The sequence below is a fragment of the Pseudomonas sp. NPDC089918 genome, from assembly GCF_050280605.1.
In the GTDB taxonomy this organism is placed as follows: Bacteria; Pseudomonadota; Gammaproteobacteria; order Pseudomonadales; family Pseudomonadaceae; genus Aquipseudomonas.
In genome coordinates, this window is record NZ_JBNNVP010000049.1 from 1 (window position 1) to 43,507 (window position 43,507).

At 58.8% G+C, this 43,507-nt stretch carries 45 protein-coding genes, 1 tRNA gene, 2 pseudogenes and 1 riboswitch; of the genes and pseudogenes, 27 read left to right on the forward strand and 21 right to left on the reverse strand.

Annotation, left to right across the window (positions count from 1 at the left end):
• A partial coding sequence (locus ACQKPC_RS25820) for a response regulator (protein ID WP_427627284.1) occupies positions 1–263 on the reverse strand: 263 nt, incomplete at its 3' end.
• 221 nt (positions 264–484) lie between these two features.
• On the opposite strand from ACQKPC_RS25820, the gene ACQKPC_RS25825 reads away from it, so the two are divergent.
• From ACQKPC_RS25825 to ACQKPC_RS25845, 5 genes are read left to right on the forward strand one after another with little or no spacing between them, the layout of a single operon-like run.
• On the forward strand, positions 485–1,777 hold the full coding sequence (locus tag ACQKPC_RS25825) for an OprD family porin (protein ID WP_427627286.1): 1,293 nt from the start codon (positions 485–487) through the stop codon (positions 1,775–1,777).
• A 38-nt stretch (positions 1,778–1,815) separates the two neighbouring features.
• Positions 1,816–2,793 (forward strand): Bug family tripartite tricarboxylate transporter substrate binding protein, encoded by a 978-nt coding sequence (locus ACQKPC_RS25830; protein WP_427627288.1) that lies wholly within the window; start codon positions 1,816–1,818, stop codon positions 2,791–2,793.
• A 58-nt stretch (positions 2,794–2,851) separates the two neighbouring features.
• The gene (locus tag ACQKPC_RS25835; RefSeq protein WP_123499096.1) at positions 2,852–3,310 is read left to right on the forward strand and encodes a tripartite tricarboxylate transporter TctB family protein; all 459 of its coding nucleotides are present in this window, start codon (positions 2,852–2,854) and stop codon (positions 3,308–3,310) included.
• 1 nt (position 3,311) lies between these two features.
• A complete protein-coding gene (locus ACQKPC_RS25840) occupies positions 3,312–4,826 on the forward strand; it encodes a tripartite tricarboxylate transporter permease (protein ID WP_192344354.1) in 1,515 nt (504 codons plus the stop codon).
• Positions 4,819–5,859, forward strand: coding sequence for an AbrB family transcriptional regulator (locus ACQKPC_RS25845; protein WP_427627290.1), 1,041 nt, complete (start codon positions 4,819–4,821; stop codon positions 5,857–5,859). The genes ACQKPC_RS25840 and ACQKPC_RS25845 overlap by 8 nt, the downstream gene beginning before the upstream one ends.
• Positions 5,860–5,989: 130 nt before the next feature.
• Here ACQKPC_RS25845 and ung read toward each other — a convergent pair whose 3' ends face one another.
• Positions 5,990–6,682: a uracil-DNA glycosylase gene (ung, locus tag ACQKPC_RS25850; RefSeq protein WP_063342762.1), complete on the reverse strand. Its 693-nt coding sequence runs from the start codon at positions 6,680–6,682 to the stop codon at positions 5,990–5,992.
• A 132-nt stretch (positions 6,683–6,814) separates the two neighbouring features.
• Between ung and ACQKPC_RS25855 the strand changes: the two genes are divergently transcribed.
• A complete protein-coding gene (locus ACQKPC_RS25855) occupies positions 6,815–7,927 on the forward strand; it encodes an enoyl-CoA hydratase/isomerase family protein (RefSeq protein WP_427627344.1) in 1,113 nt (370 codons plus the stop codon).
• Between the two features lie 51 nt (positions 7,928–7,978).
• On the opposite strand, the gene ACQKPC_RS25860 is transcribed toward ACQKPC_RS25855, so the two are convergent.
• Positions 7,979–8,452, reverse strand: coding sequence for a hypothetical protein (locus ACQKPC_RS25860; RefSeq protein WP_427627292.1), 474 nt, complete (start codon positions 8,450–8,452; stop codon positions 7,979–7,981).
• 212 nt (positions 8,453–8,664) lie between these two features.
• A complete protein-coding gene (locus ACQKPC_RS25865) occupies positions 8,665–8,904 on the reverse strand; it encodes a hypothetical protein (protein WP_427627294.1) in 240 nt (79 codons plus the stop codon).
• 283 nt (positions 8,905–9,187) lie between these two features.
• Positions 9,188–9,288: riboswitch (guanidine-I (ykkC/yxkD leader) on the forward strand.
• A 62-nt stretch (positions 9,289–9,350) separates the two neighbouring features.
• Here ACQKPC_RS25865 and ACQKPC_RS25870 point away from each other — a divergent pair.
• The 12 genes from ACQKPC_RS25870 to ACQKPC_RS25925 all read left to right on the forward strand — a co-directional run bounded on the left by ACQKPC_RS25870 (position 9,351) and on the right by ACQKPC_RS25925 (position 22,512).
• The gene (locus tag ACQKPC_RS25870; protein ID WP_427627296.1) at positions 9,351–10,418 is read left to right on the forward strand and encodes a putative urea ABC transporter substrate-binding protein; all 1,068 of its coding nucleotides are present in this window, start codon (positions 9,351–9,353) and stop codon (positions 10,416–10,418) included.
• Positions 10,419–10,435: 17 nt separating this feature from the next.
• Positions 10,436–11,251 (forward strand): ABC transporter permease, encoded by an 816-nt coding sequence (locus ACQKPC_RS25875; RefSeq protein ID WP_007898585.1) that lies wholly within the window; start codon positions 10,436–10,438, stop codon positions 11,249–11,251.
• Positions 11,248–12,036 carry an ABC transporter ATP-binding protein gene (locus ACQKPC_RS25880; protein WP_427627298.1) on the forward strand — a complete coding sequence of 263 codons (789 nt, stop codon included), beginning with the start codon at positions 11,248–11,250 and terminating at the stop codon, positions 12,034–12,036. Before ACQKPC_RS25875 ends, ACQKPC_RS25880 begins: the two co-directional genes overlap by 4 nt.
• A gap of 12 nt (positions 12,037–12,048) precedes the next feature.
• Positions 12,049–12,774 (forward strand): urea amidolyase associated protein UAAP1, encoded by a 726-nt coding sequence (locus ACQKPC_RS25885; protein WP_427627300.1) that lies wholly within the window; start codon positions 12,049–12,051, stop codon positions 12,772–12,774.
• Between the two features lie 11 nt (positions 12,775–12,785).
• Positions 12,786–13,427 (forward strand): urea amidolyase associated protein UAAP2, encoded by a 642-nt coding sequence (locus ACQKPC_RS25890; RefSeq protein WP_427627302.1) that lies wholly within the window; start codon positions 12,786–12,788, stop codon positions 13,425–13,427.
• Positions 13,428–13,733: 306 nt separating this feature from the next.
• On the forward strand, positions 13,734–17,390 hold the full coding sequence (gene uca, locus ACQKPC_RS25895) for an urea carboxylase (RefSeq protein ID WP_427627304.1): 3,657 nt from the start codon (positions 13,734–13,736) through the stop codon (positions 17,388–17,390).
• A 15-nt stretch (positions 17,391–17,405) separates the two neighbouring features.
• The gene (gene atzF, locus ACQKPC_RS25900) at positions 17,406–19,184 is read left to right on the forward strand and encodes an allophanate hydrolase (protein WP_427627306.1); all 1,779 of its coding nucleotides are present in this window, start codon (positions 17,406–17,408) and stop codon (positions 19,182–19,184) included.
• A 92-nt stretch (positions 19,185–19,276) separates the two neighbouring features.
• Positions 19,277–19,495, forward strand: a complete 219-nt coding sequence (locus ACQKPC_RS25905) for a cysteine-rich CWC family protein (RefSeq protein ID WP_427627308.1) — start codon at positions 19,277–19,279, stop codon at positions 19,493–19,495.
• Positions 19,496–19,540: 45 nt separating this feature from the next.
• Positions 19,541–20,233 (forward strand): pseudouridine synthase, encoded by a 693-nt coding sequence (locus tag ACQKPC_RS25910; RefSeq protein WP_427627310.1) that lies wholly within the window; start codon positions 19,541–19,543, stop codon positions 20,231–20,233.
• A 314-nt stretch (positions 20,234–20,547) separates the two neighbouring features.
• Positions 20,548–21,432, forward strand: a complete 885-nt coding sequence (locus tag ACQKPC_RS25915; protein WP_427627312.1) for an alpha/beta fold hydrolase — start codon at positions 20,548–20,550, stop codon at positions 21,430–21,432.
• Between the two features lie 181 nt (positions 21,433–21,613).
• A tRNA-Gly gene (locus ACQKPC_RS25920) sits at positions 21,614–21,687 on the forward strand.
• A gap of 264 nt (positions 21,688–21,951) precedes the next feature.
• On the forward strand, positions 21,952–22,512 hold the full coding sequence (locus ACQKPC_RS25925; RefSeq protein ID WP_427627314.1) for a magnesium transporter: 561 nt from the start codon (positions 21,952–21,954) through the stop codon (positions 22,510–22,512).
• A gap of 31 nt (positions 22,513–22,543) precedes the next feature.
• On the opposite strand, the gene ACQKPC_RS25930 is transcribed toward ACQKPC_RS25925, so the two are convergent.
• The 5 genes from ACQKPC_RS25930 to ACQKPC_RS25950 are packed head-to-tail and all read right to left on the reverse strand — an operon-like array spanning position 22,544 to position 27,576.
• On the reverse strand, positions 22,544–22,861 hold the full coding sequence (locus ACQKPC_RS25930) for a cytochrome C oxidase subunit IV family protein (RefSeq protein WP_008074510.1): 318 nt from the start codon (positions 22,859–22,861) through the stop codon (positions 22,544–22,546).
• A 13-nt stretch (positions 22,862–22,874) separates the two neighbouring features.
• Positions 22,875–23,588: a heme-copper oxidase subunit III family protein gene (locus tag ACQKPC_RS25935; protein WP_427627316.1), complete on the reverse strand. Its 714-nt coding sequence runs from the start codon at positions 23,586–23,588 to the stop codon at positions 22,875–22,877.
• Between the two features lie 6 nt (positions 23,589–23,594).
• Positions 23,595–24,287: a cytochrome c oxidase subunit 3 gene (locus tag ACQKPC_RS25940; protein WP_427627318.1), complete on the reverse strand. Its 693-nt coding sequence runs from the start codon at positions 24,285–24,287 to the stop codon at positions 23,595–23,597.
• Positions 24,284–26,059, reverse strand: coding sequence for a cytochrome c oxidase subunit I (ctaD, locus tag ACQKPC_RS25945; RefSeq protein WP_427627320.1), 1,776 nt, complete (start codon positions 26,057–26,059; stop codon positions 24,284–24,286). The genes ACQKPC_RS25940 and ctaD overlap by 4 nt, the downstream gene beginning before the upstream one ends.
• Before the next feature lie 50 nt (positions 26,060–26,109).
• Positions 26,110–27,576: a cytochrome c oxidase subunit II gene (locus tag ACQKPC_RS25950; protein ID WP_427627322.1), complete on the reverse strand. Its 1,467-nt coding sequence runs from the start codon at positions 27,574–27,576 to the stop codon at positions 26,110–26,112.
• Positions 27,577–27,969: 393 nt separating this feature from the next.
• Between ACQKPC_RS25950 and ACQKPC_RS25955 the strand changes: the two genes are divergently transcribed.
• From ACQKPC_RS25955 to ACQKPC_RS25965, 3 genes are all read left to right on the forward strand, one after another.
• On the forward strand, positions 27,970–28,305 hold the full coding sequence (locus ACQKPC_RS25955; RefSeq protein ID WP_008074515.1) for a hypothetical protein: 336 nt from the start codon (positions 27,970–27,972) through the stop codon (positions 28,303–28,305).
• A gap of 269 nt (positions 28,306–28,574) precedes the next feature.
• Complete coding sequence (locus ACQKPC_RS25960; protein WP_048394018.1) at positions 28,575–28,754, forward strand: type II toxin-antitoxin system HicA family toxin; 180 nt, start codon at positions 28,575–28,577, stop codon at positions 28,752–28,754.
• Positions 28,755–28,778: 24 nt separating this feature from the next.
• Positions 28,779–29,186: a type II toxin-antitoxin system HicB family antitoxin gene (locus tag ACQKPC_RS25965; RefSeq protein WP_427627325.1), complete on the forward strand. Its 408-nt coding sequence runs from the start codon at positions 28,779–28,781 to the stop codon at positions 29,184–29,186.
• A gap of 56 nt (positions 29,187–29,242) precedes the next feature.
• Here the strand turns inward: ACQKPC_RS25965 and tam are convergent, their stop codons facing one another.
• The gene (gene tam / locus ACQKPC_RS25970) at positions 29,243–30,013 is read right to left on the reverse strand and encodes a trans-aconitate 2-methyltransferase (RefSeq protein WP_427627327.1); all 771 of its coding nucleotides are present in this window, start codon (positions 30,011–30,013) and stop codon (positions 29,243–29,245) included.
• A 392-nt stretch (positions 30,014–30,405) separates the two neighbouring features.
• Here tam and ACQKPC_RS25975 point away from each other — a divergent pair, with 392 nt between their 5' ends.
• The 3 genes from ACQKPC_RS25975 to ACQKPC_RS25985 all read left to right on the forward strand — a co-directional run bounded on the left by ACQKPC_RS25975 (position 30,406) and on the right by ACQKPC_RS25985 (position 32,478).
• On the forward strand, positions 30,406–30,909 hold the full coding sequence (locus ACQKPC_RS25975) for an inclusion body family protein (RefSeq protein ID WP_095630996.1): 504 nt from the start codon (positions 30,406–30,408) through the stop codon (positions 30,907–30,909).
• A 124-nt stretch (positions 30,910–31,033) separates the two neighbouring features.
• Positions 31,034–31,573, forward strand: a complete 540-nt coding sequence (locus tag ACQKPC_RS25980) for an AidA/PixA family protein (RefSeq protein ID WP_427627346.1) — start codon at positions 31,034–31,036, stop codon at positions 31,571–31,573.
• Between the two features lie 506 nt (positions 31,574–32,079).
• On the forward strand, positions 32,080–32,478 hold the full coding sequence (locus ACQKPC_RS25985; protein WP_427627329.1) for a low affinity iron permease family protein: 399 nt from the start codon (positions 32,080–32,082) through the stop codon (positions 32,476–32,478).
• Positions 32,479–32,534: 56 nt separating this feature from the next.
• On the opposite strand, the gene ACQKPC_RS25990 is transcribed toward ACQKPC_RS25985, so the two are convergent.
• The 6 genes and pseudogenes from ACQKPC_RS25990 to ACQKPC_RS26015 all read right to left on the reverse strand — a co-directional run.
• On the reverse strand, positions 32,535–33,038 hold the full coding sequence (locus ACQKPC_RS25990) for a DUF4142 domain-containing protein (protein WP_123499151.1): 504 nt from the start codon (positions 33,036–33,038) through the stop codon (positions 32,535–32,537).
• Positions 33,039–33,111: 73 nt separating this feature from the next.
• Positions 33,112–33,267 carry a KGG domain-containing protein gene (locus ACQKPC_RS25995; RefSeq protein WP_008014777.1) on the reverse strand — a complete coding sequence of 52 codons (156 nt, stop codon included), beginning with the start codon at positions 33,265–33,267 and terminating at the stop codon, positions 33,112–33,114.
• Positions 33,268–33,383: 116 nt separating this feature from the next.
• The gene (locus ACQKPC_RS26000) at positions 33,384–34,733 is read right to left on the reverse strand and encodes a diguanylate cyclase domain-containing protein (RefSeq protein ID WP_427627332.1); all 1,350 of its coding nucleotides are present in this window, start codon (positions 34,731–34,733) and stop codon (positions 33,384–33,386) included.
• Positions 34,734–34,835: 102 nt separating this feature from the next.
• On the reverse strand, positions 34,836–35,474 hold the full coding sequence (locus tag ACQKPC_RS26005) for a LysE family translocator (protein WP_427627334.1): 639 nt from the start codon (positions 35,472–35,474) through the stop codon (positions 34,836–34,838).
• 64 nt (positions 35,475–35,538) lie between these two features.
• Positions 35,539–35,955 (reverse strand): fosfomycin resistance glutathione transferase, encoded by a 417-nt coding sequence (gene fos / locus ACQKPC_RS26010; protein ID WP_427627335.1) that lies wholly within the window; start codon positions 35,953–35,955, stop codon positions 35,539–35,541.
• A 353-nt stretch (positions 35,956–36,308) separates the two neighbouring features.
• Positions 36,309–36,530: pseudogene (locus tag ACQKPC_RS26015) on the reverse strand (hydroxymethylglutaryl-CoA lyase); the annotation flags it as partial.
• A 243-nt stretch (positions 36,531–36,773) separates the two neighbouring features.
• Between ACQKPC_RS26015 and ACQKPC_RS26020 the strand changes: the two are divergent.
• Complete coding sequence (locus ACQKPC_RS26020; protein WP_427627337.1) at positions 36,774–37,940, forward strand: multidrug effflux MFS transporter; 1,167 nt, start codon at positions 36,774–36,776, stop codon at positions 37,938–37,940.
• Here the strand turns inward: ACQKPC_RS26020 and yiaY are convergent.
• Complete coding sequence (yiaY, locus tag ACQKPC_RS26025) at positions 37,937–39,085, reverse strand: L-threonine dehydrogenase (protein ID WP_427627339.1); 1,149 nt, start codon at positions 39,083–39,085, stop codon at positions 37,937–37,939. The genes ACQKPC_RS26020 and yiaY overlap by 4 nt on opposite strands.
• A 156-nt stretch (positions 39,086–39,241) precedes the next feature.
• Here yiaY and ACQKPC_RS26030 point away from each other — a divergent pair, with 156 nt between their 5' ends.
• On the forward strand, positions 39,242–40,261 hold the full coding sequence (locus ACQKPC_RS26030) for a DUF4917 family protein (protein ID WP_123499164.1): 1,020 nt from the start codon (positions 39,242–39,244) through the stop codon (positions 40,259–40,261).
• Positions 40,262–40,453: 192 nt separating this feature from the next.
• Here ACQKPC_RS26030 and ACQKPC_RS26035 read toward each other — a convergent pair whose 3' ends face one another.
• From ACQKPC_RS26035 to ACQKPC_RS26045, 3 genes are all read right to left on the reverse strand, one after another.
• Positions 40,454–40,798 carry a YegP family protein gene (locus tag ACQKPC_RS26035; RefSeq protein WP_008010829.1) on the reverse strand — a complete coding sequence of 115 codons (345 nt, stop codon included), beginning with the start codon at positions 40,796–40,798 and terminating at the stop codon, positions 40,454–40,456.
• Between the two features lie 181 nt (positions 40,799–40,979).
• Positions 40,980–41,285, reverse strand: coding sequence for a ribbon-helix-helix domain-containing protein (locus ACQKPC_RS26040; protein ID WP_038979286.1), 306 nt, complete (start codon positions 41,283–41,285; stop codon positions 40,980–40,982).
• Between the two features lie 14 nt (positions 41,286–41,299).
• Positions 41,300–41,881: a DJ-1/PfpI family protein gene (locus tag ACQKPC_RS26045; RefSeq protein ID WP_095051422.1), complete on the reverse strand. Its 582-nt coding sequence runs from the start codon at positions 41,879–41,881 to the stop codon at positions 41,300–41,302.
• Positions 41,882–42,186: 305 nt separating this feature from the next.
• On the opposite strand from ACQKPC_RS26045, the gene ACQKPC_RS26050 reads away from it, so the two are divergent.
• Positions 42,187–43,092 carry a DMT family transporter gene (locus ACQKPC_RS26050; RefSeq protein ID WP_427627342.1) on the forward strand — a complete coding sequence of 302 codons (906 nt, stop codon included), beginning with the start codon at positions 42,187–42,189 and terminating at the stop codon, positions 43,090–43,092.
• A gap of 59 nt (positions 43,093–43,151) precedes the next feature.
• On the opposite strand, the pseudogene ACQKPC_RS26055 reads toward ACQKPC_RS26050, so the two are convergent.
• Positions 43,152–43,507, reverse strand: a pseudogene (locus tag ACQKPC_RS26055) (methyltransferase); the annotation flags it as partial.

The window sequence follows — 43,507 nt, forward strand, 5'->3', positions numbered from 1 at the left end:
ACCCGATCCTTGACGTCGCTGCGGGCGGTCAGCATCAGCACCGGCAGGTTCTTGCCCCGGGCCCGCAAGCGCGCCAGCACTTCGAAGCCATCCATGCGCGGCAGGCCGACATCGAGGATCGCCACGGCGTATTCCTCGCTGCTCAAGGCCAGATCGGCTGCCACACCGTCGTGCAGCACATCCACGGTCAAGCCGGTGCTCTTGAGCGCCTGGGCGACACTTTCGGCAAGCTGCAGGTGGTCTTCGACGAGCAGAACACGCATGGATCTTTACCTCATTCAGGGATGGTCGACGCCATTCTTTGGCGCGGAGTTTACAGCCGCATCCGTCGCTGTGAAGCCCGAAAACAGGGAAAGTCAGCTGAAAGGTTAGCGAAAGGTTGACCGGTTAGAGTCCAGCCACGGACAGTTTCGACTGCCGTCGCTGTACGAAAAACGCCTCGAAGCGTTTTCGCCAATAAGAACAATAAACGGAGTACGTCACCATGCTGTCCATGCAGCTTCAGGCTCGTCCGCCTGCTCGTTTTTCCCGTCTCAGCCATACCGCCCTTGCCAGTGCCGCCGCCCTCGCCGGCTTTTCGCCGTTGAGCCAGGCTGCCTTCTTCGAAGACAGTACGGCAACCTTCGAAACCCGCAACATGTATTTCAACCGCGACTTTCGCGATGGCACCAGCGCCCAGCAATCCAAGCGGGACGAATGGGCTCAGGGGTTCATGCTCAATCTGCAATCGGGTTACACCGACGGCACCGTGGGGTTCGGTGTCGATGCGCTGGGCATGCTGGGGGTAAAACTCGATTCAAGTCCGGATCGCACTGGAACCGGTCTGTTGCCGACCCATGACGACGGGCGCGCGGCGGATGAATATTCCAAGCTCGGCCTGACCGGCAAAGTGAAAATCTCCGCCACTGAACTGAAAATCGGCAGCCTGATTCCGGAACTGCCGATCCTCAAACCCAACGACGGGCGCATTCTGCCGCAGACCTTTGAAGGCGGCCTGCTGACCTCCAAAGAGATCAAGAACCTGACCTTCACCGGCGGGCGTCTGGAGAAAGCCAAGGACCGCGACAGCACCGACTTCGAGGACATCGCCCTCAACAACAAGAACAGCCGTTTCGCCGGTACCGTGGCCGGCAAGCACTTTGACTTTGGCGGCGTGGACTACAAGTTCACCGACAAGATCACCGGCAGCTACCACTTCGCTCAGCTCGATGAAGTCTACAACCAGCACTTCCTCGGCGTTGTCGCGTCGCAACCGTTCGGCCCCGGTACGTTCGGCACCGATCTGCGATTGGCCATCAGTGACGACGAGGGCGCGGCCCGGGGCGGCAAGATCGACAACAAATCCCTGAACGGTCTGGTGAGCTACGCCTTGAACGGGCATAAACTCAGCGCCGGCTATCAGCACATGTCCGGCGACAGTGCCTTCCCCTACGTCGATGGCAGCGATCCGTACCTGGTCAACTTCGTGCAGATCAACGACTTTGCCGGCGCCGAAGAACGCTCCTGGCAAGCGCGTTACGACTATGACTTCTCCAAACTCGGTATTCCGGGCCTGAGCTTCATGAGCCGTTACCTGAGCGGTGACAACATCAAGCTCAAAAACGGTGATGAAGGCAAAGAGTGGGAACGCAACACCGAGATCAAATACGTCGTACAAAGTGGCGCCCTGAAAGATGTCGCCGTACGCCTGCGCAATGCCACCTACCGTTCCAACTACTCCGCTCGCGATGCCGATGAAGTGCGTCTGCTGGTGAGCTATAGCGTTGCACTTTGGTAATTCAGTACGTCCATAACAAAAATCCCAAGGAGACTTGAATGAACCTGTCATTGCGTAAAGTTGCTCTCGCCGCCAGCGTCGTGCTGTTCGCCGGCCAATTGATGGCCGAACCGAAACGCCCGGAATGCATCGCCCCGGCGTCGCCAGGCGGCGGTTTCGACCTGACCTGCAAACTGGCGCAAAGCGCGCTGGTGAACGAAAAACTGCTGACCAAACCGATGCGCGTGACCTACATGCCCGGCGGCGTCGGCGCGGTGGCGTACAACGCGGTGGTCGCCCAGCGTCCTGCCGATGCCGGCACGCTGGTGGCGTGGTCCAGCGGTTCGCTGCTGAACCTGGCGCAAGGCAAGTTCGGTCGTTTCGATGAAACCAACGTTCGTTGGCTGGCCGCTGTTGGCACCAGCTATGGCGCCATCGCGGTGAAAAGCGATTCGCCTTACAAGACCCTGGACGACCTGGTCCAGGCGCTGAAGAAAGATCCGAGCAAAGTGGTGATCGGCTCCGGCGGCACCGTCGGCAGCCAGGACTGGATGCAAACCGCTCTGATCGCCAAGGCGGCCGGAATCAACCCGCGCGACCTGCGTTACGTCGCCCTCGAAGGCGGTGGTGAAATCGCCACCGCCCTGCTGGGTGGCCACATCCAGGTCGGCAGCACCGACATCTCCGACTCCATGCCACACATCCAGAGCGGCGACATGCGTCTACTCGCTGTGTTCTCCGAGAAGCGTCTGGACGAGCCGGAAATGAAAGACATTCCGACGGCTAAAGAGCAAGGCTATGACATCGTCTGGCCGGTGGTTCGCGGTTTCTATCTCGGGCCAAAAGTCAGCGACGAAGACTACGCCTGGTGGAAAGACGCCTTCGACAAACTGCTGGCCTCCGAGGACTTCGCCAAGCTGCGCGATCAGCGTGAACTGTTCCCGTTCGCCATGACCGGCCCGGAGCTGGACACCTACGTGAAGAAGCAGGTCGCGGACTACAAAGTGCTGGCCAAAGAGTTCGGCCTGATCCAGTGATCGCCTCTGTCTAGCGGCCACGACCCCGGTTCTCGGGGTCGTGGCCCAGGAGTTCCTCATGCTCATACAACGCATTTTCGCTTCGGTGCTGTTGCTGGCCTGTATCGGCCTGGCCCTGATGGCGTGGCCGTATCAAGCGGCTTTTTCCTACGAACCGGTCGGGCCTCGGGCCTTCCCTCTGTTGATGCTCGGCCTGATGGGCCTGGCTTTGCTGTACATGGTGTTTCGACCGGCGCCGATCGTGCACAGCGACGATGACCCGAAACTGGACCGCGAAACCCTGATCAAAATCGGTATTTGCGTGCTGCTGTTGCTGGTGTTCGCCGGGACCTTCGAACCTCTTGGTTTCATCGTCGCCAGCATTCTGATCGGTGTCCCGATGGCACGCCTGTATGGCGGCCGCTGGCTGCCCAGTGCGGTGATCATCAGCCTGATGGCCATCGGTCTTTATCTGCTGTTCGACAAGTTGATGGACGTGCCACTGCCGCTGGGCGTGCTCGACGTTCTGGAGAACTGATATGGATACTCTAGGCTATTTGGGTCAGGGCTTCGGCGTCGCGCTGACCCCATACAATCTCGTGACCGCGCTGTGCGGCACCCTGATCGGTACCGTCGTCGGTCTGTTGCCAGGGCTGGGCCCGATCAACGGCGTGGCGTTGCTGATTCCGATCGCATTCGCCCTCGGCCTGCCACCGGAGTCGGCGTTGATCCTGTTGGCGGCGGTGTACCTGGGTTGCGAGTATGGCGGCCGGATCAGCTCGATCCTGCTGAACATTCCGGGCGAAGCCTCCACCGTGATGACCACCCTCGACGGTTATCCGATGGCCCGCAAAGGCCTGGCCGGTGTAGCGCTGTCGCTGTCGGCGTGGAGCTCGTTCATCGGTGCATTCATTGCGACGTGCGGCATGGTGCTGTTCGCCCCGCTGCTGGCGAAATGGGCGATTGCCTTCGGACCGGCGGAGTATTTCGTGCTGATGGTGTTTGCGATTGTCTGTCTCGGCGGCATGGCTGGCGACCGACCGCTCAAGACCTTCATTGCAGCGCTGATCGGTCTGTTTCTGTCCAGCGTCGGGATCGACGCCAACAGCGGCGTATACCGTTTCACCGGGGATAACATTCACCTGACGGACGGCATTCAGTTTGTCGTGCTGGTATTGGGCCTGTTCTCCATCAGCGAAATCCTCCTGCTGCTGGAAAAAACCCACCGCGGCCAGGAAGCGGTGAAAGCCACCGGGCGCATGATGTTCAACTTCAAGGAAGCCTCGGCGGTGTTCGTGGTGAACATCCGTTGCGGTTTGCTGGGCTTCATCATGGGCGTGTTGCCGGGTGCCGGCGCGACATTGGCCAGCGCTGTGGCCTACATGACCGAGAAACGTATTGCCGGCGCCAAGGGCACGTTCGGACAAGGCGATATGCGCGGTCTCGCGGCTCCGGAAACCGCCATCGGCGGCGCCGCCTGCGGTGCACTGGTGCCGATGCTGACCCTCGGCGTTCCGGGTTCGGGCACCACGGCGGTGATGATCGGCGCGCTGTCGCTGTACAACATCACCCCTGGCCCGCTGTTGTTCCAGCAGCAACCGGACATCGTCTGGGGGCTGATCGCGTCGTTGTTCGTCGCCAACGTGATGCTGGTGATCCTCAACATTCCGATGATCCGCATCTTTACCCGCATTCTCGCCGTGCCAAACTGGGCGCTGGTGCCGGTGATCGCGATCATCACCGGGATCGGTGTCTACGCGGTGCATGCCACCACGTTCGACCTGTTCCTGATGATCGGCATCGGCATCTTCGGCTACATCCTGCGCAAGCTGGACTTCCCATTGTCGCCGGTACTGCTGGGTTTCATCCTTGGAGGTCTGATGGAGCAAAACCTGCGTCGCGCCCTGTCGATTTCCAACGGTGCGCTGGAAATCCTCTGGTCGAGCCCGATCACATTCGGTTGCTGGGTGTTGACTGCAATCATGTTGCTGATGCCGCTGCTGCGTATCTGGCGCAAACGTTCGGTCGCCCGGCGCGCTATCGCCGATGTCTGATCGCACCCCGTTCAAAAGCTGGTGGGGAACACCGCTGGTCGGTCTGCTGGGTGGTTACCTCGCCAGCCAGATCGGCTGGCCGCTGCCGTGGATGGTCGGCTCGTTGCTGGCGATCATCCTGGTGCGCTGCCTGACTCCCTGGCAATTGGCGGAAATCCCTGGCGGGCGCAAGTGCGGCCAGTGGATCGTCGGCATCGGCATCGGCCTGCACTTCACCCCGGTGGTGATGGAGCAGGTGTTGAGCCACTTCGGTCTGATCTTCTTCGGTGCGTTGGTCACTAGCCTGTCCGCGGTGGTCGGGGTCTGGTTGATGCGGCGTACCGGGGAAGATCGCGCCACCGCATTCTTTTCCAGCATGCCCGGTGGCTCCGGCGAAATGGTCAACCTTGGCGCCCGCAACGGCGCGGTGCTCAGCCGTGTCGCGGCGGGGCAAAGTTTGCGGGTGTTGGTGGTGGTGCTGTGTGTGCCGGCGGCGTTCAAGTATCTGTTGGGCGACGGTGCGCCGGTCTTGCATCCAACGACCGTCAATTGGTGGTGGCTGGCCATTCTGTTTCCGGCGGGCGCCCTTGCCGCCTGGGTCTGGGAGCGGCTGCGACAACCCAATCCCTGGCTGTTCGGACCGTTGCTGGTGACTGCGACGGTGAGCATTGCCTGGGACCTGCACATCGGTCTGCCCAATGGCGGCAGTCAGATTGGCCAGTGGCTGATTGGCAGCGGGTTGGGGTGTCACTTCAATCGGCAGTTCTTCCGGCGGGCGCCGTCCTTCATGGGCCGAACCCTGCTGGGCACGGTGTTGACCATGTTGATCGCCACTTTGGCGGCATTGGGTTTGAGTGCGCTGACCCATCTGGATCTGCGCTCACTGACCTTGGGCATGATGCCCGGCGGGATTGCCGAGATGAGTTTGACGGCAGAAACCCTGCAATTGTCGGTGCCGTTGGTAACGGCGATGCAGGTGATGCGGCTGTTGTTTGTATTGTTTCTGGCGGAGCCTTTGTTTCGGTATTGGAACCGGGAGCCGGATTCTCCCTGACATGAGTCCTGTGGCGAGGGGGCTTGCCCCCGTTCGGCTGCGAAGCAGTCGTAAAATTTGAGAAATGCAGTGTGGCTGGTTTTGGGGCCGCTGCGCGACCCAACGGGGGCAAGCCCCCTCGCCACAATCTTCAGACCGACGGCAACCGCCACTCGATCGGCGTCTCGCCGTTCTGCTCCAGAAACTTGTTCGCCCGGCTGAAGTGTCCGCAACCGAGGAAGCCGCGATAGGCGGACAGCGGCGACGGGTGAACCGAGGTCAGCACCAGGTGTTTGGTGGCGTCGATGAGTTTCTGCTTGCTCTGGGCATGTGCGCCCCACAGCAGGAATACCAGATGTGGCTGGTGCTCGCTGACCACTTCGATAATCCGGTCGGTAAAATATTGCCAGCCCTTGCCCGCATGGGCGTTGGCATTCGCGCGTTCCACGGTCATGGTGGTGTTGAGCATCAACACGCCCTGCTCTGCCCAACTCTGCAGGTAGCCGTGACTGGGTATGTCGATGTTCAGGTCGCGCTTCAACTCTTTGTAAATGTTCACCAGCGATGGCGGTGCCGGAACACCCGGTTGTACCGAGAAGCACAACCCATGGGCCTGACCCGGGCCGTGGTAAGGGTCTTGACCTAGAATGACCACTTTGACCTTGTCCAGCGGCGTGGAATTGAGCGCGTTGAAGATCATTGGTCCGGGAGGATAGATCTCTTTGCCCGCCGCGCGCTCCTGTTGCAGGAATGTGCGCAACTCTGCCATGTAAGGCTGGTCGAATTCGGCACGCAGTGCCTCCTTCCAGCTCGGTTCGAGTTTGATACGGTCGTCAGCAGTCATGGTTACATCCGGCAAAAACAATGGGGCGAACCCTAGGAAACCCTATCTCCCTTGTCAATTGATCTGATACAGATCCGGCACTTTCCTATAGAGCGATCATACTAAACGCTCAATTTACCGATCGAGGTCATGATGAATCTGCACTTCGAAGAACTCACCGGCACCGACGGCGCACGCATCGGCATCGCCAGCCTGGATGCCGAAAAGTCCCTCAACGCCCTCTCCTTGCCGATGATCAACGCCCTGCGCGATCAACTGGATGCCTGGGCCAAGGAGCCACAGATCGTTTGCGTGCTGCTGCGCGGCAATGGCGGCAAGGCTTTTTGCGCCGGCGGGGAAGTACGCAGCCTGGTGGAGGCGTGTCGCGCCCTTCCCGGCGAAGTGCCGCCCTTGGCTGCACACTTCTTTGCGGCAGAATATCGCCTCGACTTCAACCTGCACACCTACCCGAAACCGCTGATCTGCTGGGGGCATGGTTACGTGCTGGGCGGTGGCATGGGGCTGCTGCAAGGGGCGAGCATTCGGATCGTCACGCCAAGCAGCCGGCTGGCGATGCCGGAGATCGGCATCGGCTTGTACCCGGACGTCGGCGCCAGCTGGTTTCTATCGCGGTTGCCCGGCAAGCTCGGATTGTTTCTCGGCCTGACCGGCGCCCAGATGAACGGTCGCGATGCGATCGATCTGGACCTCGCCGACCGCTTCCTGCGCGATGATCAACAGCATGAGCTGATCGAAGGTTTGCTGCAATTGAACTGGCAGGAACAGACAGCCATGCAGCTCAACAGCCTGCTCAAGGCCATGCAGCAGGAAGCGATCGCGCAGATGCCGCAAGCGCAGTGGTTGCCTCGACGCGAGCTGATCGACGAACTGTTGGATGTCAGCGACGTTCGTTGCGCCTGGAAGGCCATCAGTGCGCTGCGCGATCATTCCGACCCGCTGCTCGGTCGTGCCGCCAAAACCATGGCTGAAGGCTCGCCCCTGACCGCTCATCTTGTGTGGGAACAGATCGTTCGCGCCCGGCACCTGTCACTGGCTCAAGTCTTTCAGATGGAATACACCATAAGCCTCAACTGCTGCCGTCATCCGGAGTTCAGCGAGGGCGTACGAGCGCGGTTGATCGACAAGGACCAGAAACCTCACTGGCACTGGCCGGACATCAACAATGTGCCGGAAGCGGCGGTGGAGGCGCATTTTCGCAAGGTATGGGAAGGTCGGCACCCTCTGGCCGATCTGTCTGAGTACTGAAATCCAGGCACAAAAAAAACGGCGCTTCATGCGCCGTTTTTAATTGAATGGTTAACGGTGGCCGTCTCGGCCATCGTGATCGCCGCGACCGCGGTGATCGCCTCTTCCATCACGGTGATCCCTGTGGCCTCGATAGCCATCGCCCCGGCCGCCTCGGTTCCGGCCATCCCAATCGCCCCGGTTACGACCGTCCCAACCACCGCGGTCATGACGGTCCCATCCGCGATTCTGGTAGCCGCGGTAGTCGTAATAGCGCGGTGCCGGTTGATAAACCCGCGGCTGGGAGTAATAACGCGGCGATGGCTGATAATACCGTGCAGGCGGTGAGTAATACCTGCGCGGGGCCGAGTAGTAACCACCATCAGAGTAGTAAGACCCGCCACCGGAGTAATACGGCGCTGGGGACGTGTAAACCTCGGAACGGTAGTAGCTGTCTCCTCCGTCGGAATAGGGTACGCACGCACCAAGAAACAATCCCAATAGAGCAATCAGCAGAATTTGGTGGAGCTTTTTTTGACAGAGCATGGCGGCCTCCTGGACCGCGAGTGAGCCACACCAGCGACGCTGGCAGGCGACAGTCAATTGTTCACAACTGTCGAAAGATCAGACAGTGAATTCGGAATCTGGTGCGTTCCTGTAACACGTTGAAACAAGTAGCCGATGAAAGGTTCTTCATCTTTCACACAAGAAAAACGGCACGTCCGTAAGCCGGACGCGCCGTTGCATTCATGAGCTGATCAGCGGTGCCCGCGATAGTGTCCGCCGCGATGGTAATGACGGGGACCACTGAAATAATAGTAACGATAGCCGCCGTAAAAACGCGGGCCGCCGTAGTAGTAAGGTGAGTAGTAATAGCCGGGATAGTAATAGGGTGTCGGATAAATATCACCGCCACCTGCATAGTAGTAACAGCCGGACAGGCCCAAACCAAAAAACACGCTGAGAAACATTTGGCGGAGCTTTTTTTGACAGAACATGGAGGCCTCCTGAAAGACCTGCAACAGCAGTCGACTCACACCTGTTTTGACTTTCAAACCTGCACCGAGTGCCAAACGGTATCGGCCTTCAGATCAGCGGCCAGCCCGTCCATCTACGGTGCACGGTTGCGCGCCAGCGCACCATGACAAGGCAAGGCGCACGCCCCCTTTATCCGCCCTCTTCCCTGCATGCCCCCACCCAGAGGGTTCAAGCCGAGTTGGCACGGCTCTCGCTTAACCAAAGGCGTGCAGGAGTCATCACAGGTTCGCGGCACCACAATTTGCAATGGCTGACTAGGGTTCCGGCTCGCTTAGGCGAGTGGCTGGTCCGAGAGTTGGCGACCTCCAGTTGAGGTTACACGGCGGGACAAAAGCCCGGGAGACAAGCCACCGTTCGCGGTGCCGCTGCCTTCCTGTCCGCCCTTGATCAACTGGAGAACCACACCATGTCCCGACTTCGTTTACCCACCCTGCTCGCCGCTGCTTTTGCAGCCCTCGTGAGCGTCTCGTCCCAAGCCGCACAGAAAGACCATTTCAGCGTCTGCTGGACTATTTATGCCGGCTGGATGCCCTGGGAATATGCCGGCAGCCAAGGCATCGTCGACAAATGGGCGAAAAAGTACGGCATCAAAATCGATGTGGTGCAGCTCAACGATTACGTCGAATCCATCAACCAATACACCGCCGGCCAGTTCGACGGCTGCACCATGACCAACATGGACGCGCTGACCATTCCGGCGGCCGGTGGCGTCGACAGCACAGCGCTGATCGTCAGCGACTTCTCCAACGGCAACGACGGCATCGTGCTCAAAGGTGAAGGCAAGAAAGTCGCCGACCTCAAGGGCATGGACGTCAATCTGGTTGAGCTCTCGGTGTCCCACTATCTATTGGCCCGAGCACTCGATTCGGTGGACCTCACCGAGAAAGACCTGAAAGTAGTCAACACCTCCGACGCCGACATCTCGGCCGCCTTCAACACCGATCAGGTCAACGCCGTCACCACCTGGAACCCGATGCTTTCGGACATCAAGGCCAAGCCCGGCGTGACCGAAGTCTTCAACTCCAGCCAGGTTCCCGGCGAAATCATGGACATGATGGTGGTCAACAGCGCCACCCTCAAAGACAACCCGGCCCTGGGCAAAGCGCTGACCGGCGCCTGGTTTGAAGTGGTGGCATTGATGAACGCCAAAAACGCCGCCAGCAAAGCCGCCCTCGAACACATGGCCAAAGCCTCGGGCACCGACCTTGCCGGTTTCCAGGCGCAACTCGACACCACCAAGCTGTTCGCCACCCCCCAGGAAGCCTTGGCGTTTTCCACCAGCAAGCAATTGCCCGACACCATGCGCAAGGTCGCCGAGTTTTCCTTTCAGCACGGCTTGCTGGGTGAAGGCGCCAAGGACACCAGCGCCATCGGAATGGCCTTCGCCAATGGCGTGACCAGCGGCGACAAGACCAACCTCAAGCTGCGCTTCGACCCGAGCTACGTGCAGATGGCTGCCGACTCCACGTTGTAACAACGGAGGACTAGGCCATGCGCCTGATCAATCGCCACCCGGATCGCCCGAGTCGCCTGCTGTTGGTGATCCTGCCGTTCGCCCTGGTGTTGTTCGCCTACTTCATGGGCTCGGCCGATCGGCTGATGGACAACCCCAACGACAAACTGCTGCCCAGTGCCGTGCAGATGACCGACGCGGTGAAACGCCTGGCCTTCACCGCCGACACCCGCACCGGTGAATACCTGCTCTGGCAAGACAGCGCCGCCAGCCTGCGACGGCTGGCCATCGGCCTCGGAATCAGTGCATTGGCCGGGCTGTGCCTGGGCATCGCCGCCGGGACCCTGCCGCTGTTTGGCGCACCGTTGTCGCCGGTACTTACCGTGCTGTCGATGGTGCCGCCGCTGGCGATCCTGCCGATTCTGTTCATCGTGTTCGGGCTGGGGGAGTTGTCGAAAGTGATGCTGATCGTGATCGGTATCACCCCGTGCCTGGCCCGGGATCTGGAACAGCGCGCCCGGGAAATTCCCGTCGAGTTGCTGATCAAGGCACAGACGCTTGGCGCTTCGACCTGGACCTTGATGCTGCGCGTGGTGCTGCCGCAATTACTGCCGCGTCTGCTGATCTCGCTGCGACTGATGCTGGGCTCGGCGTGGTTGTTCCTGATCGCTGCCGAAGCCATCGCCTCCACCGATGGTCTCGGCTATCGGATTTTCCTGGTGCGCCGCTACCTGGCGATGGACGTGATTTTGCCCTACGTGGTGTGGATCACCCTCCTCGCCTGGCTGATGGACTGGGGTCTGAAACGCCTGACCCAACGGGCGTTCCCTTGGTATGAAGGAGCGCGCGCATGAGCTTCATCACGGTGAAAAACGTCTGGCAGCAATATGCCGATCAGGTGGTACTCGAGGGATTGAACCTGAACGTCGACGAGGGTGAGTTCTGCACCTTGGTGGGTGCTTCAGGTTGCGGTAAATCGACTTTCCTGCGGCTACTGCTGGGCCAGGAACGGGCCAGTCGCGGCGAAATTTTGCTCGACGGCCAGGCCCTGGCCAGCGAACCGGATGCCAGCCGTGGCGTGGTATTCCAGCGCTACTCGGTGTTCCCGCACTTGAGCGTGCTGGACAACGTCGCCCTGGGCCTCGAACTGCCGCGCTCGCCCTTGCTGGGGCGGTTGTTCGGCAGCGCCAAACGCGAGGCGCGGGAACAGGCTTCGGTGTTGCTGCACAAAGTCGGCCTCGGTCACTCGCTGGACAAATACCCGGCGCAGCTCTCCGGCGGTATGCAGCAACGGCTGGCGATTGCCCAGGCGCTGATCATGAAGCCGCGTGTGTTGCTGCTCGACGAACCCTTCGGCGCGCTCGATCCGGGCATCCGCAAGGACATGCACGGCTTGCTGCTGGAACTGTGGCGCGAGACCCAGCTGACAGTGTTCATGGTCACCCATGACCTGTCCGAAGGTTTCAGCCTCGGCACCCGTTTGCTGGTGTTCGACAAGGTCCGCATCGACCCGCACGCCCCCGGCGCCTATGGCGCACGCATCACCTACGACATCCCTTTGAACAGCGACCGCCGCGCCAATCGCGCCGCCGTCGACGCCCTGCCGGCTCCGTTGGCAGGTTCGCTTCGCATCGCTTAGAGGAATTTACACATGACTGATTCGACCCAACTATTTGCGCCCTTCGCCGAAGAAATGCTCCCTGGCGGCGGCCATCGTTCCTTCGTTCTGAAACGCGGCCAATTGCTGCGCCTGACCGACCTGCGCGGCGGTGCCAATGTCAGCCTGACGCTGCTCAACGCCAACGAAAAAACCGAACGCCTGAACCTGCCCGACAGCCTCAAATGCCAACACACCGCCAAGCTCACCACCGGCCATTGCCTGTATTCGGACATGGGTCGGGTACTGGCGGCCATCACGGCCGATACCTGCGGCTGGAGCGACAGCCTCGGCGGCGTGCTGTGCGCTGAAGAGGTCGCGCAAAAGTACGGCGCGGGCCGCTATCAGGAACTGCGCAATGGCTTCTTTCGCAACGGCACCGACAACCTGTTGGTGGAACTGGGCAAGTGGGGTTTGGGCCTGTCCGATCTGTTGATGACCCTCAACCTGTTCAGCCGTGTGAACGTCGATGAGGCCGGGCATTTCCACTTCGTCGAAGGCCATTCCAAGGCCGGTGATTACATCGAGTTGTATGCGCCGATGGACACCCTGGTGGTGCTCACCGCGCTGCAACATCCGATGGATCCGGCGCCTGAGTACGCACCCAAACCGCTGAAGCTCAGCTGGATGAACGCCGATCCCAGTGTCGCCGAACACTGCCGCACCTCGCGCCCGGAAAACGAGCGCGGCTTCATCAACACCGACCGTCTGTTCGCTTGAGGATCGCTGCCATGTCACTTGTTATCACCACCGCTCAACAGCTGCCTGAAGCCGCGGTGTACCGCGCCACCATCCCCGCCGGCGAACCCTGGCTGATGGAGGTCAAGGCCGGCCAGACCTTGCGCATCCTCGACCTGGAAGGCAATCAGGCCGTCGACACTCTGTTCTACAGTCTCGCCAATCCCAAGGAGCGCTATGACGTACAGCGAACGTTGCGTCGGCAGAACAGCGTCTACCTGAGCACCGGCAGCGTGCTCTATTCCAACCTCGGCAAACCGATGCTGACCATCGTCGCTGACACTTGCGGGCGTCACGACACCCTCGGCGGTGCCTGCGCCCAAGAGAGCAACACCGTGCGTTATGCGTTGGAGAAACGCTACATGCACAGCTGCCGCGACAATTACCTGCGCGCCTGTGTCCACGATGGTCGGCTGGGCAAGGGAGACATCGGGCCGAACATCAACTTCTTCATGAACGTGCCGGTGACGGCCGACGGCGGGCTGACGTTCGAAGACGGGATTTCGGCGCCGGGCAAATACGTCGACCTGCGGGCCGAGATGGACGTGATCGTGCTGATCTCCAACTGCCCGCAACTGAACAACCCATGCAACGCCTACAACCCGACGCCTGCGGAGCTATTGGTATGGAACTGAAATTTTCGCGTTTGCGGCGGTGGTTGTTTGTCTTGTGTCAGGCCCGTTCAGGCCAGTGCATCAAAAAGTAAGAACCCCACAACCCAAATGTGGGAGCGAGCCTGCTCGCGATGGCGTCAGCACATTCACCATTGATGTCGACTGATACACCGCTATCGCGAGCAGGCTCGCTCCCACAGGAGGCACGGTGTTTTTGAAGTGAACTGATTCTGCCGCCGGGGACGACCTCGGCGCCTATCGAAAAACTGCGGGACGGCCCGCATCCCAGGTCGAGGCTGATGCGTTATCGCCTCCGGGGGTTATGCCATGTTCGAAAAAGTCCTCATTGCCAACCGCGGCGCCATTGCCTGTCGCATCTTGCGTACCTTGGGTGAACTGCAGGTCAAGGGCGTCGCGGTTTACTCCGAAGCCGACGCCGCCAGCCTGCATATCCTGCAAGCCGACGAAGCCCACTGCCTGGGCGAAGGCGCTGCCGCCGGCACTTATCTGGCCGTGGAAAAAATCCTCGCCATCGCCAAAGCCACCGGCGCCACGGCGATTCATCCCGGTTACGGTTTTCTCTCGGAAAACGCCGCATTCGCCCAAGCCTGCGAAGAGGCCGACATCGCCTTCATCGGCCCCACACCGGAGCACCTGCGGGTGTTTGGCCTCAAGCACACCGCCCGTGCGCTGGCCAAGCAACACGGCGTGCCAATGCTCGAAGGTACCGAGCTGCTCGATAGCCTCGACGCAGCGTTGATAGCAGGCGAACAGGTCGGCTACCCGGTGATGCTCAAAAGCACCGCCGGCGGTGGCGGTATCGGTATGCGCGTGTGCCGCAGCGCTGCTGAACTGAGCGAGTCCTTCGAAGCCGTCAAACGCCTCGGTCAGAACAATTTCAGCGACGCCGGCGTGTTCATCGAGAAGTACATCCAGCGTGCCCGGCATCTGGAAGTGCAGGTCTTCGGCGACGGCCAGGGCGAGGTGCTTGCCCTCGGCGTACGCGACTGCTCAGTGCAGCGACGCAACCAGAAAGTCCTCGAAGAAACCCCGGCGCCGAACCTGCCCGAGGGCATGGCCGAGGAACTCTGTGCAGCGGCCATCAAACTGGCTAAAGCGGTGAATTACCGCAGCGCGGGCACTGTTGAGTTCGTCTTCGACAGCGATGCCCAGCGTTTCTATTTTCTTGAAGTGAATACCCGTTTGCAGGTGGAGCACGGCGTCACCGAACAAGTGTGGGGCGTGGATCTGGTGCGCTGGATGGTGGAACTGGCGGCCGGTGATTTGCCGCCGCTGCGCGAGTTGAGCCAGGGATTGAAAGCCGACGGTCATGCGATTCAGGCACGACTCTATGCCGAAGATCCGGGTCGGGATTTCCAGCCGAGTCCCGGTCTGCTCACTGCCGTCAATTTCCCCGTTGCCGATGGCAAACACCTGCGCATCGACACTTGGGTCGAGGCCGGTTGCGAGATCCCGCCGTACTTCGATCCGATGATCGCCAAGGTCATCAGCTGGGCACCGACTCGCGAAGCAGCGCGCGCCGATCTGCATCAGGCTCTGGGCGACAGTCTGTTGTACGGGGTGGAAACCAACCGCGATTACTTGCGGCAGATTCTGCTCGATACACCCTTTGCCAGCGGCCAGCCGTGGACCCGTTGCCTGGAAGGCCTGGTCTATCAAGCCAACACCTTTGAAGTGCTCAGCGCCGGCACGCAGACCAGCGTTCAGGACTATCCGGGACGCCTCGGTTACTGGGCGGTGGGCGTGCCGCCGTCGGGGCCGATGGACAGCCGGGCGCTGCGTCTGGGCAATCGCTTGCTGGGTAATGATGAAGGTGCAGCAGCGCTGGAAATCACCATGAGCGGGCCGCTGCTGCGTTTCAATTGTGAGGCGGTGGTGGCCGTTACGGGTGCGGTGATTGCGTTGATACTGAACGGTGAGGCGGTGCCGATGAATACCGCACTGTTGATTCCCGCCGGTGCCACTTTGAGCTTCGGCACCATTGGCGGTGCAGGCGCGCGCAGCTATCTGTGCCTGCGCGGCGGCGTGCAAGTGCCGGATTATCTGGGTAGCAAAAGTACCTTCACCCTCGGCCAGTTTGGTGGCCATGCCGGTCGTGCATTGCGCACTGGCGACGTATTGCATATTCCGGCCTTGAGCGACCACAGCGCCGGGCAAAACCTGATGACACAACACGTTACCGAGTTGCCCGCCGTGCGGCAGATTCGGGTGATCTACGGCCCTCACGGCGCCCCGGAATATTTCACCGAAAACTACATCGGCACCTTCTTCGCCACGCAGTGGGAAGTGCATTTCAACTCCAGCCGCACCGGCGTGCGGCTGATCGGGCCGAAGCCTGAATGGGCGCGGGCCGATGGGGGTGAAGCCGGGCTGCATCCGTCGAATATTCACGACAATCCGTACGCGATTGGCGCGGTGGATTTCACCGGTGACATGCCAGTGATTCTGGGGCCGGATGGCCCGAGCTTGGGCGGGTTTGTCTGCCCGGTGACGGTGATCGAGGCGGACCTTTGGCAGCTGGGGCAGCTCAAGGCTGGGGACAAGGTGCAGTTCGTCCCGGTCGATCTCAAGACCGCCCGACAACTCGCCCTGAAATGGGATTCCCCCTGTGGGAGCGAGCCTGCTCGCGATAGCGGTGTGTCAGTCACCTCGATGCCGGATGCTCTGCCGCCATCGCGTGCAGGCTCGCTCCCACAGGGGGCTGTGTCGCCTGTGGTGTTGGATTTGGGTCAGGGGGATACGCAGCTGGTTGCCAGATTGTCAGGCGACACGCATCTGCTACTTGAGATCGGGGCCCCCGAGCTGGACCTGGTCCTGCGCTTTCGAGCCCACGCGCTGATGCAGGCATTGGAAAGCAAACACCTGCACGGCGTGATCGACCTGACACCGGGCATCCGCTCGCTGCAAGTGCACTACCAACCGGAGCAACTGCCGCTGGCCGATCTGCTGGGGATTGTCGCCGGTGAATGGGATGCCGTGTGCGCCGCCAAGGACCTGCAAGTGCCCTCGCGCATTGTCCATCTGCCACTGTCCTGGGATGACCCGGCCTGTCAGTTGGCGATCGAGAAATACATGACCACCGTACGCAAAGACGCCCCCTGGTGCCCGAGCAATCTAGAGTTCATCCGCCGCATCAACGACCTGCCGAACCTCGACGAAGTGCAACGCACAGTGTTCGACGCCAGCTATCTGGTCATGGGCCTGGGCGACGTCTACCTCGGCGCACCGGTCGCCACCCCGCTCGATCCTCGGCATCGCCTGGTGACTACCAAGTACAACCCGGCCCGCACCTGGACCGCGGAAAACTCGGTAGGCATCGGCGGCGCCTACCTGTGTGTGTACGGCATGGAAGGCCCCGGTGGTTATCAGTTCGTCGGCCGCACCTTGCAGATGTGGAACCGCTACCGTGAGGTTGCAGCGTTCGACGGCAAGCCGTGGCTGCTGCGCTTCTTCGATCAGATCCGGTTCTACCCGGTGAGCGCCGATGAACTGCTGCGCATTCGTCGGGATTTCCCGCTTGGGCGTTTTGATCTGAACATCGAACACAGTCAGCTGAATCTGGCGGATTACCAGGCGTTTTTGGCGAAAGAAGCTCAGAGCATCGCGGCATTTCGGGATCAGCAAAAAAGCGCGTTCAACGCCGAGCGCGAACGCTGGATAGCCAGCGGCCAGGCGCATTTCGACAGCGAAGAGCTGGCCCCGGAAGTGACCGAAGATGCACCGCTGGCCGACGGTCAGCAGAGCATCGACAGCCACATCGCCGGCAACCTCTGGCAGGTTCAGGTGCAGGCTGGCAGCAGGGTCGCGGCGGGGGATGTGCTGGTGATTCTGGAGTCGATGAAGATGGAAATCCCGCTGCTCGCGCCCATGGCGGGCGTGGTGCGCGAGATTCGCGTGCAACCGGGTTCGGCGGTGCGCGCCGGGCAGCGTGTGGTGGTGCTGGAACTCGACTCAAGCCATTGAAAAAGGATTAACGCCATGAACATCAATCTGCAACTCGACGCCCTGCGCAACGCTTACCGTGACAGCAGCACTACGCCTCGGCAACTGCTGTTGAACCTGCGGGAAAAAGCCGCGGCACTGAACCCGGACTATCACCTGTTCATCCATTTGCTCAGTGTCGAGGAACTGGAACCGTACCTCGCCGCACTCGACGGTCGTGACCCAGGCAGCCTGCCGCTGTACGGCGTGCCGTTCGCGATCAAGGACAACATCGACCTGGCGGGCATTCCCACCACGGCAGCGTGCCCGGCGTTTGCCTATGTGCCGGAGCGCTCGGCAACCGTCGTCGAGCAACTGCTGGCGCTGGGTGCGATTCCGTTGGGCAAGACCAATCTCGACCAGTTCGCCACTGGCCTCAATGGCAGCCGCTCGCCGTATGGCGCTTGCCCGAACAGCGTGTTGCCTGAGTATCCGTCGGGCGGTTCCAGCGCCGGATCTTCATTGGCGGTGGCACTCGGCGTGGCGAGTTTTTCCCTGGGCACGGACACGGCAGGCTCCGGTCGGGTGCCGGCGGCATTGAATAATCTGGTCGGTTTGAAAGCCAGCAAAGGGCTGATCTCCACGGCTGGTGTGGTTCCAGCCTGTCGAACGCTCGATTGCGTCACGACCTTCACAGCCACCGCCCGGGAAGCCAGTCAGTTGCTGGCGCTCACCGCTCATCTCGATCCACGGGACGAATACAGCCGCAGTAATCCACTGTGGAATGACGGCTCGGCCTTCGGCACACCGCGTCCATTGCGTTTCGGCGTACCCCGTGCGCAGGATCTGGCGTTCTTCGGCTGCCCTGAAGGCCCATTGCTCTTCGGCGACGCCATCGACCAGCTCAAAGCCTTGGGCGGCGAAGCGGTCGAACTGGATTTGTCGCCGTTTCTCGAAGCGGCGCGGTTGCTCTACGAAGGGCCGTGGGTGGCGGAACGTTACAGCGTGGCCGGCGAGTTGATGGAGCAACATCCTCGAGCCGTGCTGCCGGTGATTCGCGCCGTATTGGCCAAGGCTCCAGCGGTGACTGGCGTGCAAACCTTCCGCGCCCAATACCGTCTGCAGGCTTTGAAAGCACTGTGCGACAAAGCTCTGGAAGGCCTTGATTGCGTGGTCACGCCAACCATTGGCCGCCCGGTGACACGGGCGGAGCTTGCGGCCGAACCGGTGCTGCGCAACTCGGAACTGGGCTACTACACCAACTTCATGAACCTGCTCGATTACGCCGCCGTCGCCGTGCCCAGCGGATTCATGGGCAATGGTTTGCCATGGGGCGTGACGTTGTTCGGACGGGCGTTTACCGATCAGTATCTGTTGAGCGTGGCGGATGCCTTGCAACGTCAGCAAGGGTTGGCCGCGTCTGCGCCGACGAATATTGCGCGCAATGATCGCGCACGGCTGGTGGTCTGCGGAGCACATCTGGATGGGCTGGCGCTGAACTGGCAACTCAAGCTGCGTGGAGCCCGTTTGCTCGAAGCTACTCACAGTTCCCCCGACTATCAGTTGTATGCCCTGGCCGGTGGCCCACCCTATCGCCCTGGCATGGTCCGAGTGAAGGAAGGTGGCGCGGCGATTGCGGTGGAAGTATGGGAGTTGCCAAGCAGCGAGTTGGGTTCGTTCCTGACCGCCATTCCGGCGCCGCTGGGGTTGGGCAAGGTACAACTGGCGGATGGGCGTTGGGAGAGTGGGTTTATCTGTGAGCCTTATGGGCTGGAGGGGGCGGTGGATATCAGTCATTTGGGCGGGTGGCGTGCGTATCTGAACGATCGGCGTTGATTTCCAGGATCGCCGGCTTGCGCAGGAGTGCTTGCCGGTCGATCATGCGCGGTCTCTGGCCAGGCAAACCGGCCGTAATCGAATGCCCCTTCATGAATAAACCTGACCTCTGCCCGGCTTGCGGCGCCTCCAACGACTGCAGCCTGGCTGACCCGCGAACCGTCGATCGTGCCTGCTGGTGCTACGGCGTCAGCATCGATCCGGCGGTGCTTCAGGCGCTGCCCACCGAATTGCGCGACAAGTCCTGCCTGTGCCCGGCCTGCGCCCAGGTCGAGATGCAGTTGCAAGCAGCCGCTGAGCCGATCACGTAAGATGCGCGGCGCTCTCCCACCGAATCCTCCCACCGAACCCTAGCCATGCGCGTTGACCGCTTCCTCAGCAACCTGCCCCGCTTCAACCGTAAGCAGGTACGCCTGTTGCTGGTGGAAAAGCGCGTCAGGGTCGACGGAGAAGTCGTCAGCGACCCTCACGCCGAGGTACTCGAATTCAGCCGCGTGGAAGTCGACGACGAGGTGCTGCAAGTTGGCAAGCCGGCCCGCTACTTCATGCTGCACAAACCACCCGGTTGCGTCAGTGCGACCCGCGACCCGCAACACCCGACCGTGCTCGACCTGATCGGCGAACCGGACAAGGAAGACCTGCACATCGCCGGTCGCCTGGACTTCAACACCACCGGCCTGATGCTGATCACCAACGATGGCAGCTGGTCGCGACGCCTGACCCAACCGCAGACCAAACTGCCCAAGGTCTACTACGTCGAGACCGAGCAGGACATCACTGCCGAATACGCGATCACCTTCGCCAAAGGCCTGTATTTCGCCTTCGAAGACCTCACCACACAACCGGCCGAACTGGTCGTACTCGGGCCAAAATCTGCGCGCCTGAGCATCGTCGAGGGCCGCTATCATCAGGTCAAACGGATGTTCGGCCACTTCGACAACAAGGTGTTGCGCCTGCACCGCGAATGCATGGGTCCGCTGGTGCTCGACGACACGTTGAAGCCCGGCGAATACCGGTCGTTGAGCAGCGATGAGATCCGAATGATCTAAGCAGGCGACCGCTCAGCAGAAGCCGCTGAAAATTTTACGAAAGATACTTGCGCGATGACGTGACCCCTGCTTGAATCAGGACGTCGGCGCGAAACGTGACCGACGAGTCACAAAACTACTCTAAGAAACTTTTTGCCGGCAGAGAACCCTCAGGTTCCGCCTTCCCCCGGCAAACTGCCCGCTTATAACAATACCCGTCGGCCGGCTTTCAATGGATCGACATGGGCCTTCAAAATTCCAGGCGTATGCCTACCTGTCACAAAGCTCGTGCAATCTGATTTGCGCGCATACCCGCTTGCCAGGAGTCTTATGTCATGAGGCCAGAAATCGCTGTGCTGGATATACAGGGTCAGTATCGGGTTTACACGGAGTTCTATCGCGCAGACGCCGCAGAGAAGACCATTATTCTGGTCAACGGCTCGATGTCCACGACTGCGTCGTTTGCCCAAACCGTGAAAAACCTTTATCCGCAGTTCAATGTGGTGTGCTACGACCAGCCCTACGCGGGCAAGTCCAAGGCTCACAACCTGCATGAGAAAATGCTGACCAAGGAAATCGAAGGGCAGATCCTCCTTGAGCTGATCGACCACTTCGCCGCCGAACACGTGCTGTCGTTTTCCTTTGGTGGCGCCGCCACGCTCGTCGCCCTGGCCCAACGGCCACGGCGCATCGAAAAGGCCGTGATCAGCTCGTTCTCGCCGGTGGTCAACGAGCACATGCTCGACTACCTTGAGCGCGGTGTCGATTATCTCGGCAGCCGGGACGGGAACCGGGTCGGTGACCTGGTGAACAGCACCATCGGCAAACACCTGCCCTCGCTGTTCAAGCGCTTCAACTACCGTCACGTCAGTTCGTTGGCCGAACATGAATACGGGCAGATGCATTTTCACATCAGCGACGTGCTCAACAGCGACCGCCAGTGCTACCTGAACGCGGCGAAGAAAATCAACGTGCCGGTGCTGTTCATGAACGGCGAATGGGACGAGTACACCGCCGCCGCCGATGCAAAGCTGTTCGCCGGTCACGTGCAGCACAGCACCTTCAGCACCCTGCAGGCCACCGGCCACTTTCTCGACATGGAGCACAAAGCCGCCTGCCGAGACAGTCGCAACGCACTGCTGGGCTTTCTGAAACCGACGCAACACGAAAGCCGACCGCGTTACCACTACGTCCAGGACCACCATGCATTGGCAATCTGAAACAGAGTCATCGCGAGCAAGCTCAGCCCTGCAGCGTTAAGCGCATTCCTGCAGGAGCGAGGCTTGCCCGCGAATGACCGCTACGCGGTCGATGCTTTCGTTTCACCCGTGCTAAAGCCATCGCGCGCAAAGAAAAACTTCATTTTCACGCGCACATCTGGTACAAAGTCAGCCGCTCTGAGCGGGTGTCGTATAATGGCATTACTCCAGCTTCCCAAGCTGATAACGAGGGTTCGATTCCCTTCACCCGCTCCAATCGAATTTTTGTCTCACGTCAGTTTTTGACGGGGGATGCAGGTAAAGAAAAACCGGCCTTGATGGCCGGTTTTTTTGTGTCTGGGGTTTGGTGACCCTCCGGACCTTGACGCCTCCCGCCCCGCAAACTAGCGAATGCTATACTTCCTACGAATTGCATCAAGTGTGCAGCGTTCCCCACGTGCACAGACATCGACTGCAAATCTCAGTTAACGGCTGCAGGACAAAGGAGGTCTACAGCCAGCGCGAGATGGGAGGTGTGGCATGAATCGGCACTATTACATCAGTGACAATCTCGACGATCTCGAGGCCGTTGAAAATGAACTGGAAGCCAACGGCATCAATACCGAACAAATTCATGTGCTCAGTGAACAAGTGGCTGATGTTGAAGAACATCACCTCCACGAGGTTAACTCGTTGATGAAACAGGATGTTGTTCACTCTGGCGAGATTGGAGCTGTGGTCGGCGTGCCACTCGCGGCGCTGGTCCTTGGCGGCGCCTATTGGATGGGCTGGACCGAATCCGCCGCAGGCTGGGTGCCTTTTATCTTCCTGGCCATCGTTATATTTGGCTTCTGCATCTGGGAAGGCGGTTTTTTTGGCATCCAGGTGCCGAATGCTCACTTCCGCAATTTCAAACAGATGGTAGAAGAAGGAAAACATATCTTCTTTGTGGATGTTGAACCGAATCAGGAACCGATATTGGACCGGGTAATCGAACATCATCCAACGCTGACGATCGCCGGCACGGGAACGGCAGCCCCCCACTGGACAGTGGCCTGGCAGCACAAATGGCATCAGTTCAAGCGAGTGATATCGGGTTAGCCCTGAAGACTCATGGCCATCCGGAAGCTGCTTACTGGCCGAAGGAAATGACCCGGCTGAGGAAAACATAGTCCGCCTCGGTGGCCATCAGTCCGACGAGCACCAATAAACATAACGGTGGCACCAATATGGCGTAGACCATGGCCAACCGTTCCCAGGCCATATGCATGAAGATGGAGACAATCAAACCTGCCTTCAACAACATGAAAGTGATAATCAGGGACCACCGAAGGTAGCCATGGAAGTGGAAGTAGTCGACAAGGTACGACAGCGTGCTGAGGACGAATAACAGCCCCCAGATTTTAAGGTACAAGCTGATTGGATGTTGCTGACCCTGAGCATGTGCCATCACCCGTGCTCCTCTACCATAAATAGAAGAAAGCAAAAATAAACACCCACACCAAATCCACGAAGTGCCAGTAAAGCCCGGCTATCTCGACGTTCTGATAGTTTCCGGAACGCTCATAATCTCCCCGCAGTACTTTCAACGCCACAATGCTGAGGTAGATGGCGCCGATTGACACATGCAGTCCGTGGAAACCGGTAATCATGAAAAAGCTGGCACCAAATTGCGCCGCCCCCATGGGGTTCCCCCAGGGACGCACCCCTTCTGCGATAAGTTTGCTCCATTCAAATGCCTGCATGCCGACGAAGGTCACACCCAAGGCAGCGGTCGCCAGCATCAGCGCAGTGGTTTTGGCGCGATCACGGCGATAGGCGAAATTAACGGCCATGGCCATGGTGCCGCTGCTACTGATCAGCACAAAGGTCATGATGGCGATCAGAATAAGCGGGATTTCTTTACCGCCGATCGTCAATGCGAACACTTCGCTGGGGTTCGGCCAGGCGGTGGTGATGGTCATGCGTACCGACATATAGCCGGTTAAAAAACAGGTGAATATAAACGTATCGCTGAGCAGGAATATCCACATCATCGCCTTGCCCCAAGGGACCTGCTTGAAGGCCTCTCTATCCGAGGACCAGTCGCTGGCGATGCCCTGCCATCCCGGTGCAGGCGGTGAGTCTGGTGGATTGGATGAACTGGATTCGACTGGGGCAAGTGGGGGCGATGCCATGGCTTTTCACCTCAGGCCGCAGAATCTGGCGATCGCTTCATAGGTTTGCGGCGTGCTGGCCAGCAAAGCGAACAGCACGAACCAAAGACCCAGTAAGTAGTGCCAATAGGTGGTACAGAGTTCTACGCTGACGCGCAGTTGCGGCAACGGCACGCGACGCAGGAATTTAGCGACGATTATGCTCCAGGCTATCAGCCCGCCCAGCAGGTGGAGCCCATGCAGGCCGGTCAACAGGTAGAAGAAACTGTTGGCCGGATTGCTGGCGACAAAGTAGCCCCAGGCGACAAACTGCTGCCAGACCCAGAGTTGCCCCACTAGAAAGGCAATGGCAAATACGCCCCCCAATGCAAAACCAATGATTGTTGCGTCCAGTCGAGCCTGCCGGGCGGCCATACGCGACCACTGCAGTGCGATGCAACTGAATACCAGAAAAGCCGAATTCAGCCATAGCTGCCAGAGATTGGCTAACGGCGCCAAGGGGTCTGTCAGGGGGAGCCAGTCGGCCATTTGTGAACGGGCAATAAAGGCGAAAAGGAAGAGAAAGAATAACGAACTCACCACGACCAGGAACAAGCGCAGGCCCACTCTTGCGATTTGGCCTCTATCGGCACCCTCGGGGGCCTGGATACCTCCTGGGTCGCGACTCCAACTGCCGCCGGGGTCAGCGCCGTCGGCGTTTCTCAATAGCAGCCTTTTCATGTTTTAACGTCCGCTATCTTGGTTCCGGCACTCAGTTGCCGCATCTGCTCCAGCTCCTCGGCGGAGACCGTTTGCGGAACGAAATCCTGCTCTATCCCCGGCACACTGTAGTCATAGGCCCAGCGATGCACGACCGGTAGCTTCGCTCCCCAGTTACCGTGTATCGGCGGGGTGTTCGGCGTTTGCCATTCCAGACTGGCCGCGCCCCAGGGATTACTGCCTGCAGGCTTGCCCTTGAATGCACTCCAGGCCAGGTTGAACAGGAACAGCAACTGGGAAACGCCGACGATCAATGCGATCACCGTAATGAAGGCATTCAACTCTTGCGCCGACTGCGGGATGAACGCGTAGTTTTCATAGGCGTAGTAGCGGCGTGGCATCCCCTGAAAACCCAGGTAGTGCATGGGGAAGAAGATGGCGTAGGTGCCCAGAAAGGTAATCCAGAAATGCAGCTTGCCCAGGGTGTCGTTCAACATGCGCCCGGTGACTTTCGGGAACCAATGATAAATACCGCCGAACACCACCAGTACCGGCGCGACCCCCATGACCATATGAAAATGGGCGACGACGAAATAGGTGTCCGAGAGCGGAATATCCACGATCACATTGCCGAGAAACAACCCGGTCAGACCGCCGACCAGGAAGGTGATGATAAAGGCCAGGGCAAACAGCATCGGCACGGTCAGATGAATATCGCCGCGCCACAGGGTCAGCACCCAGTTGTAGACTTTCAGTGCGGTCGGCACCGCGATGATCAAGGTGGTAACGGCGAAGAAAAAGCCAAAGTAAGGGTTCATTCCGCTGACATACATATGGTGCGCCCAGACCACAAAGCTGAGTACGCCAATCGCAATAATGGCCCACACCATCATTCGGTAGCCGAAGATATTTTTACGCGCATGCGTGCTGATCAAGTCGGAGACCAGACCAAACGCAGGGAGAGCAACGATGTAGACCTCCGGGTGGCCGAAGAACCAGAACAGGTGCTGAAATAATATCGGGCTGCCACCCTGGTGATCGAGCTGCTGCCCCAGCGAGATCATCGCCGGCATAAAGAAGCTGGTGCCCAATAGCTTGTCAAACAACATCATGACCGCGCTGACGAACAACGCCGGGAAAGCCAGCAAGGCCATAATCGAGGCCATGAAGATTCCCCATACGGAGAGCGGCATGCGAAACAATGTCATGCCGTGGGTGCGCGCCTGCAACACCGTGGTGACGTAGTTCAACCCGCCCATGGTGGCCGCGACAATAAAAATCGCCAGTGAGACGAGCATCAGGACGATGCCCCACTCGACCCCCGGTGTCCCCTGCGAAATGGACTGCGGCGGATAGAGCGTCCAGCCCGAACCGGTGGGACCGCCAGGAACAAAGAAACTGGAGAGCAACACCACTACCGCCACCAGGTAGAACCAGTAACTCAGCATGTTGACATAGGGGAAGACCATGTCGCGGGCGCCCACCATCAGCGGGATCAGATAATTACCAAAACCACCCAGAAACAAGGCCGTCAGCAAGTAAATGACCATGATCATGCCGTGCATGGTCATGGCCTGGTAGTAAGCACTGGCGTCCATGAACTCCAAAGCGCCGGGGAAGCCAATCTGTATGCGCATCAAGCCGGACAACACCACGGCGATAACGCCCACGAATATAGCCGTCAAGGAATATTGAATGGCTATGACCTTGTGGTCCTGACTCCAGATATATTTGGTCAGGAAGCTTTTGGGCTCGTGTAGTGCTTCTGTTTCGGCTTGCTCCGCATAGGCCATCACGTCATCCTCCTGTTCGAAGTTTCGGTGCATTCCTGGCTGCTTTACGGCTACTTCCCTGGCTCCGCCTTGCTCGCATCAGCGTCGGCATTCGCTTTGGATTTGATAAAAGCGATCAGTGCGTGCAACTCCTGATCACTCGGGATAAAGGCCGGCATGACGGCCGCATAGCCTTTGACGATTTTGGCGCCGGGATTAAGAATCGAATCCTTTATATAGCCCTCATCGGCCTTGATACTCGTGCCGTCGGCAAGGGTTACGGTCTCGCCATACAGGCCCTGCCAGCTGGGGCCGACGCCTTTGCTGCCATCGACACTGTGGCAGGCCAGACAGCCGAGCGACTCGGCCAGCCGCTGCCCCTGCGTCGCCAAGTCGTCACCTCTGTCCAGTTTTTCGCTGGCAGAAGGTTCTTGCTGCGCGGCACCCAGTGATTTGATCAGGGCGACGACAGCACCCAGTTCATCTTCAGTGAGAGTATAGGCCACCATGACTGGCGGGTAGCCCTGTACCAGGCGGGCCTTCGGATCGAGGATCGACTCTTTCAGGTAAGCCTCATCGACCAGCGCACGGGTGCCATCGGCAAACTGTTCAGTGCGGCCGTACAGCCCCTTCCATCCCGGGCCGAGACTGCTACTGCCATCCTGGCTATGGCAGGCACCGCAGCCGTATTTTTCGACCAACAAGCGACCTTTTTCCAGCACGCTGTCCTGACTGGGTTTGGCAGCTGTCGTTAATGTCTGCGCAAAAGTCGGTTGGCTGTTCAGCCATTGATCGAAGGCGCCCTGCTCTTCCACGATCATCTGGCCGCGCATGTTGTAATGACCGACGCCACAATACTCAGCGCAAAGAATTTCATACTTCCCGGTTTTAGTCGGCGTAAACCAAAAGTACGACACCATCCCCGGCACCATGTCCATCTTGCTGCGAATTTGCGGGATATAAAAATTGTGCAGCACATCTTTAGAGCGCAGTAAAACTTTCACAGGCTGATCGAGCGGAAGGCGAACTTCATTGCTCTTTATAAGCACATCGTCCTGTCCGACAGGATCCTTGGGATCAAGGCCGAGAGGATTGGTGAAATCAACAAACTTGATATCCGATTTACCCAGCTTCCCGTCCTGGCCGGCAAAACGAAAGGCCCACTGCCACTGCTGGGCGACCACTTCAAGTTCATAAGCATTTTTCGGCACATTGATGAAATCACTGTAAACAACCAGACCTGGCGCCAACATCGCGGCAATCCCTATCGAGGTCACGATAATTAACCATGTCTCCAGTTTTTTACTTTCTGGCTGGTAGTGCGCCCTGGAACCCTCCTTGTGACGATAACGCATCACGGCTACCGCCATAAATACCGTGATGGCAATGAAAAATATTCCGCTAATGATCAGGGTGATGAACAGGGTGGTGTCTATGGACCCCCAGTTGGAGGCTGCCGGTGTCGCATGCCAAGGCGCTAGTACATGGAACAACACTGATGCAATAACGATTAGTATCAAGATAATTGCTATTGCCATTTTCTCTTCATCCTATTCCTGTTGTTCACTGGTTATGCAAGCGCATCGCCACTGACGTCCAAGCAGGGCAGACAAATACCATCCATTCCGACGGTAAAGTCAGCAGGAAGTATAGTGCATGGACGGATCAAGCGCGTTTTGTGAAAAACCCTGGCGCCCGGATATTCCAATTCGAACATTAAGTTAATCGCTTAAAGCTATTCGCTACATATAACTATGGATATCAGCATTACGTACTAAATGGCGTAGAGAACTGATGCGGGTACAGCAAGCGAGGTCCGGTTGCCAGCTATACTCAATCCTGATGACGGGATGGCAGAACTGGCCAGAAGCGGATGGCTTGAGAAGACACAAGAGCTACAGAGTCCAGCAGTCCACGACGGAGGTTTCGTCATGAGCAACCTGACGATCGAAGGCTGGTGCAAACCCAGCGGCGCCCCAAAGTCCACCCCGGTGGGTGAGATCAGCTTTGATGTCGATGGCCCCCTCCATCTACGTCTGGAGGAAGCTGAAGAACGCCTACAGAAAACCCATGAGCCTGAAGCCATGGTTGATGTCGACATGAGCTCAATGGATTTGGTCTTGCCAGAGGGATACGACCCCTTGTCCGACTGCCAAATGCGCGTCTACTTGCAGCACGGGCGCGGTCAGTTCCATTTGGTCGGGCATCGAGCGAGCGATGGAAGCTTGATCTATACCAACGCGGTTTTGATTGATCAGCTGATTTAGAAGCTACTGCGTGATTCTCGGGGAACACAAAAACCGGTCCGACGTGGCCGGTTTTTTTATACCTGAAATTTGAGCGCCTCTTGCTCTTCAGCACCGTGGCAAAACCCTGCAATACAGAAAGCCGGTCCTCCCCAAGCCATCGCCAATTGCCCTCCTAGACTCATTTCATGTCGCTAACACATCGGTGTTCAGGAAGCATTGGTGGTTATAGTGTTGATTAGTGGATTTCAGTAGGTATAGTAACCACAAGCACACCACAGGGAGGTGATGTGAATAGCCGGTTTTTGATAAGCCAAATCGTTGCAGATGGCTGGTATCTGGTACGAATCAAGGGGAGCCATCACCATTTCAAGCACCCTACCAAGCCAGGACTGGTAACGGTTCCTCATCCGAAAAAGGATCTGCTCAAAAAAACGGCCATCAGTATTTTGCAACAGGCGCTGCTATGACAGCGCCTTAGGAGAATGACGAACATGCTTTACCCAATTGCAATCTCCATGGGCGATGATGAACACGCCTGGGGTGTTGAAGTACCGGATATTCCGGGTTGTTTCTCCGCTGGGGAGGATCTGGATGACGCCATGGCCATGGCGCGCGAAGCCATCGAAGGCCATTTCGAAATACTGGCCGAAGACGGGGCGCCGATTCCGCCCGCCAACAAAGTGACCCTGCATGCGGCCAATCCGCAGTACGCAGGGTGTACGTGGGCCGTGGTGGACATCGATGTCACCAAATACCTGGGCAAGGCCCAGAAACTCAACATCACCTTGCCCGGCTACTTGCTCAACCGCATCGACGAATACGTACTGCATCATCCGGAAGAGAAAAGTCGCTCCGGGTTTCTGGCCTCGGCGGCGCTCAAGGTGTTGCAGCAGGGCTGATGGTTCGAAGGTTGGTCAACCAAAGGGACAAACGACCAGGCATGTCCCTTTGTACGTCAGCGCGTCGCCACCATGAACAACCGTGGAAACGGCAACAGCACAGAACCATCACTCAGCGCCGGATAGGCCTTCTCGATTGCCGTCAGATACTGCTCGAGATACTGCACCCGCTCCGCTTCATTCAGCGGCTCAAGAAAAGGCCGCAAACCGCTGCCCTTGAACCACTCGACCACACCCGATGCGCCGTCCGCGAGGGGGTGATAGTAAGTGGTGCGCCATACATCGACGCGGGTGCAGTGGGCACGCAGCATCGAGTAGTAACCACCCGCATCCTCCATTTCCGTTCGCAGGCCTGCGGCCCTTGCCAGTTTGTCAGCCCAAGGGCCGTTCGCTGCGACCTCGCGCATCAACCTGTGCGACGGTTCGTTGAGGTTGTCGGGCATCTGAATCGCCAGGCTACCGCCGGGCGCAAGCCTGGCCACCAATGACGGCAGCAACCGGGTGTGATCGGGCAGCCACTGCAATACCGCATTGGCGAAAATCACGTCGAACGGGCCGGCATCGTTCCAGACATCGATGTCTGCGGTGTCGAATTGCACCTGAGGCAAGCGCTGGCGGGCGGCCTCGATCATATCGGGCGAACTGTCCACCCCTCGCACCGCGGCATTGGGAAAGCGCTGCACCAGCAACTCGGTGGAATTACCCGGGCCGCAACCGATGTCGATTGCCGATTGGACGTCCATTGTGGGGATGGCTGCCAGCAAGTCACGCGCCGGGCGCGTTCGCTCATCTTCAAACGCTACGTATTGTTTGGCGGACCAACTCATATCGTTCTCCTGTCAGTGCAGGTTGTAGCCAGAGGCAGACAACCGGTTCGCTACGATACATCGACCGATGTGCTCTGCCCTATCCCGACTTTTGGAGGGCGTAGGATCTGAGCCTTTTCTTATCGCAAAATCATCGAAAGCCATAACCAAAAGGACCGTTCGTCGACCGAAGGGCGAAGCGATTTTGACAGTATAAAAATGACATCTATAGTCCTACTCGCGGCCTGTTGGAAGGAACCCAACCCGTCATTTCAAGGCAAGGAGCAAGGCCAGCTCGTACCCCGTGATCGAGTGGGTTCCCCAGTAGTGTGTTCGCAACGGCCGCAAGGCAAACAAGCGTTGTCGTGCCTGGCAGGTAGCCAGGTAATCACTATGTTCAAAGGAGCTTTACTATGTCTCGAGTCACGGATGTACTTGTTTCGATCGACACCGAAACCATTCTGAAAAACTACCCGAACATCAGCAAAAACCCTGCTGCACCGACGATGATCGACGTCAATCATGTATACATGGTGACCAATCAGAACAACGTGGTGAGTGGCCAGGCCGGTGGCGAACTCAACTTGAAAGCACAGGTAGGCGATCTGATTCGCTGGCGTGAAACCAGCCTGTCGCTGGGCTTCGAGCAAGCAGTGATTTTCTACAAGTTCGTCGGTAACGCAGGCAACGAGTTGATCTCTACGCCCACACCACGCAAGGCTACCGCCTCCTTTGCAGTCCCTAACACCAGCAATCCGTCGGTGCCCAGCTGCCAGAAAGTCGATAACCATTACTGGTCTTCGGAAACCCTTGCTTGCGGCAGTGTGACCTATCACTTCCAGTTTCTGATCGTGAATCGCGACTGCCAGATCATCGGCTGCTGCACGTGGGATCCGTTCATCACCATCCATAACTGATGCTGGACCGGGCCCCTTGGCAACGAGGGGCCTACCAGGCTCGTTGCCGCCTCGGCTGGAACAGGATGTCTCGCTTGAACCGAAGCGGTTACCGTTTTGCGTCAACATCATGAAAGGATCCATGATGACTTCCGAACCGATTAGCTCCCCTTCGGCGGGCGCCGTGATAGCCAGTAGTGTGCTTCTGATTGTCGATGCCGAATCGTTGCTTTCACGCTATCCGCAACCCAGTCTTGAATCGCAAAAGCCGACGGTGATTGAAGATGGCTTCATCTTCCCCGTGACTAGTAGCACGACGACACAAAGTGCTGAAAATGACAGCAAAATAACGCTGACCGCCAGCAACGGAAAGGTCTTCCATATTCGCGGCAGAACCGTCAGCCTGCTGACCGAACATACGGTGGTGTTTCACGACCTGACGGTGGACGACGCCGGGGTTCTTTCGCCGCCCAAACTGATCGTTCACAGCGACCAGACAGTCCCCGCGCCCGACCCCGCCAACCCGACCCAGCCTGGCAGCCACAGCGCCGATGATCATTATTGGGAGTGTTCGCAACTGAGCACGGGCGTGACAGCCTGCGAACTGAACTTCATGCTGATCAACCAGCGCTGTGAAGCGGTGGGGTACTTCAGCTGGAAGACTGAGGTGACGCTGTCGGCGTGAATAGATAGATTCAGGCGCGGAACCTGTGGGAGCGGGCTTGCTCGCGAATGCGGTGTGTCAGGCGACATCAATATTGACTATGCCGACGTCTTCGCGAGCAAACCCGCTCCCACATGGATTCGCACTTTTCTTGGGGTGCAACGGTAGCAGCGACTCACCGCTATTTACTAGCCGCACCCTTCTCCTGCATCTGCACCGAAGACTTGGTTCCATCGGTGTTGTCTTTAGTCTCGTTATCCGAGTTATCGAAGCAGCCCTGCAACGCAAGCAGGCAGCAGCAGCAAAGGTAAAACGTGCGAGCGAGGTTAATGCTGTTCTCCAGTTTCAGGGGCCTGAAGTAGTGACCCATGTCGGTATAAATGGTTGCGACCTTCTCAGCCCCGAGCGACGAGCACCTACAGAGGGTTCAGCACACCGGCTTTTCATCCCGCAGCCAATATTCAGCAGAATTTTCGTTATGCCCGTGCTGTCTGAAAATCAGGCGCATCCCTATAAGGAGCACGGCAATGAAATTCGCAAATATTGCACAGAAACTCTCCCTGTGGGCCGGCCTGCCCCGGACATTTCTGGGGGCGATCGTTCTGATAATCCTGTGGGGTTTGAGCGGGCCGATTTTTCATTTCAACGATACCTGGCAATTGATCATCAACACCTCGACCACCATCATCACTTTCCTGATGGTGTTCCTGATCCAGAACACCCAGAACCGCGACACGGACATTTTGCACTTGAAGATCGATGAGTTATTGCGAGTAACGAAAGAAGCGCAGAACGCGATGCTGGATCTCGAATCGCTGGATCTCAAACAGTTGGAAGAATTGAGAAAGAAATATCGCAACCTCGGCGAGGGCGAAACGATTCCTCTGGACGGCACTGCCGTCCCGGAAACAAAGAAACAGGATTGAATGAATGTTGACTCATGCCCCGCGGGTGACCGGTGACGTCACCCGCGCCATTGGTGCTAACGACTGGCTTGCAGCTCTCTGGCCATTTGCAGGTGGTTTTGCAGTTTGGGCAAGGTTTCTTCGGCGAACGCTTTGATTTGCGGCACGTCCGTGGTCTGCGCTTGTTGTTGAAGCTGCTCGATGGTCTCTTGGGTGGTTTTCACCTGACTGGCGGCGTACGCCTGATCGAAGGACGCATCGTCCTTCACCTCCGGAATCAGGGTTTTGGCCTTGTCCATCACCTCTTCGCGTGGTGCGACCGGTAAATCGAGTTGCTTGGCAATTTTCGCCAGATGCTGGTTGGCGGTGGTGAGGTCGTTGATCACCACGATGGTGTAATCCTTGACCTCTTTGGATTCGGTTTTCTGGTGCGCCAGGCGACTGGCTTCGATGTCGGCCATGCCTTTGGCCGACGCTTCGTTGATGAATTCAGCAGCTGACTGGGCAAAGGCACTGTTGGCAAACAGCCCCAGTAACGTGACAAAACTGGCATTGCGTAAACGGGTGGCCATCCGGCTCATGGTCGCGCCCTCCTTCTTTGAAAATTCAAACGGGAGCTTGCGCCCCCGTCTTTTAATAAAACCATCTTCACTATTACCGGGATTTCTGACCACCTTTGCGGCCCATGCCGCCTTTCGCGGAGTCTTTATCAACGGTCGTCGTGGTGGTTTTCCCACCTTTGCGACCGGCTTCAGACGCTTTCGTTCGATCGTGGGCACTACCCGGACTTGGATTTTTGGAAGTAGGCATGGTTCTCATCCTCTTGGTGATGATCGCTGCGAGCAGCCGCCCGCATAGAATAAGAATTTCCATCCCCAAAAAGGTTTAGAAAAACTGGCAACGCTGCGACGAACGGTGACGGGCTTTCAGGCCCCGAGACGCAGGTGATGCTGGCGCTTGGCGCTGTACATCGCCTCATCGGCATGCCTGAACAACTGATTTTCTTCAGTCCCGTGTTCGGGGTAGCGCGCAACGCCAATGCTCGGCTGGATGCTCAGGTTATGCCCGTCCAGGCGCAGGGGCTGAACCAGCACCTGACGGATCTTTCCCGCCACACGCTCGGCATCCTCTGCGGCATGGATGCTGTGCAACAACACCACAAATTCATCACCGCCGATGCGCGCCACGGTATCGGTTTCACGCACGCAGCCCTTGAGCCGATTGGCGACCGCTTGCAACAGCATGTCGCCGACCGTATGACCGTGGGTGTCGTTGACATGCTTGAAGCGGTCGAGGTCGACGTAGAGCAAAGCCATTCGACCGGAGTCTGTTCGGGCCAGGTCCAGTGAGGCTTTGAGGCGTTCGCGCAGCAACTCGCGATTGGGCAACTGAGTCAGTTGGTCGTATTGAGCCATGCGCTGGAGCCGGGCATGCAATTGCTTGCGCTCGATAGCGGTCGCGACCTGCGCGCAAACATACTGCAGCAGTTCCTTGTCTTGCTCGGTATAACGCTCGCCGCCCGGTACGCTTTTAACGATCAACGCGCCAATGGTGCCGTTCTTCGAACTCAATGGCACGCCCAGCCAGCAGGGCGAATCCTGGCCCGCGACCAGTGCCGCAAACCCCGCGGGCGGATTGTCCTGATCCGGAGTCAGCAGGATCGGCAAGCCGCTGCGAATCACTTCACTGCAAAGACGCCCGGTCACAGTCCCGGGCTCTTCGGGTTGCGGTTCACGGTCGTCGACGTGATAGGGGAAATTCAGCTGCGCACAGTGCTCGTCATACAGCGCCACGGAGAAATTCAACGCCGGGAGCCATTCGCCGATGATCGAATGGACGCGTTTGAACAGCGCCAGCAGATCTTCTGCCGCATGGGCCGCCTCGGAGATTGCGTACAGCGCCGCTTGTCGGGACTCGGCCTGTTTGCGCTCGGTGATGTCGCGCGCCACGGCAATACGCAATTGGTCGACTTCCGACCAGCGTGCAGACCAGAGAATGTGCACCACCCGGCCGTCCTTGCGCAGGTAACGATTTTCAAAATTGAGCTTGGGCTCGCCGCCCATGATCTCCCGTGCGGCGTCGAGGGTACGCTGTCGGTCGGCGGGATGTACCAGATCGATCATCGGCTGGCCGATCAGCTCGTCGGGGGTGTAACCGAAAATGCGCTCGCAGGCCGCGCTGACAAATACGAAGCGACCTTGTTTATCCACCGCACAGACGGCGTCCAGCAAGAGGTCAATGTAGCTCGCCAGTGGGGCGGAATTACTGGTTTCCATAATGCCGAGAGCGTGTCCGGACAATGCAACATTGAACAACCCTCCCTGACCGGTCATACGCCCGAGCGTTGACTGTACGCTGACGCTTCCCTGCGATCAGCCTCAAGCCTTGTTCGTCACCAGCCCAGGCAGCGCATGCACCAAGGCATTGATGGAAAAACCGATGAACATTACCCCGCACAACCGGGTGATCGCCAGTTCATGACGCTGATACAACGTGCGCACCTGACGCGCCCCGACGATGCCTATGAGAATAGCGTAGGCCAAAAGGCCACCAACGAAGCTCAGGATGATCAACCAGGGCAACATCGACCAATGCAGCAATTCTGCACGGCTGGACAACAGCGCAGTAAAGGTCGCCACTGCCACCGGATAAGCCTTGGGGTTGGTCAGACCGAACAGGATGCCGTGCCAGAATGGCTGCCGCGCCGGCCCCTGAGGCGCCTCGGCACTGCCGCGACGAGCCCGCACCGCGCGCAGGCCCAGCCAGAACAGGTAGAGCCCACTGAGTACGCCCAACACATCGAACGCAGTGCTGCCGATTTCCCGCGCACCGACAATCGCGATCAGCGCCGTGCTGCACCAGACCACGTCGCCCAGCAAATGCCCGCACAGAAACCCCGCTCCAGCCCGCCGCCCGCGCGCCGCGCCGATGCCGAACACCGCCAGCACACCCGGGCCCGGCGTGATGCCATAAATGAAGCCCGAGGCGAGAACGGCCATTAGCAGCGATGGAGTCATGGGAATTCCTGTTGAAACGCCGGATGAATGGACGCAAGTCTATCCCAGGACCCTGAGCATCGACTCACTGATCGTCGAAGAACTTCATCCCCGCATACGGCCGTTGCCGACAAGCCGTCAGCCGCGACGCCAGATCCCCGACATGCGCCTCAAGCTTGTGCCCGTCCGGGTCAAGAAAATAGAACGACGCGCCTTCGCTACGGTTGTCCCACCACTCCTGCACGTTGGCGGATCGCAGGTGTTCGACGAACAACGGGAAGTGCGCAGAATCGATACTGAAGGCGTAATGGGTGTAGTCAGCAGCGGGCGCGGATTCGCGTAGCGGATCGAGAGAAAGGCACAGCCACAGACCGGGTAATGAAAGATAGGCGCCGGTGTCCCACGTGGCTTCAAGCTGAAGTTGCAGCAGATCGCGATAGAACGCCACGCTGCGGTTCAGGTCGGTGACGGCGAGGGTCAGGTGGTTGAGGCCGGTTAGCATGGGTTTCGTAACCTTGAGTGCTCTGGGTGGTTGCGAATGGAGCGTACAACTTAAACGGCCTTGAGCGTATAGCCGCTGGGGGTTTGTTGGCTGTGAGTCAGTCATCGCGAGCAGGCTCGCTCCCACAGGGGTTATCGTCGTTCACAGATTCCGAGTACGACACACATCTACTGTGGGAGCGAGCCTGCTCGCGATGGCGTCCGGTCCAACACCGCAATCTCAGAACTTATCTAGCGTGCGCAGCTTCTGCGGCAATCCCCATAGCAGCAACTTCACAAGGGAGTCCCGATTGTTTTTGTTGTCTGGCTGAGGTGTTCAGTGAACGCGCTTTTTTGTAGGGGTTCGTGGTGGGTTCAGGAAGGCGTGGGGTGCAGGTCGCAATTGCGCCCGGCCTTGGCGAGTTGTCCGGGTACCTCGTGGCCCAACAACGCGGGCAATCCTCGGGACAACCTCAGCAACAACGGCAGATCGATGCCGGTGTGAATACCGATTTCATCGCACAGGTTGACCAGATCTTCAGTGCAGATATTGCCCGAGGCACCCGGCGCAAACGGGCAACCGCCAAGGCCGCCGAGACGGCGAATCAGGCTTTTTTGCAGCATGGGAGGGCTCGATGATTTCGGTTCGACTGAGTCGGCAGGATAGGCCGGTTTCGTTTCGTCCCCGCCATCCAATTGCCCAATGAACAAGACATGCCCCCCTGGAATTCGCCGCGTTGCAGGAAAAACTTCAGGTTAATATCCGCCTCTTTGTCAGTCTCAAACGAACCGAACAATACAGCCGGGACATCGGCTGCTGAAAAACTCAGGGAAGATCCAATGAAGAGCAGCACCACCCTCCTCATCACCTGCTGCACGGTTTTTCTCGCTCAATTGGGCATGAGCATTTATCTGTCGGCGCTGCCGGAAATTGCCCGGGATCTAACCGCCGATGCCTCGCAGGTTTCATGGGGGCTGGCAGTGTATCTGATCGGCATGGCGCTGCCGATGCTGTTCTGGGGCAGCCTCGGTCAACGCATTGGCCGTAAACCGGTGCTGCTCGCGGCGCTCGGTATCTATGGGGTGGGTAACCTGGCCCTGCCCTTGGGCCAGACGCTGGAGTCGTTCCTGTTTTTTCGACTGATTCAGGGGGTAGGCGCCAGCGGAATTTCGGTCATGGCCCGGGTGCTGATCCGCGACAGTTTTCGCGGCGACCTGCTGGCCAAGGCATTGTCCTGGATATCGATTTCCTTTGTGGTGGCGCTGGGTATCGGCCAATACTTGGGGTCGATTATCCAAGTGGCGCTGGGTTGGCCGATGATCTTCTACTTGTTGGGCGGCGTAAGCCTGTTGATGGCGGTGGTGGTGGCCCGACTCACGTTCCCGGTGCTGGCAGCAGAGAACACACTGTCATCCGCCTGGACGAGCTACTGGCACATTCTGGGTCATCGGGCCTTCCTGTTGCCGGCCCTTGTCGGCGGCCTGGGTTACGGGGTGATCGTCGCATTCAACACCGCCGCGCCGTTGATTCTGCAAGGCCCCTTCAACTGGTCGGCAGTGGAATACGGATTGTTGGGTTGGCCGATCAGCGCGGCCTATTTTCTCGGGGCTGTGGCGGTCAATCGCTTTGTGCTGCGTACCGGTCAGCGCCAGCTGATGACGGCGGGCGTTGGGCTGGTACTGACCGGCAGCGCGGTCATGTTGCTCAGTAGCATCGCCGGTACGTCAATAGCGCTGCTGTTCTGGCTACCCTATTGTTTTGCGGTGTTTGGCCAGTCGTTGAATTACCCGATCAGCCTGTCCCTGGCCAACGAAGGTTCGCCGGTCGGCGGTGCTTATGCGATGGCATTGAGCGGTTTCATTCACCAACTGATGGCCGCCATTATCGGCGGTATCGCCAGCCTGATAGCGAGCCAGCAGGCATGGCCATTGTCGCTGCTATGCACCTTGCTGGCCGTGGGCGCGCTGCTTTGCGTAGTGCTCGCGCCCGGCCGTCGAACCACTTAAAACGCGCTGCGGAAAATCTCCTCGATCTGCCGCTGATCCGCCGCCCGTGGATTGGTCAGTCCACAGGCGTCTTTCAAGGCGTTGCTGGCCAGCACCGGGATGTCGTTGAGCTTGGCACCGAGCTCGCGTAAACCGGCGGGGATTTCCACGTCCCTGGCCAGGTTGCGAATGGCCGCGATCGCTGCCTGAGCGCCCTCTTCAGGGCTGAATCCGTGAATGTCGGCGCCCATCGCGCGGGCGACATCGGTCAGGCGGTCGGCGCAGACCAGCGCGTTGAAACTCTGCACGTGCGGTAGCAGCACCGCATTGCACACACCGTGGGGCAAGTCATAGAAACCGCCCAACTGGTGAGCCATCGCGTGAACGTAGCCGAGGGACGCATTGTTGAATGCCATACCGGCCAGGAACTGTGCGTAAGCCATGTTTTCCCGCGCGATCATGTCACTGCCGTCGCGTACGGCCAGGCGCAGGTTATTGCTGATCAAGGTGATGGCTTTGAGCGCACAGGCATCGGTAATCGGGTTGGCCGCCGTGGAGACGTAGGCTTCGATGGCGTGGGTCAGTGCGTCCATGCCGGTGGCGGCAGTCAGCCCTTTGGGCATGGCGACCATCAGCGCCGGGTCGTTGACCGACAGCAGCGGCGTGACGTTGCGATCGACGATGGCCATTTTCACGTGACGGGATTCGTCGGTGATGATGCAAAAACGGGTCATCTCGCTGGCAGTGCCGGCGGTGGTGTTGATCGCGATCAACGGCAACTGCGGTTTGGTTGACTGATCGACGCCTTCGTAGTCACGAATCGTCCCACCGTTTGTGGCGCACAAGGCGATGCCCTTGGCGCAGTCGTGAGGCGAACCGCCGCCCAGCGACACCACGAAATCACAACGACTTTCCTTGAGCAGACCCAGGCCAAGTTCGACGTTGGCAATGCTCGGATTCGGCTTGGCGCCGTCGAAGATCACCGAGTCGATGTCCTGGATCGCCAGTTTCTCGGCAATCATCGTCGCCACGCCAGCCTTGGCCAACCCGGTGTCGGTGACGATCAGTGCCTTGCGAAAACCATACTTGCGAATGGCGTCCATGGCTTCGTCGAGGCAACCGGTGCCCATGATGTTCACAGCGGGGATGAAAAACGTACTGCTCATGCGCGAGTCTCCTGGCTGAAGCCGAATCAACAGCACCGATCCGGCGGGTGCGCACAGGATCGACCCATTAGTCGTGCGGTAACTTGATCTGGCTCAAGTCCGGGTCGTGATAAAGTCGCCGTCCATCAGACCTTTTGCTTTGAGACAACGAACGCAATGACCGATTTCCAGGATGTCGATGCCCAACTTGAAGACTGGAACGCCTTGCGCACCACCGCCTCTTTCGGCGGCCTGCTGGTGGGTAACGGTGCCAGTCGTGCGGTATGGGACGACTTCGGCTACGACTCGCTGTTCGAAAACGCCCGCACCGTCGAAGAGAAGCCTCTGAGCCAATCAGAATTGAGCGTGTTCGAGGCGATGCAGACGCGCAGTTTCGAACAGGTGCTTGGGGCGCTGAAAACCACCAGCCGGGTCAACAAGGCCTTGGCCGTCAGCTCAGCGGCACCGCGCAATCGTTATTACGCGATCAAGGAAGCGCTGATCAATACCGTGCATGCGGTGCACATCCCTTGGCGGTTGGTGGTGCCCTCGACGCTGGCGACGATCAATCAGGAGTTGGGCAGCTATCGAACGGTGTTCACCACCAATTACGACTTGCTCAACTACTGGGCGATCCAGCACCGGCCTGAGGCTATTACCGATCTGTTCCAGGGCACCGAGCCGCGTTTTGACCTGAGCCTCACCACGACCGACAAAACCCGGCTGCTGTACCTGCACGGCGGCCTGCATCTGGTGCGCAATCAGGACGGCACGGCGCGTAAATTGATGTCGACCGAAGGTACGTTGCTGGGCAGTTTCGCCATCAACAATACGATCAAGACCCTCGACGATGTGCCACTGTTCGTCAACGAAGGCCCGACCCAGGACAAGCTCAAAACCATTCGCAGCTCCGATTACCTGTCGTTTTGCTACGACCAGTTACTGGGCCATGGCGATGGGCTGTGCATCTTCGGGCATGCCCTTGGCGAGCAGGACAGTCACATCATTCATGCATTGCGTCAGGCAAAGCCGAAGACAGCGGCGATCTCGATTTACCCGCGCAGCAAGGCGTTCATCCAGCACCAGAAGCGGCATTACACGAAGGTGTTTGAAGGGACGGGGGTGGAGCTGCGGTTTTTTGATTCGAAGACGCATGCGCTTGGTAGTCCGAAGCTGACTGTACCGGTCGAAGTTTAGCGGCGCCGCGGCCGGCCTCTTCGCGGGCAAGCCCGCTCCCACAGGGATTTGTTAACGCTGCCAAACCTATGTGGGAGCGGGCTTGCTCGCGAAGGGGGCTGAACATTCAACGAAGATGCTGAATGTCAGACCGCTTTCGCGAGCAAACCCGCTCCCACACTGGATGTGTATTGGACTTATCAAGCGGTGTGTTTAGAGCACTGGCAAGGTCTTGTCCTTGATCACCGTAGTCGGGCCGTTGGCCTTGACGCTGGCGATGCCTTTATCCCGCGCGGCATCCGATGAGTAGGATTCGCTGCTGCCGATGATCTGATGGTTGGCAGCCTTGAGGTTGAAGTAAGGATGACCATCCTTGGTGGTTTTTTTCTCGTAGCGTTCGTCCAGCGGACTGTTGGCCTGAACCGAGGCGATACCGCTGTCGGCCGCGCCGCGCGTGGTGTACAGCTCACTGGTCAGAATGGTTTCGGCGTTGGCCGCTTTCAATACAAACTTGAACTGACCGTTGCTGGTTTTGCTCACTTCGTACCATCCAGACATGCTTTTTCTCCTTGGCGATTGAGAGGTTTGCGCTTCAGAGTAAAGACCAAGTCAGGATTTCTGTCGCCTGTACCGACCCCTTCGCGAGCAGGCTCGCTCCCACAGTGGATTTGCGTACATCAATCCCTTGTGGGAGCGAGCCTGCTCGCGATGGCGCCAGCACAGTCACCCGACAATCTCGCTACTTCACCACCGCACGCACCACCGACAACTCAGGTGTCTGCACCCGTCTCTGGCTCAGGTATCGCATGCAGCTGACCCGCAAGAACGAGGCGAAATTCACCACTTCGCCGCGGTAGTCCATCACCTCTTCATAGAGCTTGGCGATCAACTGATTGGTGGTCATGCCGTCGACCTCGGCGATTTCGCTGAGGATGTCCCAGAACTGATTCTCCAGCCGCAGGGTGGTGACCACCCCGCAGATGCGCAGCGAGCGGGAGCGCGACTCGTAGAGAATCGGATCGGCCTTGACGTAGAGCTCGCACATGGACAGGTCCCTCGTTACAGCGTGATTTTGGTGCCCAGCAACCCAAGGAAACCGGCCAGCCAGCTCGGGTGCGCCGGCCAGGCTGGTGCAGTGGCCAGATTGCCTTGAACGTGACCTTCCGTCACCGGGATATCGATGAACGTGCCGCCAGCCAGGCGTACTTCCGGAGCGCACGCCGGGTAGGCGCTGCACTCGCGACCTTCGAGAATCCCTGCGGCGGCCAACAGTTGCGCACCGTGACACACGGCGGCGATCGGTTTGCCAGCTTTGTCGAACGCTCGCACCAGGTCCAGGACTTTTTCGTTCAGGCGCAGGTACTCCGGCGCACGACCGCCCGGCACCAGCAGCGCGTCGTAGTCCGCTGCATCTACCTTGGCGAAATCGAAGTTCAGGGCAAACAGGTGACCGGGTTTTTCGCTGTAGGTCTGGTCGCCTTCGAAGTCATGGATTGCCGTGCGCACGGTCTGGCCGGCGGTTTTGTCCGGGCAAACGGCATGCACCGTGTGGCCGACCATCAGCAGCGCCTGGAACGGCACCATCACTTCGTAGTCTTCGACGTAATCGCCGACCAGCATCAGAATTTTTTTAGCCGCCATGGGGAGGACTCCTCTGGAAAATGCGTGGGCATGCAGGAGTATTCAAGGTAGTCCTTATCCGGCGGGGTGGGTAATAACCAGTTACTACCTGATGGACCGCGTAATCGTTCATCGCGGGCAAGCCCGACTCCCACAGACACTGTGTTGTTCTTGAGGGCGATGCAAAACCTGTGGGAGCGTGGCTTGCCCGCGATGGCGGCCTCAAACTGTACGGATAACTCTGCACCTATCTGTAACAGAGCAACGCCTGCGGTTTATGGCTAGATAAAGAAACTTCCCGCCATCCTGAATTCTGGTCTCCCATCATGTCCTCGCGCGAAAACACCGGTATGGCCCTCGGCCTGCTCGGCGTTGTTATCTTCAGCCTGACCCTGCCCTTCACCCGGATCGTCGTGCAGGAACTCCATCCGCTGCTCAACGGCCTCGGCCGTGCGCTGTTTGCGGCAATTCCGGCAGCGCTGCTGTTGCTGTGGCACCGTGAAAAGTGGCCCACGTGGAAACAGGTCAAAGGTCTGACGCTGGTGATCGCGGGGGTCATCCTTGGTTTCCCGGTGCTGTCGGCCTGGGCCATGCAGACGTTGCCCGCCTCCCACGGCGCACTGGTCAACGGCTTGCAACCTCTGTGCGTGGCGCTGTATGCCGCGTGGCTGTCCCATGAACGTCCGTCGAAAGCCTTCTGGGCCTGCGCCGCGTTGGGCAGTGCGCTGGTGCTCGGTTATGCGCTGATCAGCGGTGCCGGCAGTATTCAGGCCGGTGATTTACTGATGCTCGGCGCGATTGCCGTAGGTGGGTTGGGTTATGCCGAAGGCGGCCGGTTGGCCAGGGAGATGGGTGGCTGGCAGGTGATCTGCTGGGCGCTGGTGCTGTCGACACCGCTGCTGATCGGTCCGGTGGTGTATCTGGCGCTGCAACACCAAGGCGATATTTCGGCCAAAACCTGGTGGGCCTTCGGTTACGTCTCGCTGTTTTCACAGTTCATCGGGTTCTTTGCCTGGTACGCCGGGCTGGCCATGGGCGGCATTGCCCGGGTCAGCCAGATCCAGTTGCTGCAGATCTTCTTCACCATCGCGTTTTCGGCGTTGTTCTTCGGTGAGCACGTCGAGCCGATTACCTGGCTGTTTGCCGCCGGGGTGATCGTGACGGTGATGTTGGGGCGCAAGACGGCAGTCAAATCAGATGTGGGAGCGGGCTTGCTCGCGAAGGGGGTTTAATATTCAACGAAGATGTTGAATGTCAAACCGCTTTCGCGAGCAAGCCCGCTCCCACAGGATCAGAGGTAACCATCAGCCCGCAGCAATGTTTCCAGGCAATGTTCGCTGATGTGGTAGAAATCCTTCAGTTCCTGGATCTTCACCAACAGCTGAGCCGGGTCCACCGGCTCGGCGCGTTTGACCGCCAGGATCATCTTGTTCTTGTTGGTGTGGTCCAGTGAGATGAACTCAAAAACCTTGGTCTCGTAACCACAAGCTTCCAGAAACAACGCACGCAAACTGTCGGTGACCATTTCCGCCTGCTGGCCCAGGTGCAGGCCGTATTGCAACATCGGCTTGAGCAGCGCCGGGCTCTGGATCTGCAGGCGGATCTGTTTGTGGCAGCACGGCGAGCACATGATGATCGAAGCGCCGG

Coding starts and splice junctions, on each gene's coding strand:
- ACQKPC_RS25825 (WP_427627286.1), top strand. CDS start 485: ATGCTGTCCATGCAGCTTCAGGCTCGTCCGCCTGCTCGTTTTTCCCGT.
- ACQKPC_RS25830 (WP_427627288.1), top strand. CDS start 1,816: ATGAACCTGTCATTGCGTAAAGTTGCTCTCGCCGCCAGCGTCGTGCTG.
- ACQKPC_RS25835 (WP_123499096.1), top strand. CDS start 2,852: ATGCTCATACAACGCATTTTCGCTTCGGTGCTGTTGCTGGCCTGTATC.
- ACQKPC_RS25840 (WP_192344354.1), top strand. CDS start 3,312: ATGGATACTCTAGGCTATTTGGGTCAGGGCTTCGGCGTCGCGCTGACC.
- ACQKPC_RS25845 (WP_427627290.1), top strand. CDS start 4,819: ATGTCTGATCGCACCCCGTTCAAAAGCTGGTGGGGAACACCGCTGGTC.
- ung (WP_063342762.1), bottom strand. CDS start 6,682: ATGACTGCTGACGACCGTATCAAACTCGAACCGAGCTGGAAGGAGGCA.
- ACQKPC_RS25855 (WP_427627344.1), top strand. CDS start 6,815: ATGAATCTGCACTTCGAAGAACTCACCGGCACCGACGGCGCACGCATC.
- ACQKPC_RS25860 (WP_427627292.1), bottom strand. CDS start 8,452: ATGCTCTGTCAAAAAAAGCTCCACCAAATTCTGCTGATTGCTCTATTG.
- ACQKPC_RS25865 (WP_427627294.1), bottom strand. CDS start 8,904: ATGTTCTGTCAAAAAAAGCTCCGCCAAATGTTTCTCAGCGTGTTTTTT.
- ACQKPC_RS25870 (WP_427627296.1), top strand. CDS start 9,351: ATGTCCCGACTTCGTTTACCCACCCTGCTCGCCGCTGCTTTTGCAGCC.
- ACQKPC_RS25875 (WP_007898585.1), top strand. CDS start 10,436: ATGCGCCTGATCAATCGCCACCCGGATCGCCCGAGTCGCCTGCTGTTG.
- ACQKPC_RS25880 (WP_427627298.1), top strand. CDS start 11,248: ATGAGCTTCATCACGGTGAAAAACGTCTGGCAGCAATATGCCGATCAG.
- ACQKPC_RS25885 (WP_427627300.1), top strand. CDS start 12,049: ATGACTGATTCGACCCAACTATTTGCGCCCTTCGCCGAAGAAATGCTC.
- ACQKPC_RS25890 (WP_427627302.1), top strand. CDS start 12,786: ATGTCACTTGTTATCACCACCGCTCAACAGCTGCCTGAAGCCGCGGTG.
- uca (WP_427627304.1), top strand. CDS start 13,734: ATGTTCGAAAAAGTCCTCATTGCCAACCGCGGCGCCATTGCCTGTCGC.
- atzF (WP_427627306.1), top strand. CDS start 17,406: ATGAACATCAATCTGCAACTCGACGCCCTGCGCAACGCTTACCGTGAC.
- ACQKPC_RS25905 (WP_427627308.1), top strand. CDS start 19,277: ATGAATAAACCTGACCTCTGCCCGGCTTGCGGCGCCTCCAACGACTGC.
- ACQKPC_RS25910 (WP_427627310.1), top strand. CDS start 19,541: ATGCGCGTTGACCGCTTCCTCAGCAACCTGCCCCGCTTCAACCGTAAG.
- ACQKPC_RS25915 (WP_427627312.1), top strand. CDS start 20,548: ATGAGGCCAGAAATCGCTGTGCTGGATATACAGGGTCAGTATCGGGTT.
- ACQKPC_RS25925 (WP_427627314.1), top strand. CDS start 21,952: ATGAATCGGCACTATTACATCAGTGACAATCTCGACGATCTCGAGGCC.
- ACQKPC_RS25930 (WP_008074510.1), bottom strand. CDS start 22,861: ATGGCACATGCTCAGGGTCAGCAACATCCAATCAGCTTGTACCTTAAA.
- ACQKPC_RS25935 (WP_427627316.1), bottom strand. CDS start 23,588: ATGGCATCGCCCCCACTTGCCCCAGTCGAATCCAGTTCATCCAATCCA.
- ACQKPC_RS25940 (WP_427627318.1), bottom strand. CDS start 24,287: ATGAAAAGGCTGCTATTGAGAAACGCCGACGGCGCTGACCCCGGCGGC.
- ctaD (WP_427627320.1), bottom strand. CDS start 26,059: ATGGCCTATGCGGAGCAAGCCGAAACAGAAGCACTACACGAGCCCAAA.
- ACQKPC_RS25950 (WP_427627322.1), bottom strand. CDS start 27,576: ATGGCAATAGCAATTATCTTGATACTAATCGTTATTGCATCAGTGTTG.
- ACQKPC_RS25955 (WP_008074515.1), top strand. CDS start 27,970: ATGAGCAACCTGACGATCGAAGGCTGGTGCAAACCCAGCGGCGCCCCA.
- ACQKPC_RS25965 (WP_427627325.1), top strand. CDS start 28,779: ATGCTTTACCCAATTGCAATCTCCATGGGCGATGATGAACACGCCTGG.
- tam (WP_427627327.1), bottom strand. CDS start 30,013: ATGAGTTGGTCCGCCAAACAATACGTAGCGTTTGAAGATGAGCGAACG.
- ACQKPC_RS25975 (WP_095630996.1), top strand. CDS start 30,406: ATGTCTCGAGTCACGGATGTACTTGTTTCGATCGACACCGAAACCATT.
- ACQKPC_RS25980 (WP_427627346.1), top strand. CDS start 31,034: ATGACTTCCGAACCGATTAGCTCCCCTTCGGCGGGCGCCGTGATAGCC.
- ACQKPC_RS25985 (WP_427627329.1), top strand. CDS start 32,080: ATGAAATTCGCAAATATTGCACAGAAACTCTCCCTGTGGGCCGGCCTG.
- ACQKPC_RS25990 (WP_123499151.1), bottom strand. CDS start 33,038: ATGAGCCGGATGGCCACCCGTTTACGCAATGCCAGTTTTGTCACGTTA.
- ACQKPC_RS25995 (WP_008014777.1), bottom strand. CDS start 33,267: ATGCCTACTTCCAAAAATCCAAGTCCGGGTAGTGCCCACGATCGAACG.
- ACQKPC_RS26000 (WP_427627332.1), bottom strand. CDS start 34,733: ATGGAAACCAGTAATTCCGCCCCACTGGCGAGCTACATTGACCTCTTG.
- ACQKPC_RS26005 (WP_427627334.1), bottom strand. CDS start 35,474: ATGACTCCATCGCTGCTAATGGCCGTTCTCGCCTCGGGCTTCATTTAT.
- fos (WP_427627335.1), bottom strand. CDS start 35,955: ATGCTAACCGGCCTCAACCACCTGACCCTCGCCGTCACCGACCTGAAC.
- ACQKPC_RS26020 (WP_427627337.1), top strand. CDS start 36,774: ATGAAGAGCAGCACCACCCTCCTCATCACCTGCTGCACGGTTTTTCTC.
- yiaY (WP_427627339.1), bottom strand. CDS start 39,085: ATGAGCAGTACGTTTTTCATCCCCGCTGTGAACATCATGGGCACCGGT.
- ACQKPC_RS26030 (WP_123499164.1), top strand. CDS start 39,242: ATGACCGATTTCCAGGATGTCGATGCCCAACTTGAAGACTGGAACGCC.
- ACQKPC_RS26035 (WP_008010829.1), bottom strand. CDS start 40,798: ATGTCTGGATGGTACGAAGTGAGCAAAACCAGCAACGGTCAGTTCAAG.
- ACQKPC_RS26040 (WP_038979286.1), bottom strand. CDS start 41,285: ATGTGCGAGCTCTACGTCAAGGCCGATCCGATTCTCTACGAGTCGCGC.
- ACQKPC_RS26045 (WP_095051422.1), bottom strand. CDS start 41,881: ATGGCGGCTAAAAAAATTCTGATGCTGGTCGGCGATTACGTCGAAGAC.
- ACQKPC_RS26050 (WP_427627342.1), top strand. CDS start 42,187: ATGTCCTCGCGCGAAAACACCGGTATGGCCCTCGGCCTGCTCGGCGTT.